Raw genomic sequence first — 55,279 nt, 5'->3', positions numbered from 1 at the left:
TGCAGGACCCCGTCGAGGCCGTCGAGGTGGGCGCCGACCCGGTCGGCGAGGGTGGCGAGCTGCTCCTCGTCGGTCACGTCCAGTTCCACCACGGGCGGTGCGGTGGGCAGCCGGCGCGCGAGCCGGGCCACCAGGGAGGGCCGGCCGTAGGCGGTCAGCACGATCCGGGCGCCCTCCTGCTGGGCGAGCCGGGCCACGGCGTAGGCGATCGAGCTTTCCGTGATCACACCGGTGATCAGCAGCCGCTTTCCGTCGAGCAGACCACTCATCGCTTCTCCGTCCGACTCATCCTGACTCCTCGCCGACCGCGGAGCCGCCGCACGCACCCGGTACGGAGCGCGAATCCCCGTGCGCGGACGCAGGGGTGAGGGACCGTCACGGCGGCCGTTGACAACGTATCCGGCCTCCAGTTGACTACAACAGTCAAGTTGAGTCAAACAGTTGACTTGCCCCGTGACCGCACCGGGAGCCCGCTGTGCCGCCGGCCGCCGGAGCCCGTCCGCGGCGGGGCCTCACACCCGAAAGGCCGGACCGCCATGACCAGAGAAGAGATCACCAACCGCCTCGCCGCCGTGCTGAACGAGGTGGCCGGGGTGCCGATGGACGAGGTGACCGAGGAGAAGTCCCTGGTCGAGGAGCTCGACGTGGACTCGCTGGCGATGGCCGAGGTCATCGTCGTCGCCGAGGAGCGGTTCGGCATCGAGCTGCCCGAGGACGAACTGACCGGCGTCCACACGGTGTCGGACCTGGTGACCCAGGTGGAGAAGCGGCTGGCCTCCTGAGCCGGGCCGCCGTCCGGTGGCGCTCCGGGCGGCGGCCCGGGAACCCGTCTGGTGCGCGCACTCCACGGGACGCGACTGCCGGTAATTCCGGTCAGTAAACCGAAGTTGATTTTGAGTCGCCTCTTGTTGACGAGGTCAGGGGTCAGGGTTACCTTGATGATCGCCGGAGAGTGACCGATAAACGACTCAGTGTACTGCTTTCCCGGGCGTGACCACCCCGGAGAAAGGAGCCCTGGTGCGAGGGGACCTATGCGGGGGGACGAGTTTTTCCGTGGCACGCAGACGGGTGGCGACACCGATACGCCCGGCAACTCCCCCTGGTCACAGAGGGATTGGGATCCGGACAATCCCGCCGCATTAGCCGACGGGCGGGTGCACGTCTTTTCGCCGGCCGCCGCGGATTTCCACCGGCCGGCCGCTTTAACGGATTTCCTGGCCCGCCTGCTGCGCTGCGCGGCCGACGGAATTGCGCTGACCCGCGACGACTTCGGGCGCCCGGTGGCGGCCCGGCCCCCCGCCGGCACCGGCTGGCCCCCCGGCGCCCGCCTCTGCCTGGCCGCCGGCGACGACCCGGACCGCCCCCTGCTGGCCCTGGCCCGCGACCTCCCGGTGGCCCTCAGCGTCCACCCCGTGCCCCGCGGCCCGATCGGTGAACTCCTGCTGCCCTTCACCCCCTCGGAGCGCGCGAGCCTGCGCGGGGCGCCGGCGGAGGGCCGGGCCCGGCGGCTGGCCCGGCTGTGGACCCGCAAGGAGGCCGCGCTGCGGCTGGCCGGCCGGTGCGGTCTGGCCGCCGCCGGCGAGGTCGACGCGCTCGGCGGGGCCCGGGACGGCGCGGCCGCGGTCCGGCTCCCGGCCTCCGTGGCGGCGGCCGGCGGCTGCGGCCCGGTCGCCTACGTACGGGACCTGCCGGCCGGCCCGGACCGGGTGGCCTGCGCCGCGACCCCCGCCCCGCCGGCCGGGATACGGCTGTGGGCGACGGACGGCGCGGCGGGGCGGGCGTCCTGACCGGCGGGCGGCCGGGCGCGCGGCCCGGCTACGGCATGACCACCGCGTGCGGGTCCGGCTCCCCGGTGCCCCGCGCGCCGGCGCTCAGTTCGCGCCAGGTCTCCAGCGCCAGCCGGAACGCGCCGGCCGCCTCGTACCCGGCCGCGGCGGCCTTGAAGGACTCCTCGGCGGCCGCCGCCCGTCCATCGGCGCGGTGCCCGCGGGCCCGGTGGAGCAGCGCGCGGGCGCGGTCCAGGGGGGACATCCCGGGGGCGTCCGGAGCGATCGCGGCGGCATGGGCGGCGGCCGCCGCGGTGTCGCCGCGGGCCAGCGCCCCGGCGGTCTCCAGGACGGCCAGCCAGCTGCGCGCCGAGGGGGTGTCCACCAGCGCCGCCGCCTGCCGGGAGCGCTCCAGGAGGGCGTCCGCGCCGGGCGCCGGTCCGGCGCCGAGCGCCAGCAGCGTCCGGGCCCGGGCCAGCCGGAGCCGCAGCTGCACGCCGTCCGTCGCGGCGCTCAGCTCGTCGGCCTCGGCCAGCAGCTCCAGTGCGCCGCCGGTGTCCCCGGCCAGATAGCGGGCGCCGGCCGCCGCCCACAGGGCGTCGGCCCGCAGGGCGCCCGCGGGCAGCGCCGCGGTCTCCGTGCGCAGCTGCGCGGCGAGTTCGGCGGCCCGGCTCCACTCGCCGCTGTCGACGGACGCGGACACCAGCGCCACCTGGGCCTGGGCCCGCTCCGGGCGGCCGGGCTCCAGCCCGGTGGCGATCCGGACCGCGTCCTCGGCGGTCCGCACCGCGTCGGGCAGCCGGCCGGCCGCGCGCAGCAGCTGGGCCAGTTCTATGGCGACCCGGGCGTGCAGCACGGGCGCGGAGCGGGTCAGCGGGTCGTCGAGCAGCTCGCGCAGCGCCGCCTCGTGGCGGGCCGGTTCGTCCAGCCGGCCGAGGACGGTGGCCAGCTCCCAGCGGGCCTCCCAGCGGACCTCGGCCTGGTCCGGCCCGTCGGCCTGGGCGATCACGGCCTCCAGCTGGTGCCGGGCCCCGGCCCAGTCGCCGGACAGCTGGCCGGCCCGGGCGGCGACCAGCTGGCCGACCAGGCCGAGGCGCTGGGTGAGCCGGTCGGCGGGCCGGTCGGCGGCGCAGAGCGCCTCGACGGTGGTGCCCAGGCGCTCCGCGAGGGACCGGGCGATCTTGGCGCCGGGCACCCGGCGGCCGTTCTCGACCAGCGAGACGTAACTGGGGGAGAGGTCGTCGCCGGCGAGGTCCCCCTGGGACAGGCCCTGGGCGCGCCGGATCTCCCGCACTCGCTTCCCGAAGGCAGGCTGCTCAATCGTCAAGAAAATCGCTCGCAGTGGGGTCGGGGGGACGGACGGTGACGGTGTGCGGGCGGCCGGCGGGAGGGACCGGCGCCGCGGTGCCGGTGAGTCTACTCACCGGGCCGTCCCGCGGGGCGGGGAGTGGACGGCCGGGCGCCGCCCGGGACCGCGCCGCAACCGTCGGCCCGTAGTCATTTTTTGTCACATCGTGGAGCGCTCCGCCGCCCTGCTCCGCGCGGTGCGGCCGAGGGTGGTCGAGGAGGGTGCGACCTGTGGGCGGCCGGTGCTGTCACGGGATGGAGTCGAGCAGAATGACTAGACTTGACAATAAATGACAATTAGCTGACGCTGACCCTCCATGGACTACGCCCCGAGGAGGGACATATGAGCTCCGCTCCCGCATGGCCGACCGTGGCCGCCGAGCCGGAGGAGAGCGGCACCGAGGGCCGCAGCGAGCACCGGCGCGCGGCGGCGTTACGCCGGGTCCGGGACTACCTGGCCGAGGACGGCGGAGCGGTCCACGAGCTGCTGTGCGAGATCTCCACCCACCGCGCCGCGCGCTACGAGATCGACGCCACCGTCGCCACCCTCGACGGGGCCCTGGACGAGGTGGCCGCCCACCGGCCGGGGCAGGTGCCCCGGCTCGCCGCCTTCATGCCGTCCAACGTGATCCTCTACTCCTACGCCCTGTACCTCCTCGTGCCCGCGCTCTACACCGACGAGCTGGTCTTCCGGCCCTCCAGCCGGGTCAAGGACCAGATGGTGCGGCTGCACGCCCTGCTCGCCGAGCGGCACCGGCTGCCGGTCACCCTCAGCGGCGCCAGCCAGCGCGAGTTCCTGCGCACCGAGGTGCTCCCCGCCGACGTGGTGGTCTTCACCGGCGCCTACCGCAACGCCGAGCAGATCCGCGCCCAGCTCTCCCCGGGGCAGCTGCTGCTCTTCTACGGCTCGGGGGTCAACCCGTTCGTCGTCGCCCCCGGGGCCGACGTCGCGCAGGCCGCCCGCGACGCGATCGCCATCCGGACCCTGAACACCGGCCAGGACTGCCTGGGCCCGGACCTGTTCGCGGTCCACCACACCCTGCTCGACCCGTTCCTGGACGCGCTGGTCGGCGAGTTGAAGGGGCTGCGCTACGGCCCGTACACCGACCCCGCCGCCGACTTCGGGCCGATCTTCTACGACGGGGCGCTGGAGGAGGCCGCGCAGTTCCTCGCGCGCCACCGCGACGGCATCGTGCACGGCGGCCACGTGGACTTCCGCGCCCGGCGGCTGGACCCCGCGGTCGTGGTCGGCGAGGAGATCACTCCGCGCACCCACGTCCCGGAGTTCTTCGCCCCGATCTTCAACGTCGCCCCCTGGCGCGACGAGGAGTCCCTGGCCGCCACCCTGACCACCGGCATGTTCACCGAACGCGCCCTGGGCTCCAGCGTCTACGGCCGGGCCCCCGCCCTGGTGGAGGCGCTGCGCCGGCGCACCACCGTCACCGTGGACACCACGCTGCTCTCCATCGACGACGGCAACGCCCCGTTCGGCGGCTACGGCCGGATGGCCAACTACATCTTCGACGGCCACGAGGTGCGCGCCGAACCGGTCCTGGTCTCCCGGGCCGTCGCCACGTACCGCACCCCCGGGGCCGCCCGGTGACCGGTCACACCTACCCCACCGCCTGGGCCGCGGTCGCCGGCTTCGTGCAGCACCTGGGGGCCCGGGCGGTCTTCGGGCTGCCGGGCGACGACATGGCGCTGCTGGGCGAACTGGAGCGCACCGACACCCCCGTCGTCCTCTGCCGCGACCAGCGCAACGCGGTCTTCATGGCGACCGGTTACGCACTGGCCGCCGGCCGTCCCGGGGTGTGCGTCATCGGCAAGGGCCCGGCGCTGACCAATGCGCTCACCGGCGTCCTGGAGGCCCGCTCGGCCGCCGCCCCGCTGCTGCTGATCGCCGACGGCACCCGCCTGGACCGGCTGGGCACCGGCGCGTTCCAGGAGCTGGACCAGCTCACCGCGGTCCGCCCGTACGTGAAGTGGGCGGCCCGCGCCGACACCCCCGAGCGGCTGCCCGCCCTGCTGGAGAAGGCCGCCGCCCTCGCCGTCAACGGCACCCCGGGGCCGGTCTACGTCGAACTGGCCGAGCAGCTGGCCGAGTCCGCCGTCACCCGCACCGGTCCGTGGCGGCCGGTCGCCGCGCAGCGGCCCGGCCCCGACCCGGACGCGCTGGCCGCCACCGCCGCGGTGCTCGCCGCGGCCCGCCGGCCGCTGCTGCTGGTCGGCGGCGGCGCCCGGCACCGCAACACCGGCCGGCGGATCGAGCGGCTGGCCGAACGGCTCGGCGCGGGCATCTTCAGCACCGCCTCGGGCCGCGGCGCGGTCGCCGAGGACCACCCGCTCTACTGCGGCGTCAGCGGCCTGTACGCGGCGCCGCCGGTGGACGCGCTGTGGCGCGAGGCGGACCTGGTCGTCGCGGTGGGCAGCCGGCTGGAGGAGACCGCGACGTTCGGCTGGCCGGACGACGCCGGGAGCCGGCTCCCGGTCGTCCAGGCCGTCCTGGGCGAGGACGGGCTCACCACGGAGCGGCCCGGGCAGTACGTGCTCGGGGACGCCGGGCGGACCGTGGACGGCTGGACGGAGCTGCTGGCCGGGCACCGGCCGGAGAGCGCCTGGCCGGAGCGGATCCGCCGGGTGCGGGCCGCGCTGGACCGGCGGGCCGCCGAACGGGCCCGCCGGGCGGCGAAGGAGGCCCCGGCCGGCACCGTCCCGGTCTCCGCCGTCCTGACCGCCCTGGACCGCGCGGTGCCCGCCGACCGGATCCTCGTCCAGGAGAACGGCCTCCAGGACATGTGGTCGTACTACTTCCCCCACTGGACGCTCGGTGCGGACGGCGGGTCCGTGGTGCCCAGCGAGCAGACCCCGCTGGGCTTCGGCGCGGCCGCCGCGGCCGGGGTCCGGCTGGCCGCGCCGGACGGGCGCCCGGTGGTGGCGCTGGCCGGCGACGGCGCGTTCCACCTCTTCCGCTCCGAGCTGCCCTCCCTGGCCGACGCGGGCGTCGCGGTGCTGTACGTCGTCCTGGACAACGGCGGCTACGGATGGCTCCAGACCAACCTCGACCGGGTCTCCGGGAGCACCTCGCGGTTCGCTTTCACCGCCGAACGCCCCACCGGGACCGCGGGGCCGGCCGCCGCCTACGGGCTGGGCCACCGGCGGGTCACCGAGGCCGGGGAGCTGGCCGCGGCGCTGGCCGCGGCCTGGCGGGAGGTCGCGGCCGGCACCACCTCGGTGGTGGAGGTCGCGGTGGCGCTCACCGACACCCCGCCCGGTATGGCCGGCGCGGCCGGCGACTTCCCCGAGCGGGAGGGCGCGGAGCCGGCCGGCGGCTGAGGCGGGGCCGGGAACCGCACGCGGGCGGGCGCTCACGGGAGCGCCCGCCCGCTGCTGTGCGTGCCCCGGCCCGTCCGGCCACGGGGGATGCCGGGTGGGGGCCGGGGCACGGCTTCTTCGTACGGAGGGGGCCACGCCGAGGCGTGCGGGGGAGGGCGCCACCGCTCCGTACGGACGGGATCAGGTCTTGGCGGCGAACTTCGCCAGCGCGAGCGGGGCGGTCACCGCGGTCAGGGCGGCCGACCACACCAGCGTCCAGAGCACCGGGCCGGCCACCGGGCCCTCGCCCAGGGCGAGTCCGCGGGCGGCGTCGGCCATGTGGGTCAGCGGATTGATCCGGGTGAAGCTCTCCAGCCAGCCCGGCATGGTGTCCGGCGGCACGAACACCGACGAGGCGAACTGGAGCGGCGTCAGGACCAGGACGGACAGCCCCTGGATGGCCTGGGCGCTGCGCAGGGTGAGGCCCAGCAGCATGAAGATCCAGATCAGCGAGGTGCCGAAGACCGTGGTCAGGCCGATCGCGGCGAGCAGCCCGGCCCAGTGCCCGGCGACGTCGAAGCCGAGCAGCGCGGCCACCGTCAGCAGCACCGCGAGGGCCACCAGCATCCGGCCGGTCTCCACCACGACCTTGGCGATCAGCACCGAGGAGCGGGCGACCGGCATCGCGCGGAAACGATCCATCAGCCCGGTGCGGAAGTCGGCGTTGACACCCGTGCCGACGGCCATCGCGATGGTCATCCCGAGGATCACCATCAGACCGGGCACCAGGAAGGCGGTGTACCGGACGCGCGAACCGCCGCCGATCGCCCCGCCGAAGACGAAGACGAACAGCACCGTCAGCACCACCGGCATCAGCAGCGCGTCGGTCATCGACTCCGGGTTCTGCCGGATGTGCAGGAGGCTGCGGCGGGACAGCGCGCCGATGTGCCGCAGGTGGGACCGCAGCGGTATCCGGGGCTCGTCGCCGGGCGGGGCCGGCGGAGCGGGGCGCGGCAGCACCGGGGGCGGCGTCATGGGCTTCTCCTCTTCTCGGCCGGGGGCGCGGCCGCGGACGGGGGCGGCGCACCGGCACGCGGACGGTGCCGCGGGGTCAGGGGCGGCTGCCGCGGCGCTCGTCGAGCCACTTCTGCCAGTAGGTGCGGCGGTCGCTGCTGGGGTGGGCGACGATGATGTCGCCGAAGACCGCGGAGCCGGTGACGCGCACGGCCGGGGCGGTGGCGTCCGGGCCGGAGTGCGCCCGGGTCAGATCGCGCACATCGCCGAAGACCTTGCTGCACGCCATCTCGACCCGTACCCCTTCGGGGAGCAGAAGATGCACATCGCCCACGATCGCGCGGGCGGCGATCGTCACGCCCCCGGAGGCCGGGGCCGGCGAGGCGCACAGGTCCAGGGTGAGGTCGCCGAGGACGGCGGTGGCCTCGATGCCCTTGTCCAGGTCCGGGCTGCTCGCCGTGAGGTCGCCGAAGACGGCCTTGAAGGCCCGCTGCCCGGTCGCGGCGCCGGGCGGCGGCGGGGCCGCCACGGCCGGGAGGTCGGCGGCGACCGAGGCCAACTCCTCGCGGGTGCGCGCCAGATAGGCGGCCTCGTACCGCTCGGCCAGCTCCTCCAGGGTGAGCCGGCCCTCGGCGGCGGCTTCCCGCAGGCGCTCGATCATGTCCTCGCGTTCGGCGTCGGAGGCCAGCACGGAACCGGGCCGGGAGGCCGCCGGGTCGGGCGTCAATTCCTTGTGGAGATCGGGGCGTCGGGGCTGGGTCATGGGAGGTGCCTCCGCTGGTCGGGCGGTAGTGGTGCGGGGCGGGCGGGCCGGCCGCGCACCCCATCCGACCACGTCAGGCGGGGTGCGGGCATCGGCGTGCGGTACTACATCGAAAGGTGCAGCCGGCGCCGGGGGACTGTCGCACTCCCTCCGGCCGACCGTCCGGTTTTCCGTTCCGCGGCGCCCGCCGTCCCGGTCCGTTCCTTAATGCTCCGGGCACCAACGAAATGGTCCCGTTGCCGCCGTGTGAAGGCAGGTGAAGAATGCGGAATCCGTATCGACTTCTTGTTGACTGCTTGGTAAAGTGCGCAGCAATCATTGTGACTCGGCGATTTGTGCATCCGCCCGGAGTCCTCAACCGTTCGAATCCGGAGGGTTTGTCGAATGCCTGAGCCGGCGGACACCGGAAGGCGAATCAAAGAGCTCCGGGTCAGCGCGGGATTGACCCAGCACGAACTCGCCGGGGCCGAGATGTCCGCCAGCTACATCTCCCTTGTCGAACGCGGGAAGCGGATTCCCAGCGGCCGCGCGCTCAAGATCCTGGCGGAACGGCTCGGGGTCGGCGTGACGGAAATATCGGACGGCAGCGAGCCGGTGGAATCCCTCGGCCGGGTCCGCCGGCTGGACCTGGTCGGCCGATTGGTCGCGGCCCGCCGGCAATGGGAGGGCGGCGACGCCGAAGGCGCGCTGCGGGAATTCCGTTCGCTGGCCGGCAGCGAACCGGACGGCCGTCCGGACGACGTGAATACCGAGGCGCAGCTCGCCATTGCCGAAATACTGGGCTCGCTGGGCCGCGCCGAGGAGGGCGCGGACGTGCTGCTGCGGATGCTGGACGGGCTGGCCCCGGCCGCGTACGCCGAGGCCCGGCTGCGCGCCCTGATCGCCCTGGCCGACCTGCTGGAATCCGCCGGCCGGGTCCAGGACGGGCTGCGCTACGCGCTCACCGGCTCGCTGGAGGCGGCCGCCGTCCGGGCCCCGGGCAGCGCCTTCCACTCGGTGCTCGTCCTGGACGTGCTGACCCGCTGCGCCTACTGGAGCGGCTGCGCCCACTGGGCGCCGGAGGCCGAGGAGGCGGTGCGCCCGGCGGACGGCGTGCTGCCCGGGCCGCGGGCCGGGATCGACCTGCACCGGGCGCTGGACCTGTGGGACCGCGGGGAGACCGACCGGGCGGCCGCGCTGCTGGAGCGGACCGCGCGCCGGGTCACGCCCGCGGCCGGCTTCCGGCTCTGGGAGACCGTCAACGGGCGCCACGCGCTGCTGCTGCTGGCCCGCGGTGAGCGGACCGCCGCGCGCAGCATCGTCGAGCGCGGCCTGGTCGTCGCCTCGGTGGCGCAGGAGGCGGACTTCCCGCTCTGGCTGACCACCGCGGACGCGGTCTGCGCGGAGGCGGCCGGCGAGGGCGAGCGGGTGGCGGCGCTCGGCGCGGAACTGGCCGCGCTGCCGGACACCGGGCGGTGCCACGAGAAAGCCGCCGCGCTGTCGGAGATCGCGGCGGCCTGTGCGCGGCTGGGGGACCGGGAAAGGGCGGCCGGGCACTTCCGGTATTCCGCGGACCTGTTCCGGCGGGCCCAGGCGTACCGGCACGCCGACCGGGCCCGGGAACGGCTGGCCGGCCTCCTCGGAAAGTGCCGCTGACGCCTGCCGGGGCGCCGTATCGCCGCGGCGGCGCACCGGTCGGAAAGGCGGCCGGTGCCGCAAATGCCCGTAAATATGCCGCCTAGGGGCGGTAATTGCGGAGTTATTTATTAGCTTTCTTTCCCAAGCCCAGGAGTGCGAACAGCGCCTCCGCGCCGCCGACGATCGCCAGGATCAGCCCGGCCTTGTGGAGCGAGACCACCGGTGTCTCGACTTCCTTCGTGGTGAGCCAGAGGATCACGCCGACGATCGCCAGGAAAATGCCGACGGCAATACCCTTCATGAGTTCCCTCGTCCCTTGTCGCTGGTGCGGAGCTGGTTGACCGCTCCAGGGTCCCGTCCGGCCCGGGGCCGACGGATCATCCGCAGGTAGGCACTTTGCCCGGCGGCGCCTGTCACTTTCTATGTACGCGGCGCCCTCCCCGGAGGAGGCCGCCTTCTCCCCGGCCCCGCCGTACCGGGGCGGCCCCGCCGCACCCGGGCGGCACCGGTGCGCCCGGCCGCGGCCGGGCGCACGTCCCCACGCCCCCTCCGGAGCGTCCCGCCCCACCGCCTCTCCCCCCTGTGCAGTCAATTTTCATGACTCGTCAAGTCACGTCCAGCTGGGTGTTTTCGCTGGTGGCGGCCGCTGTCGGGCCCAGTGACCAGTCGCTGCACCGCAGGTGACTCTGCCGCATCCGTTGACAAGCCAGTGACTCGGCTGTCATCTTTCTAGTCATGCGGACGCCCCGTTCGTGACAAGGGGCTGAAAGTCAGGAGGGATTCATGGAGTTACGAGCAGCGGAGCGGCGGCGGGTCGTCGTCACCGGCTGCGGCGTGGTCTCCCCGCTGGGGAACACCACCGCCGACTTCTGGACCGCCCTCCTGGCCGGCCGCAGCGGCGTCACCGCCGTCACCCGGTTCGACGCGGGCCACCTCCCCGTCCGGATCGCCGGCGACGTCACCGGGTTCGACCCGGTCGCTGCCGGGGTCCTGACCCCCCAGGAGGCCCGCCGCACCGACCGCTTCACCCAGTACGCCGCGGCCGCCGCCGCCCAGGCGCTGGCCGCCGCCGGGCTCGAACCGCCCGCCGGTATCGACCCGCACCGCTTCGCCGCGGTCATCGGCTCCGGCTACGGCGCCGCCCCCGCGATCCAGCAGCAGTACGACATCCTCAAGGAGCAGGGCGCCCGCCGGGTCTCCCCGTACCACTCGGTGCTCACCGCGATCGACCACCCGGCGAGCCTGCTCTCCATCAAGTACGGGATATCCGGACCCAGTTGCGCGGTCTCCGCGGCCTGCGCCACCGGCGCGGTGGCCATCGGGGAGGCGGCCGAGCTGATCCGGCACGGCCGCGCCGACATCGCGCTGGCCGGCGGCACCGACGACTCGCTCACCGCCGTCGACCTGGCCGGTACCGCCAACGCCAAGGCGCTCTCCCGCCGCAACGACGATCCCGAAGGCGCCAGCCGGCCCTTCGACCGGGACCGGGACGGCTTCGTGATGGCCGTCGGCGCCACCGTCCTGACCCTGGAGGAGGCCGGGCACGCCGAACGGCGCGGCGCGACCGTGCTCGCCGAGGTGGCCGGCTACGCCGCGACCACCGACGCGCACCACGCCACCGCCCCCGACCCCACCGGCGCCGGCGCCGTCCGCGCCATGCGGGCCGCGCTCGCCGACGCCGGCCGCGAACCCGACGAGGTCGGCCAGATCAGCGCCCACGGCACCGGCACCGTCCTCAACGACCGCATCGAGGCCGCCGCCCTGCGCGAGGTGCTGGGCCCCGACACCCTGCGCCGCACCCCGGTCACCGCGGTCAAGAGCATGACCGGGCACATGCTGGGCGCCTCCGGGGCCGCCGAGGCCGCCGCGGCGGTGCTCTCGCTGCGGGACCGCGTGATCCCACCGGTGCGCAACTGCGACCACCCCGCCGAGCCCGACCTCGACGTGGTCACCAAGGGCCCCCGCGACTGGGACGGCGAGGTGGTGCTCAGCAACTCGTTCGGCTTCGGCGGCCACAACGCCGTCCTGGTCCTCACCCGCTACCGCCCGTGACCCGCGCCGCGCCCCCGGGCGCCCCGTCCGCCGACCCACGCGACCACCGAAGGAGGGAGAACGCACCATGCAGGGACGACTGGTGACCTTGGAATGGCCCGGCGACGACGACTGGGCCGCGATCGCCTCCTGGCTGCGGCCCGGTTCGCCGGCGGCCGTGCTCAGCGGGGACTGGGAGCTGCTGGGCGCCGCCGAGATCGAGCAGGCCAACCGCTCGGGGCGGGTCCACCACATGGTGATCCGCACCAAGGACGGCGACCGCATCGGCACCGTGAGCTACCAGCGCTCCGGCCGGATCGGCGGCTACACCGTCGGCGGCGCGATCGGCTCCCCCGAGCTGTGGCGGCGCGGATACGGCGCCGAGGCCGTGGTGCTGCTGGTCGACTACCTCTTCCACCAGCTCGACGCCCACCGGGTGCAGGTCACCACCGCCGGCTACAACAAGGGCATCATCCGGCTGATGACCAAGACCCCGTTCGTGGTCGAGGGCATCCTGCGGGACCACTGCTACCTGGACGGCGCGTACCACGACTCGATCATCTGGGGACTGCTGCGCGAGGAGCACTACGCCTCGCTGAAGCCCAGTGACGACAACCGCGTCCTGGCCGTCGGACTCGACGACTTCCTCTCCGACGAGGACAAGGCCCAGGCCCGCGAGGTGCTCTCCGCGCACCTGGCCGACGGCGGCCGCACCGCCCTGGCGGGCTACCTCGGCGGGACCGGGCCGCGCGCCGCCCGCACCGGCGCCGGTGAGCGGGGTGCGGCATGAGAGACGGCGCCGAGAGCTTCGCCCTGGCCGACCGCACCTTCTTCGACTGGCCCGGCAACTGGGACCTGGAGGCCACCCGCTTCCCCGCCCCGCCGCTGCCGGCCGGCTGGACCCGCGAGGACAACGACTCCTGGACCGTGTGCCGCCCGCCCGAGGACCGGCTCCCCGACCAGGGCTGGAAGATCCACGTCAGCGCGGCCCCCGAGGACACCGAGCGCACCCTCGCCGACGTCGCCGGCTACTGCGCCCGGCACGGCATCGCCTTCAAGTACCTCAAGAGCGCCAACGTGCAGCGCGCGCTGAGCCGCAAGTACGCCCAGCGCTCCTCCGCCGGCAAGCTGCTGACCGTCTACCCCGCGGACGAGGCCGAACTGGCCCGCACCCTGGAGGGACTGGACGCGCTGGTCGGCGGCCGCCCCGGCCCGTACGTCCTGACCGACCTGCGCTTCCGGAAGGGCCCGCTGTACGTCCGCTACGGCGGCTTCCGCACCCGCTGGATGGAGGACACCGACGGCGACCTCGTCACCGCCCTCCGGCGGCCCGACGGCAGCCCCGAACCGGACCGCCGCACCCCGGTCTTCCACACCCCCGACTGGGTCGCCGTCCCGGACATCCTCAAGGACTCGCTCGCCGCCCGGCAGGCCCTCGACGACTTCCCCTACAAGATCACCGGTGCGCTGCACTTCTCGCACGGCGGCGGCGTCTACCGCGCCGAACCGGCCGGCCCGCACGCCCTGGGCGGCGGGGAGCGCACCGTGATCCTCAAGGAGGGCCGCCCGTACTCCGGCACCGACGGCGTCGGACGGGACGCGGTCGCCCGGCTCGCCCACGAGCACCAGGTCCTGACCCGGCTGGCCGGACTGCCCGGCATCCCCCGCACGTTCGGCACCTTCCAGGTCCGCGACCACCTCTTCCTGGTCCTGGAGGAGGTGCAGGGGCAGGACTTCCAGTCCTGGCTCGCCGGGGTCTACCCGCTGACCGCGGCGGAACCCGACGAGGCGGCCGTCGCCGCCCACCGGGACCGCGCGCTGGCCCTGTTCGCCCGCATCGAGGAGCTGATCGCCTCGGTCCACGGCCGCGGTATCCGCATCGGCGACCTGCACCCGGGCAACTTCATCATCCAGCCCGGCGACATCCCGGTCCTGCTCGACTTCGAGGTGGCCGACGACCTGGACCGGGCCACCCCCAGCAGCCTCGGCGCCCCGGGTTTCCACCGGGCCGGCGCCACCGGCGCGGACGGCGACCACTACGCCCTCGCCGCGATCGCCCTGTGGATGTTCCTGCCGCTCGCCGCGCTGGGCGGACTGGCCCCCGACAAGGCGTCCACCCTGCTGGACATCGCGGCCCGCCGCTTCGGCCTCCCCGGGCACCTGGTGTCCCGGCTGGCGCCGCAGCTGGCCCCCAACGACGCGTCCACCTCGCCGCTGCGCAGCCCGCAAGGGCCCTTCCCACCCGCCGACGTGCTCGCCTCGATCGGCCGGGGACTGCGCGAGAGCGCCACCCCGCACCGCACCGACCGGCTCTACCCCGGCGACTTCCAGCAGTTCGCCGAGGGCGGCGCGGGCTTCGCCCACGGCGCCGCCGGCGTCCTGTGGGCCCGCCGCACCGCGCTCGGGGAGCACGACGAGGAGGGCATGGCCTGGCTGCGCGCCGCCGCCGACCGCGTCCCCGCCGAACGGACCGGCTTCTACGACGGCCTGCACGGCATCGCCTACGTCCTGCGGGAGCTGGGCGACGCGGAAGCGGCCCTGAAGGTCCTGGACCGGGCCGCGGCCGGCCTGGCCGTACGCCACTGCCCCAGCCTCTACCGCGGCCTGTCCGGCGCCGGTCTGGCCCTGCTGCACTTCGCCGCGGACCTGGACAGCACCACTTTGCGGGAGCAGGCCCTCGGCCTCGCCGACCGCGTCACCGCGCGGCTCGCCGCGGCCCGCACCGAACCCGTCGAACGCAAGCGCCGGCGCGGCTCCACGCACGCCGGGGGCCTGATGTTCGGCTGGTCGGGACCGGCGCTGTTCCTGCTGCGCGCCCACCAGGCCACCGGGGACCCGGGCCTGCTGGACGAGGCGGTCCGGGCCGTCCACCGCGACCTCGACCGCTGCGCCCCGGGCCCGCAGGACACCCTCCAGGTGGACGAGGGCTTCCGGCTCCTGCCCTACCTGGACAACGGCAGCGCGGGCATCGCCCTGGTGGCGGCCGAACTCCTCCGCCACCGCGACGACGCGCGGATCCGCGAGGCGCTGCCGGCGCTGCTGCGGGCCTGCTCCGCCGACTTCGTCATCGAGGCGGGCCTGTGGGGCGGCCGGGCCGGGCTGATCGGCACCCTCGCCGCGCTGCGCGACCACGTACCGCTGCCCCCGCAGGACGCCGAGCGGCAGCTGCGCCGCCATCTGGCCAACCTGCGGCAGCACGCCATGACGCTGAACGGCGCGACGGTCTTCCCCTGCGACGGCCGGGCCCGGATCTCCATGGACGTGGCCACCGGAGGCGCCGGCGTCCTGCTGGCCCTCGCCACCGCCGAACGGGGCACCCCGCTGCTGCCGTTCCTCACCGACTCGCGGTCCGCCGCGGCCGTCGACCCGGCCGTCCCGGAGCGCGCCCGCGGTGCCCTGCGCACCGTGACCCCCGCCGTCCCGTCCGGGACCGCGGGCCCTGCGGAGAGCGGAAGGGAGGTGTCGTAAATGACCATCATGGACCTTCAGGGCCTGGAGGTGCCGGGCGAGCGTGACGCCCAGGCGCTCGGCTCCACCGTCAGCACCGGCTGCTGAATGTGAGGCGGCGGGCCGTGCACCGTCATTGCCCGGCCCGCCCGCCCAGGTGCCCCGCAACGGCACCTGACACAACGGCGCTGCTGTCCACCGTTCCTGCTCACCCCGCGAGGGAGGTGTCTTACATGACCATCATGGACCTTCAGGGCCTGGAGGTGCCGGGCGAGCGTGACGCCCAGGCGCTCGGCTCCACCGTCAGCACCGGCTGCTGACACCCCATCCGGTGTCCGGGAACACCGGATCTGTCAACCGTACACAGTACCAACGGACTTCGGAAGGGAGGTGCCGCAGATGACCATCATGGATCTCCAGGGTCTGGAGGTGCCGGGCGAGCGTGACGCCCAGGCCCTCGGCTCCACGGTCAGCACGGGCTGCTGACGCCGTGCCCGGTGGCTCCGCACTGCGGTGCGGGCCACCGGGCCTTCGCATGCCTGGACCCGCCACGGGGGAGGACGACGACGATGGACAACGCCCCGCAGCACACCGGGGACGGCGGTGCGCCGCTCGCCCTCTGCGTCATCGGCTGCGGCCCGCGCGGCACCTCGGTCACCGAGCGGATCCTCGCCAACGTCCCGGCCCTGTACGGCGACCGGCCGCTGGACCTGCACCTGGTCGACCCCTACCCGCACGGCGCCGGCCGCACCTGGCGCACCACCCAGCCCGGCCTGCTGTGGATGAACTCCGCCGCCGGGCAGGTCACCCTCTACCCCGACGCGACCGTGGACTGCGCCGGACCGCCGCGCCCCGGCCCCACCACCGCGCAGTGGCTCGGCGGCCCGCTGCACGACGGGGCCTACGCCGCCCGCCGCGACCAGGGCCGCTACCTGCTGCGCTTCTTCGCCGAGGTGACCGCGGCCCGGCCCCCGTCGGTGCGGCTGCACCTGCACCGGGCCCGCGCGGTGGACCTGCTGCGCACCGCCGACGGCCGGCAGCGCGTGGTCCTGGACTCCGGACTGCCGCCGGTCACCGCCGACCGGGTGCTGCTCGCCCAGGGCCACCCGGACCTGCTGCCCGCGCCCGCCCCGCCCGGCCTGACCCGGATCGGCCCCGGCCCCGCCGACCCCGCGGCGCTGGCGCGCATACCGGACGGCGCGCCGGTCCTCGTCCGCGGCCTCGGCCTGGTCTTCACCGACTGCCTGGCGCTGCTGACCGAGGGCCGCGGCGGCCGCTTCGCGCCCGCCGAGGGCGGTGCGCTGCGCTACCTGCCCTCGGGCCGCGAACCGCGGCTGTACGCCGGCTCCCGGCGCGGTGTCCCGCTGCCCCCGAAGCCGGCCGCCGACCCGGCCGCGGACACCGCGGCGCCGGACGCGCCCGAGGAGCCGCTGCGGTTCGCCACCGCGGCCGCCTGCCGGGCCGCGCTGGACCGCCCCGGCGCCGACTTCGGCCGCGACGTCTGGCCGCTGGTCCTGGCCGAACTGGGCTGGTGGCACTACCGCGCCCTGTTCACCGCCCTGCCCGGCCGCACCCGGATGGGCTGGTATGACTTCGCCGAGCAGTACGCGCTGCTGGTCACCGACCCCGGCCGGCTGGCGAAACTGGCCGCCGCCGCGGTCCCCGACCCCGCCGACCGGCTCGACCTGGACCGGCTCGCCGACCCGCTGGCCGGGGCCGCGTTCACCGGCCCCGGCGACCTCCAGCGGCGGCTGCGCACCCACCTGGCCGCCACCCTGCGCCGCCGCACCGGCCCGGCCGCCGCCCCCGAACGCGCCCTGGTGGACGCGCTGCGCCGCACCGGCGAGGTCATCGAGGACCTGTGGCGGGGCGGCGACCTGGAGCCCGCCGCGGCCGGCGACGCGCTGCGCCGCTTCGCCCTGGGCACCTACCTCAGCTCCGGACCGCCGCCGCTGCGCGCCGCCCAGCTCCTGGCGCTGGCCGAGGCCGGCGTGGTGACGTTCGTCGGCCCGGACATGCGGGTGACGGCCGGCCCCACCGCCTTCCGCGCGACCAGCCCCGCGGTGCCCGGCACCGTCCACGAGGCGGCCGTGCTGCTCGACGCCCGGCTGGCGGCCGGCCCGCCGGCCCGGCTGGCCGACCCGCTGCTGCGCGCCCTGTGGGAGCGCGGCGAGCTGTCGCCCGAACCGGGCGACGACGGCACCGGCGGCCCCCGGCTCAACGGCCCTGAGCTGCACCCGGTCGGCGCGGACGGCACCGTGCACCGGGACCGCATGGTGGCCGGCCCGGCGCAGTTCCCCCGCCCGTACGCCAACGCCGCCGCGCTGCGGCAGAACGACGCCCTCGCCCGGCGGCTGCTCACCGGCGGCTGACCGCCCGGCGGCACGCACGGCACGGCACCGGGGGCCGGGGCGGACCGCCGCCCCGGCCCCCGGCGTTCAGCCCCGCAGCGCGATCCCGTGCTGCTGCGCCAGGATCGCCGCCTGCACCCGGCTGCGCAGGTTCAGCTTCGACAGGATCCTGCTGGTGTGCGTCTTGACCGTGCCCTCCGCGAGGTTGAGGGTCTCCGCGATGGCGCTGTTGGCCAGCCCGCGGGCGATGCAGGCCAGCACCTCCAGCTCCCGCTTGGTGAGGGTGTCCAGGGCCTGCGCCGCGCCGTCGGCGGGCGCCGGGCCGGCCGGCGCCGCCTGGTGCGCGAACTCGCTGATCAGCCGCCGGGCGGTCGCCGGGGTGAGGAACCCGTCCCCGTGGGCGACGTCCCGCACCGCCCGTACCAGGACGGCCGGTTCGGCGTTCTTCAGGATGAAGCCGCCGGCCCCGGCCCGCAGCGCCCCGAAGATGTACTCGTCGATGTCGAAGGTGGTCAGCACCAGCACCTCCGCCAGGCCCGCCTCGACGATCCGGCGGGTCGCCGCGACCCCGTTGAGCAGCGGCATCTGCACGTCCATCAGGACCACGTCGGGCCGCAGTTCACCGGCCATCCGCACGGCCGCCGCGCCGTCCCCGGCCTCGCCGACGACCGTGATGCCCGGATCGGTCTGGAGCACCAGCACCAGCCCGGACCGCACCGCCGCCTGGTCGTCGGCGACCAGCACCCGGATGCGCCCCGCCCGGCCCTCCGCCGGGGCCTCGCCGGCCCGTTCCGCGGCCCCTGCCGCCATCCGTTCCACCGCACGCTCCACTCGCTGCTCCCTCTCTCGCTCACCGCCCGGGCCGCTCACCGCCCGGGATGGGTCCGCCCCGCCCCGCGGGGCCCGCCGTCAGGAGTTCCGGTCCAGCGGCAGCACCGCCCGCACCCGCCAGCGCCCGGGCGCCGTCCGGTCGGGCCCGGCGTCGAACACCCCGCCCACCAGCGCCGCCCGTTCGGCCATCCCGGCCAGCCCGGCCCCGGCACCGGCCGTCGGCGGGGCCCCGGGGCGCTGCTGGCGCTCCCGGCCGTCCGGGCGGCCCAGCGGGCTGTCCACGCACAGCAGCAGCTCCTCGGCGCCGGTCTCGCAGCGGATCCGCACCCGCCCCGCCGCGGCGTGCTTGAGGCAGTTGGTGAGCGCCTCCTGCACGATGCGGTACGCCGTCACCTCGATCACCGACGAGACCTCGGGGAAGGACTCGGGGAACTCGGTGACCAGCGTCAGCGCCGCCGCGTCGGCGGCCGGGCGGGCCTGCTCCACCAGGGACGGCAGCGCGTTGAGCTGTGGCCGGTCCCAGTCGTCGTCGACCGCCCGGTCGGACCGCAGCAGCACCACCATGCGGCGCATTTCGGCCAGGCCCTGCACGCTGTTCTCCCGGATCACCGCCAGCGCCCGCAGGACCGGGTCGTCCCCGTCCGGTTCGTCCGGTTTCTCCTCGCCGGCGCCCCGGGCCCCCTGGAGGGAGAGCACCGCGCTGGAGTGGATGGCGATCGCGCTGAGGTGGTTGGCCACCAGGTCGTGCAGCTCCCGCGCCATCCGGGTGCGCTCGGTCTGGAGCACCGCCTTGCGGTCGAGTTCGGCCAGCCGGTTGATCTGCGCGGCCCGCTGCCGCTCGGCGTCCGCCTGCTCCTTGTGGTTGCGTATCAGCACGCCGGTCCACACCGGGGAGATCAGCAGCAGCGCCACGATCAGGCCGGTCGTCACCCCCTCCGAACGGTCGCCGATGAAGAGGAAGACGACGGTGGCCGCCATGGTCGCGGCGACGGTCCCGAACTGGAGCGCGCGGCACAGCCGCGGCGCCCCGTAGAGCGCCGCCGCGTACAGCAGGTCGGTGTAGATCAGCACCGGTCCCAGTCCGCCGCTGGCGGCCGCCTCGACGCTGACGGTCACGGTCCCCACCAGCACCGCCCGGCCCGGCGCGGTACTGCGGAAGGCCGTCGAACCGCACAGCACCAGCACCGGCAGCACCGCCTGCCACACCGGGATCTCCCCGCCCATGACGCGCGGGCCGCCCACTACGTACAGAATCAGACAGCCGGCGAAGAAGCCGACGGCCAGCCGGAGATCACGCAGCGGTAAGGGCGTACGGCGCAGCCGCGTCCTGGCGAATTCCCGTAACCACACACCAGGACACTACGTCCGCGCGGGGCGTCCTTACCTTGCCCTGACTGCCGAATTGATGGGGTGATCCGTACATCGAAGTATGTAGCCGGACATCGGCAGGAGGGAGGACTCCAAGGCTCCGGAGGACATGCAAACCTTGGCCTGACTGTATCGATCGATGTAGGCGAAAAAGGGGGAGGCCGAAGTCGCCACCGATTGCCGGCCGTCACGCACCGGTACGGCCGCGCCACCGCTCACCTGTGGAGGACGGAAAGTACGTGGAAACGAACGCCGCTCTTCTCGATCTCGACCTGGAACTCCCCGCCCGGGAACTCCCCGACCAGGTACCCGTCTTCGTGGTCCCCGTAGGACCCGCCCCCGAAGGATCCGCCCCTCCGCCCGGCTCCGCGAGCGCCCTGACCGCCGACCGCTGTCCGGGCCTCAACGGCCACACCAGAGCCACCCTCGACGCCGCCTCCCGCGGCTGGCTGCTGGCCCGGCTCCCCGACCGGGTGCGGGCCGCGATGACCGCGGCCGGCCACTGGCAGCTGTACGGCACCCACGGCCTGCTCGTCGTGGCCTGCGGCGACGGCGCCCGGCAGATGGGCTTCTCCGTCGAGTCCGTCCGCCACGTCCGCCAGGAGTCCTCCCCGCTGAGCACCCCGTACGGCATCCTGACCGCCCAGGAGGCCCGTACCGCCGCCGCCCGCCCGGCCGCCGAGCGGGAACGCCTGATCACCCGCTACTGGGTCCGCAAGGACGCCGCCCTCCAGGCCGTCGGCCGCGGCCTCTCCCTCGCCCCCGAACGCATCGAGGCCGGCTTCCCCGGCGAGACCGGTACGGTCACCGTCCCCGGCCCGTGCGGCACCGGAATACCCGTCCGGGTGCGCAACGTCGCCCTCTCCCCCGCCTACGAGTTCGCGGTCGCCACCCCCGAACCCCCCAGCGTCACCCCGTCCTTCGCCTACCCCCTCCGCTGAACCGCCCGCGGCGCCGGCCCTTTCCTTTTCCGCCGCCTCCCCGGCGGAAAAGGGAAACCCGCCGCCGCCCGCCCGGAAGGGGCCCGCGCCCGTCTTCCGGGCCGCCGCCATGGGTCCGCCCGGGTGAAAATCCGTCCCCCCGGCCCACCCGGACCTGCCGCGCCCCCGGTCCGCCGGGTTACCTGGTGCCTGCCGTGGACGTCGTGGCGCGCGGTGCGCCCGCGACGCCGCCGCCCGCACGCAGGAGGAAGACCGCCATGCCGTCGCAGCCCGCCGTACGCCCCGCCGGACCGCTCCCGCCGGCCCTGCTCGTCCTGGCGCTCCTCCCGGTCCTGCTCGCCGCCGCCGTGGCCGCCGCCGGCCGCGCGGCCGCCGCCCCGCCGCCGTCCGGCACCGACTGGGACCAGATCGCCGCCTGCGAGAGCAACGGCGACTGGCACTCCAACACCGGCAACGGCTACCACGGCGGCCTCCAGATCTCCCCGGCCACCTGGCGCGCCTACGGCGGTGCCCGCTACGCCCCGCGCGCCGATCTGGCCACCCGCACCGAGCAGATCGCCGTCGGCGAGCGCATCGCCCAGGAGCGCGGCCTGGCCCCCTGGCCCACCTGCGGCCGCTTCGGCGCCCCCTCGTCGGACCGCGCCGTCCCGCGCCCCGGCCCGTCCCCGCGCACGTACACCGTCCGCCCCGGCGACGCCCTCTCCGCCATCGCGCAGCGCACCGGCACCCCGGGCGGCGCGCGGGCCCTGTACTCCCTCAACCGCGACCGCCTCCCCCACGGCCCGGACCGCATCTACCCGGGCCAGACCCTGCGCGTCCCGCGCTGACCGCGCCGACCGCGCTGCCAGGGCCGTCACGGTGAAATCCGGTGGGCGGTCAGGGTGAACGCGCGGAACCGGCCGCTGCGCACGCTTGGCCGCACGGGGGCGCGGCGGTAGCACATGCTCCTGGGTTCACCGACCGTGAGGGGCAGGACCACACAGTGAAGAATGCGATGCGTACGAAGCTGGCGTCCGCGGGCCTGTGCGGCCTGCTGCTGGCCGGTGCCGGGACGTCGCCGGCCCTGGCCTGGGGCGACGGGCCGTTCGACGCGAACGGGGACACCATCGTCCGGTTCGTCGCCGGCTTCCGGTGCGAGGGCCGGGCCCGATACTGCATCAACGGGCCGGTCAACAGCGGCAACAGCAAGGACTCGCAGAACGTCCGGCTGACCGGAAACCCCAGCAACAGCGGCAGCCCGGTGGCCAGCAACGGGTCCCTCAACAGCGGCACCACCAGCACCGGTGCCGCCTCGGGCAGCGCCAACCACCTCCAGCACATCGGCCAGGGAGGCGGCAGCCTGCACCTGTGACCGGCCCGGCCGGCCCGCCCGGCCGGCGCCGCACCGCCGAAGGCCCCGGATCCCCGGGGCCTTCGGGCGTGTTCCGGACGGGCCGGGTCAGCGGATGAGCTTGAAGACCCGCGAGATGTTGTTGCTGCTGTTCCGCTCGGGTCCGGTGATGTCGTTGAGGCTGTTGTTGGAGCCGTTGGCGGACTCGATGTTCCCGCTGTCCACCGGGTTCCCGTGGTTGAGGAAGTTGTTGCTGTTCTTGCTGTTCCCGCTGTGCACCGGGCCGTTGACGCACGGGTGCGGGGAATGGTTCGCCGGCGAGCGGTAATTGAAATCGGCCAGCCGGTTGTTGCACATCACGCCGGAAATCATGCCGGTGACGGTACCGAGATCGGCACCGGCCACCGCGGAAAGCAGCGACCCTTCCGGAACGGTCTGCGCCTGCGCGGTCGCGGTGCCGCACAGCACCAGACCGCATGCCCCGGCGACCGTTCCCGCCCGCACTAGTCTCTTCACGACGCTCCTTGCCTGTTCGGCTGCTGACACCCGTCGTATCGTCCTGCGGCCCGCCACCCGCACCGCCGATAACCCGCAGGAACGCCAAACGCCAGCCGGGGATATTCCACCGCCTGGCGCAACCCGCCGCCGGCGGCCCGGCCCGGACCCGGGGGAAAACCCCACCGGCGGGCGGCGGCCGGCCGGATGGGCGCGGCGGCGCGGGCCAACGAGGCTGGGGTCATGACGAGTTACAGGGGGCCGCGGGCCCGCAGAGTGGTGCTGCTGGGGCTGTCGGGGATGCTCGCCGCGGCGACGGTGGGCGCAGGGGCGGCCGGCGCGCGGGCGGCGGACGGGGACCGGGGCGGCCGGGCGGCGGGGGTGCCGGGGCTGGCCTGGCGGTCCTGCGAGCGGCCCGGCGGCCCGGCCGGGCAGGAGTGCGCGGACCTCCCGGTGCCGCTGGACCACCGGGACCCGGACGGCCCGCGGACCACCCTGGCGGTGAGCCGGGTGCGCAGCGACCGCCCCGCCGAGCGGCGGGGGACGCTGATGGTCATCCCCGGCGGGCCCGGCGGCTCGGGCGTGGGCCGGCTGACGCAGCAGGCCGACGCCCTGCGCAAGCAGCTGGGCGGCCGCTACGACCTGGTCGCCTTCGACCCGCGGGGCGTGGGCGGCAGCACCCGGGCCGGCTGCGGTCTGGACGCCGCGGACCGGCACCTGGTGACCCTGCGGTCCTGGCCGTCGGCGGACGGCGGCATCGGGGAGAACGTGACCCGGTCGCGGCGGATCGCCGACGCGTGCGCCCGCAACGGCGGCCCCCTGGTGCGCAGTATGAGCACCGCCAACGAGGTGCGGGACATGGACCTGCTCCGCCGGGCGCTGGGCGAACGGAAGCTGTCCGCCTGGGGCGTGTCGTACGGGACGTACGTCGCGGCGGTCTACGCCCAGACCTACCCGCAGCGCACCGACCGCTTCGTCCTGGACAGCTCCGGCGACCCGGATCCGGCCCGGGTGGAGCGGGGCTGGCTGGCCAACATGGCGCAGGGGGCCGACGACCGGTTCCCCGACTTCGCGGCCTGGGCGGCCGATCCGGCCCGGGAGCGGGCGGGGCTGCGGCTGGCGGCGCGGGCGGCGGACGTCCGGCCGCTGGTGCTGCGGGTCGCGGCGGAGCTGGACCGGGCGCCGCGGGCGTCGGACGTCGACGGCACGCCGCTGACCGGGGACCGGCTGCGGCAGGCGCTACAGACCGCGCTCTACGGCGACGAGGTCGGCTTCGCCCGGGTGGCCGGCCTGATCAAGGCGGCCCAGGATCCGGCCGCGACCCCGCAGCTGCCGTCCGACGTGGCCGGCCCACTGCCCGATCCGGACGCCGCGGTGACGGTCGCGACCCTCTGCAACGACGTCAGCTGGCCGCGGGACGTGGACGGCTACCGGCGGGCGGTGGCCGCCGACCGGGCGGCGCACCCGCTCACCGCCGGGATGCCGGCCAACATCACCCCGTGCGCGTTCTGGCACGACCGGCCCGCCGACCCGCCGGTCCGGATCACCGACCGGGGCCCGGCCGGCATCCTGATGATCCAGAACCTCCGGGACCCCGCCACCCCCTACGCCGGGGCGCGGAAGATGCGGGCGGCGCTGGGCGCCCGGGCCCGCCTGGTGACCGTCGGCAGCGGCGGCCACGGCGTGTACCTCGGGCACGGGAACGCCTGCGGCGACCGGGCCGTGACCGGCTACCTCAAGGACGGCCGGTGGCCGGGCGGCGACGTGGACTGCACCGGCTGAGGTGGTGCGGTGGTGGGGTCCGGGCCGGTGCGCCACCGGCCCGGACCGCACCTCAGGCGGCCGGCGGCACGGTCCCCCGGACGCGGGTCACCGCCCGGCGGACGGCCGCGTCCAGCGCGGGCAGCGCGCCCGCGACGTCGGTGTAGGGGACGTGCTCCACGGTGGCGACCGTGTTCAGGCCCTGCACCAGGAAGGTGTAGTCCCGGCCGCGCTCCAGGAGCAGCACGACCGGCTTGCCGAAGGCGCTGGCCCAGCCGATCTCGATATGGGTGCCGGGGGAGGCCGGTGCGCCGGGCAGCGCCACGAAGACGTCCGCCTTGCGGATCTCCTCCTGGTCGATCCGGGTGCACTCGTCGGGCGCCATCAGCTCCGCGCCCCACGCCTCCCGGCGGTGCGCGTTGTGCACGTCGAAGCCGTGGCCCTCGAAGTGCTCGATGAGCAGGGCGAACGGGGACCGGCTCGGCTCCGGCATCCGGCCGGTCGCCGGGTCGAGCAGCTGGAGGAACGGCCCGGCGAGGAAGAGCGTGCTGACGCCGAGTTCGCGGGCCAGCGGCGCGGTGGCCGGGGCGGACGCGGTGGTCGGGGTGGCGGGGGTGGACGGGGTCATGCGGACACCTCTGGTCGGGGCGGTCTCGGGGCGGTCTTCCGGGGCCTGTGGCCCTTGGTCGTTCCGTCGTTCAGTCCTTCTGGAAGCACTGGATGTAGGCGTCGCCGCTGGTGCCGTAGGTGTACTCGGTGGTGTCGTACGCGGTGTAGCGGTGCCGGTGGACGCGGATGGTGCGGAAGTGCGGCAGGTACTGCCAGCGCAGTTCCGGGGTGGTGCTGAAGAACGGGATGAACACCCCGCCCGGCCGCAGGACCCGGACCACCTCGGGCATGGTGCGGGCCCACAGGTCCGCGTCCTTCCAGACCTCCATGTCCAGGGCCGGGTCGAAGAACATCCCGTCGAGGGACTCCGAGGGCAGCTCGAAGATCCGCCGGAAGAAGTCCCCGCGCTCGATGGTGAGGTTGGCGGGCAGCTCGGGGTGGCGCTCCCGGAACAGCTCCTCGACCTCGTCGAAGAGCTCCAGCACGGTGTGGCTGCGGGTGGCGGGGTTCTGCGCGATGCGCAGCGCCGAAAGCCCGAGGCCGAGGCCGACCTCGTAGAAGTCGTGGCCGTGCGTGCACAGCAGGTCGGCGCCGGCCCACATCAGGTCGCGCTCCCAGGCTTGCATGGCCTGTTCGCCGCCGATGCTGAGGGTCACCTCGCCGTCGTTCTCGATCAGTTCGATGGCCGGCTTCGCCGGGTCCGTGGGGGTCGTGGTCTCCATGGCAGCGCTCCTTCGTGCGTCCGGGATACGGCGTGCGGTGCGGCAGGTGGTGCGGTGGTGCAGTGGTGCGGTACGGGCGTGCGGTACGGGGTGCGGAAGCGGCGGGGTGCGGGGTCGGGGACGGGGATCGGCGGCGGGCGGGGGGCCGGTACGGGCCGGGTCAGGCGCGCCGCGGGACCACGCCGAAGTGGCGGCGGGCGGTCGACACGGCGAGGTCCTGGACGGCGTAGACGGTGAAGTAGTACGCCTGCGGGGCGGTCCCGGGGGCGCAGCGGAGGCGGAAGCGGACGTCCCGCGACTGCCCTTCGGGGACCGGGACCTTGGTGACGGCCGGCTCCACCGCGGTGTCCTCGCGCAGGTAGCCGGGGACGAACAGGCCCAGCCGGACCGGCCCGGGCCGCGGGGTGCGCAGGACGGCGCGGACCTCCAGCACCCCGCCCTGCTCGACCTCGTCGGCGGCGTACGCCAGCAGCGCCGGGGCGTCCGGCACCCGGAAGGTGACATCGCCGCAGCGCATGCAGACCGCGCAGACGGTGTCCAGTACGTACGGCAGCAGACCGCGCCGGGTGAACTCCTGAGCCGGGCGCCCGCAGTGGCAGCGCGTCTCGCGGACCTCGGGGTCGAGGCTGCTGCGGTCCCCGAAGTGCGCCGGGTAGTTCATGATCTCGTGCTCGGGGTTCTGGGAGATCTGCTCGGCGATCACATGGTCGAGGGACTGAAGGTCCGCCGCGAGCGAGCGGTGGATCTCCTCGGGCGACTGGTCGGCGAGGTGGGTGGGGCGGGCCGCCCAGAGGTCCGCCTTGCGGGCGAGTTTGGTGAGCCGGGGCCGCAGCGGGTTGTGCGGCCCCAGCAGTCCGGAGGCGAGCAGGGCGGTGAGCCGGCGGCCGGTGGTGAGCACCAGCGGATCCGGGCGGTGGTCGGCGGGGCGGGGCGCGGCCGGGAGGCGGCCGGGGTCGGCGGGCAGGCCGTGCCGCATGAACGCCGGGTACGGGTGGGAGCCGGCCAGGCTGGCGTTGAGGGTGTCCACCGAGTCGGCGCCGGTGACCGCGGCGCGCATCCAGGCGACGTTCTCGGGGCGGTCGGAGTCGTGCACCGAGACGGCCGTGACGACGCTGCGGGCCGGGCCGTCCAGGGCGTTGAGCAGCAGCTGGTACTTGGGGTCGTAGAGCGCGAGGTCGGCGAGCGGTCCGCTGTTGCAGGCGCTCAGCACCACCTCCACGGCTTCCACCCGGTGCAGCGGGACGAGCTTGTCCTCCGGCTTGTAGCACGGCAGCCCGTACGCGCACCGCGGGCCGAGCAGACCGCGCTGGGCCGGGATCACCGGGTTGCGGCCGCAGATGGTGAACTCGCCGAGGTTGACGCTGTCGTCCTTGCCGTGGCCCTGGAAGACCACCCGGCGCCAGCGGGTGCGCAGGATCTCGCCCTGGATGTCGGCGCGGGCGAAGTCCCGGTCGTCGTAGACCCGGACACCGGGCAGGTGCGGGGGCCGGTCGGTGTCGGTGAACAGTCCGACCGCCTCGATCCCGTCGGCCGCCACCGCGTACTGCTTGGCGGTGTTCCAGGCGACGGAGGCGCCGTCCCGGCCGCTGAGCAGGCTCAGCGCCCGCTCCCGGCCCCGGTAGGTGGCCAGCAGCAGCGCGCGGACCGGGTCGAGGGTGAGCCGGTCGTAGACGCCGACGAGCAGCAGCGCCCCGGGGTGGCGGGCCGCGAATCCGGCGGCGTCACCGGTGAGTTCGTCCTCGTGGACCCACCTCCTGGCGAGCGGCCGGGCCAATGCCGCGGTCCCGTCCGGGAGTTCCTTCTCGCCGAGGAGGACGCCGGTGTCCACGGGCGGGGGCATGCGGGTGCCGGCGTAGAGGCGGTCGGCGAGGCGGGCACTGTCCGCCAGGTCGGGGCGCCCCTCGACGGGCACCGGCGGCCGCGTACGGTCCGGTGCGGCGAGGAACTCCGCGACCGCGTCCGGAAGTTCCGCCAGGCTCACCGGGCGGAAGAGGGGGCCTTCCAGCCGTCGGCGGGGCTCGGGCGGCCGCGCGTCGGTGGCGGCAGGCTTCATGGGGGATACCTCGTGTTCGTACGCGGTGGGGGCGGTGGGCTCGGGGCGGACGGCGCCGGCCGGGCGGCGGGGGACGGGCGCGCCGTTTCACGTGAAACATCGGAGGCGCGGCTCGTTTCCCGTGAAACAGCGGGGCGTTCGGCCGTTTCACGGGAAACGACGGGGAGTTGGGCCGTTTCACGTGAAACGGGGCGCCGGGCGGCGGCCTCCCGTGCATCTCAGCGCTTGCGCACAGGCCACGGTCGTCGTCCACGCCAGGGCCGTCCTTCACGCCAGGGCCGCCGCCGTTCATGCCACCGCCTCCGCGCTCACCGTGGCCGGGCGGACGCCGCGGGTCAGCAGGCCCCGGCAGGCGAAGGCCAGTCCGGCGCCGGCCAGCGCCACCGCGAACGCGGCCGCGAACACGCCCCGCGGGCCCAGCGGCGCCATCAGCAGCCCGCCCGCCTGCTGCCCCAGCGCGTCCCCGGCCACCGTCGCCAGCGACGCCCAGGTGAACGCCTCGGTCAGCTGCCGCTCCTCGGAGACCGCGCCGACCAGCGTCATCTCGCTCGCCGAGACCAGTGCGATGGGGGCGCCGCCCACCGCCAGCGCGAGCCCGAGGGCGACCTCGGACGTGGCCAGCAGGGGCAGTGCGGTGCCCAGGGCGTAGCCGAGCACCTGGCGCGGGAACCGCCGGTACACCGCCACCCCGGCCTGTCCGCGCCCCAGCCACAGCGCACCGGCCGCACTGCCCACGCCCCAGCACGCGTAGACCACGCCGGTGCCGCCGCGTGCCCCGTGCGCGTCCACGAACGCGGGGATGGCCAGTGTCATCAGCCCGATGGGCAGGGCGCAGGTCGCCATGATCGCGGTGAGCGCCAGCAGCGCCGGGTTCCGCAGCGGGCCCAGGACGACGGACGCGCGGCCGTCCGCCGCGCGGTCCGCGGCGGGCCGCCTGCCGCCTCCGGCGGCCCGGGTGCAGGCCAGACCCAGCGCCCCCGCCCCGCCGGCCGCCGCGGCGGCGGTCAGCGCGAGCCCCGCCGAGCCCGCCAGCATCAGGCCGGCGAGCAGCAGCGGCGCCGTGATGACCAGGACCTCGGTGAGCAGCGCCTCCCAGAGGTAGGCCAGTTCGCGCTCGCCGTCCGCCAGCGGCAGCCGCGCCCACAGCGACCGCATCACGGAGTTGGCCGGCGGCAGCGCCAGTCCGGCGACGCCGGCCACCGCGGGCTGGGCCCAGCTTCCCGGTGCGGTGGCCCACACCAGCACGGCGAGTGCCGCCGGATGCACCAGGCCGGTGACGAGCAGGACCGCCCGGGGGCCCGACCGGTCGGCCCGACGGGCGATTAGCGGACCGCCCACCGCCATGCAGACCGTGTAGGCGGCGGCGACCGTGCCGGACTGGGCGTAGCTGCCGCCCTGTTCACGGACCAGCAGCACCATGGCCAGGGACATCAGGTAGACGGGCAGCCGGGCCAGCACGCTCCACCACGCCGGGCCCGCCACCCCGCGGCGGGTCAGCAGGGCGCGGAACCGCCGGGGCGACCTCGATCGTGAAGGCGTCGAGGACCTGGCGCATACGCTCTTCCACTTCACGGATCGTTGCTCCTGACACATGGACGTAGCCGGATGCGGTGTGCGAGGCGCGCCGGGCCGCCACCGGATCGCCGGGGCGCACCCTGAGAACGGCGTCGAGCACGCCGGGGATGCGCAGCAGCTCCGCGCGGGGCGTGATCCGGCGGACCGTCCCGGACCCCGGCAGCGGCAGCAGCAGGTCGCCCACGCACCGCCGCTCGCCGTAGCGCAGCCGCGGGCGGCGGCCGAGGTGCACGTCGAGGGTGGCGCCGAAGACGTCGAAGCCGTAGGCGTGCCCGTGGTTGGCGGCGATCTCGCAGCCGGCGATCCGCAGCCCGATCTCGCCCGCGTAGACCTCCCCGCCGATGAGGAAGAACTCCATGTGGACATAGCCGTGGTCGAGGCCCATGCCGGTGGCGACGGTCTGGACGAGGGCACGCAGCGCGGCCCGGGACGCGGCGGGGGTGGCGGCGAGCGCGGGCACCTCGTCGGTGGCGACGCTGATGTTGGCGTTCATCGCGCCCTCGACGATGTCCAGCGGCCGGCACGGCATGGCGCTCGGCCAGGCGTCCAGCACCTCTCCGCCGTGCAGCAGCGCGCAGACCTCCCACTCGGTGCCGCCCAGGTGCTCCTCCACCAGCCAGTCCCGGGCGGTGAGGTCGAGACCGGCCAGCTGGTGCGGCCCGGCCAGCCGGTAGGTGTCGACGCAGGCGAAGGAGTCGGCGGGTTTGAGCACCACCGGCCAGCCGCAGCGGGCGGCGAACGCGGCCACGTCCGCGGCGGAGGTCACCCGGGCGTACGCGGCGGTGCGCAGCCCCAACTCCCGGAAGCGGTCCTTCATGGCGCCCTTGTCGCGCACCCAGCGCACCTGCCGCTCGGTCAGGTGCGGCAGCCCGGCCAGCGCGGCGAACCGCTGGGCGAGGGCCTGCCGCGGCTCGGACGGGTTGCAGAACCGGTCGGGTGCCAGCGGCAGCCGCCGGGCCCACGCCCGGTACCGGCGGGCCTCCTCGGCCAGCGGCACGCCCGCGCGCACCCAGAACGCCGGCAGGTGCGCGGTCTGCCGCAGGTAGTCGTCCGAGAGGTCCCGGCGGGCCTCGGCGAACCGCAGCAGCACCAGGTCGTGCGGGAGCGCCCGGGCCGCGTACCGGGTGAAGGAGGTGGCCCGGTCGTCCGCCATCAGCAGCACCGGCCGCCGGCTGCCGGTGCTCATACCGCCTCCAGGACCTGGCGGACCGCCTTGACCGCGAGCACCTGCTCGTCCTCGGGGAGTTCCGGCGACAGCGGGATGCACAGGGTCCGGTCGAGCAGGTCGCGGGTGCGGGCGAAGCCGTCCCGGCTGAGGGCCGCCGGCTGCCCCTTTGGTGCGAGGTTCCACGGGAAACCGTCGGCGTACAGCGAGCGCCGCCCGGTGAGGACCGGGTGGTCGGGCAGCAGGTACTTGCCCAGCGTCCAGTTGGCGATGCCCTTGGCGGTGAGCGCGGCCACCGCGGCGTCCCGCAGCTCCCGGCTCTCCCACCGGAACCGCAGGCTGATCTTGACGTCGCCCTCGGCGCGCGGCAGCACCTCCAGGTCCCGGCGCTCGGGAAGCTCTTGCAGGGCGAGGGCGTGCTGCCGCTCCAGTCCGGCCAGCAACGCGTCGAGGTGGCGGAACTGCTGGTACTGGATGGCCGCGACGCCCTCGCTGGTGACGAAGTTCTCGCCGTAGTAGGCGTCCTGGTCCCAGGTCGGGTAGCGGCCGGGGACCCGGGCCGAGCCGTGGTCGTGGTAGCAGCGCATGGTCTGCCAGGCGTCCGGGTCGTTGGTGGTCACCAGGCCGCCCTCGCCGGAGGTGAGCACCTTGTTGTGGTGGAAGCTGAAGGTGCCGGCGTACCCGCGGGTGCCGGTGTGCCGGCCGTCGGGGAACCGCGCGCCGAGCGCCTGCGCACTGTCCTCGATGACGTAGGGCACGCCCTCGGGCAGCGGCGCGACCGTGCCCTCCATGTGCGCGACGATCACCCGCTCGGCACCGGCCGGCAGCAGCGACGCGTCCAGGGACAGCGACTCGTCGACGTCGACCAGGACCGGGATCAGTCCGCTGGAGAGCACCGCCCCGGCGACCGCGACGAAGGTGGTGGCCGGGATGTACACCGGGTCGCCGGTGCGCGGGCGGGTGGAGATCAGGGCGAGGCGGAGCGCCTCGGTGCAGTTGTGGACCGCCAGGACGTGCGCCGCGCCGAACCGTTCGGCGACCCGCCGTTCCAGCCGGGAGGCGATGGACTCCTGCTCGGTCTGGTAGCGGAAGAGCACACCGTGGCCGATCGCCTCCCGCAGCTCGGTCAGGTCGGCCCAGTCGAGGTAGTTGGCTCCGTAGGGCAGGAAGCGCTGCCCCAGCCGCTTGTCCAGGCTCATCGCAGATCGGCCTCCGTGATCGGGTGCACGGACGCGTCCACGACCATCTCCTGGCCCCGGTAGTTGCGCAGCCGCAGTCCGTCCTCGGTCGGGGTGAAGTACGGCTGGGCGAGCGGGATCTTGCCCAGCTTGGTGGTCAGCACGTACTGCGGCACCCCGAAGCCGGTGATGTGCCCCTGGAGGCCCTCCATGATCTCCCAGCCCTTCTCGATGGAGGTCATGAAGTGCGAGACGCCGGTGACGTTGTCGCAGTGGTAGAGGTAGTAGGGGCGCACGCGGATCCGCAGCAGCTCCGTCATCAGGGTGCGCATGGTGGCGACGTCGTCGTTGACGCCGCGCAGCAGCACGGTCTGGTTGCCGACCGGGATGCCGTGGCGCAGCAGCCGGTCGACCGCGGCGGCGGCTTCCGGGGTGATCTCCTTGGGGTGGTTGAAGTGGGTGTTCAGCCACACCGGGTGGTGGCGGGCGAGCATCTCGCACAGGCCGTCGGTGATCCGCTGCGGCAGCAGCACCGGGAAGCGGCTGCCGATCCGGATGATCTCCACGCTGGGGATGGCCCGCAGCCCGGCGATGATCTCCTCCAGCTTGCCGTCCTGGTACGAGAGCGGGTCGCCGCCGGTGAGCAGGACGTCGCGGATCTCGGGGTGGTCGGCGATGTAGCGCAGGTCCTCGTCGTACGCGCCGCCCTCGTTGTCGCGGAAGTAGGTGCCGGAGACGTCGGTGGTGTGGAACTTGCGGGTGCAGTGCCGGCAGTAGACCGGGCACGCCTCGGTGATCAGCATGATCACCCGGTCCGGGTACTTGTGGACCACGCGGTTGGTCTTGCGGAAGTACATGTCGCCGACCGGGTCGACCTCGGCGCCGGAGTACTCGGCCAGTTCGCCGAGGGCGGGCACGCCCTGCTGCCGGATGGGGCAGGCGGGGTCGAGCGGGTCCATCAGGGACGCGTAGTACGGGGTGATGCTCCAGCGGTACGTGCCGGCCGTCTCGGCGATGGCCTTCTCCTCGCCGGGGCTGAGGACGAGCCATTCGCGGGCCTTCTCGGCGCTGGTGATGCGCTTGCGCATGTGCCAGCGCCAGTCGTTCCACTGGTCGGGGGGAACGCTGGGACGGGTGGGTGGGGACGAGCTCTGCCGGGTGGGTGGGGGCGAGGTCTGCCGGGTGGGTGGGGGCGAGGTCTGCCGGGTGGGCGGGGCCTGGGTCTGCCGGGTGGACTCGGAGGTGTCGGGGTCGGCGGGCGGGCCGGTGGGGGCCGGCGGGCTGTCGGCGGTGCCGGTTTCGCCGGTGGTGCGGGACATGGCCACTCCTGGTTGGCGGGGCGTCGGTCGCGTACGGGTCGGCGGTGCGGGACGGGTCGGCGGTGCGGCAGGGGAGTCGGCGGGACGGATCGGCGGGAGGGATCGTCCGGCCGGAACGGCGGTACGGAACGGCGGGACGGGTCGGGGGACGGAGCGGGGCCGCGACGGGCGTGGTGCGGTCGGTGCGGGGCGGGTCAGAGGGGTGCGAGGCAGAGCTGGCGCAGGGTGCGGGCGACGCGCTGGGCGCCGCGGAGGTCGTCGGCGGCCGGATCGAGCCGGTGCCACGGCCCGCCCGCCGGGTCGCCGGGCGGGGCCCACGGCGCCGGATCGTCCGGGTCGGCGGCCACCGGCACCGGCACCGCCCGGGCCACCCGTTCCGCCAGGTCCCGCTGGGCGGCCCCGAGGGGCGGCAGGAACGTCAGCGGCGCGCGCCGTGCCTGGGCGAGTGCCAGCGCGCCCAGGGTGGGCGAGGCCAGGAAGCAGGCGGCGCGGGCGTGCAGCGCGTCGGCGTCCACGGCCGGGTCGGCGGCCCGGCCGGTGCGGACCCGCGGCAGGCCGCCGAGCGCGTCCCGGACCGCCGCGGTCCGGGTGTCGCAGACCACCGTGCAGCTCCCGGTCCGGCGGACCGCCGCGCGGACCAGCGGGCGCAGCACCTCCGCGGCGTAGCCCTCGACCCGCTCGCCGGGGACGTCCCACAGGGACAGCAGCAGCAGGGTGCCGGTGCGCATCCGGTCGCGGGCCGGCCGGGCCGGGGCCAGTACGCCGGTCGTTCGGGCGCCGCCGGACGGGGGCCAGGGGCCGGGCAGCCAGCCGGGCCGGTGCACCCGGCACAGCGCACCGCGCGGCGGGGACTCCGCGGCCCCGCCGACGCCGCCGGCCCGGTGCCCGGAGCGCAGGTGGACCACCGGGACGCCGCGGTCCAGCAGGTGTCCGGCGGTCGCGTCGTCGTCGCAGACCAGGGCCGTCTGCGCGGTCCCGCCGCCGTCCGGGACGGGCCGGCCGTCCGGGGCGAACCGGGCGGCCACCGGCCGCAGTTCGCCCAGGTGGGCCGCGATCCGCCGCCGGGCCAGCACCGAGTCCAGTTCCGCGTCGCGCGAGACCAGCAGCACCCGGTGGCGGAGCGGGCCGGTACCGCTGTCGGCGGCCCCGCCGGTCCTCAGTACCGCCACGGTGGCACCGCCCCGAGCCGGGCCACGTCGTCGCTGTAGCCGGCGGCGGTGGTGGAGCAGCCGCCGCACAGCTCGGGCCCCCGCTCCCGGAAGAAGTCCGCATGGCGCCGGAACACCGGGGTGTCGAGGTGGATCACCCCGCCCTCGCGCAGCGGCGCACCGCCCGGTCCGCTGTCGTCCTCGCGGTGCGGCAGGCAGCTGCACGCGTACATCCGCCCGTACTTGCCGTCGAGGTAGATCACGTCGTCGACGACGTGGCACAGCGGCCGGGAGGCCCGCGGGGTCACCGACTCGTCGAAGTACCGCTGCTGCTCCTCCGGGGTGTCGCCGTAGAACCGCTTGCCCAGCGGGACCAGCACGGTGTCCGGGTCGGCGGTGTACAGCGGGTCGCAGACCGCCCGGACGTGGTCCGGGTCGGGGTAGGTGATCGAGCGGTCCAGCTTCAGCGCGGACAGCTCCCACTGCCGCACCCCGGCCTCGGTCAGCACCCGCTGGAGGGCGGGCATCTCGGTGTAGTTGTGCGGACCGACGACGGTGTTGACCCGGGGCAGGACGCCGAGGGCGGCGGCGTCCCGCAGCCCGCGCAGCCCGTTGTCGAACATCCCGGGGGAGCGCCGGTAGACGTCGTGGGTGGCCGCGGAGGCGCCGTCCAGGCTGACGATCACCTGCGCCAGCCCGGCGTCGGCGAGCCGCGCGGCCATCCGCGGCAGCAGCATCCCGTTGGTGATCAGCGATATCTTCATCCCGGCGGCGGTGCCGGCCCGGACCAGGTCCACGACGTCCCGGTGCATCAGCGGCTCCCCGCCGGTGAACCGCACGTACCCCACCCCGGCCGCCCGGGCCTTGGGCAGCAGTTCGGCGAAGTCCCCGGCGGAGAACCGGAAGGTGTCGCGGGAGAGCGCGAACTCGCACATGAAGCAGTCGGCGTTGCAGGCTTCCAGGATCCGGATGAACAGGTACCGGGGGCGCGGTGCGGGCGGTGTGCCGGGCAGCGCCTCGGCGGGTGCAGCGGACATGGCAGCGGAATCTTCCTGGTGGAGGGGGCTTTCCGGGAGCGGTCCGGACCACGGGCGGGGCCGTCGGGGCCGGTGCGGCCGGGCGGTGTCAGGGCCGGGCCGGGGCGGCGGGCAGCGGCTCCCGGGTGAGTATCGCCAGCAGGGCGTCGGCCACCTGGGCCGCGCCGCCGGTGCCGACGCAGCGGGCCAGTCCGCCCCAGTCGGCGCCGCGCCCGGCGGTCCGCAGCGCGGTCAGGATCCCGTCCCGGACGGCGGCGACCACCTCGGGCCGCGGTCCGTCCGGACCGCCGCCCGCGGCCGCGCCCCGGTCGCCGTACGCCGCCGCGATGCCGTCGTAGACGACCCGCAGCGCCGCGTCCTCGCCGCCGGTGCGCCGCTCCAGCGCGGTCTCCTCGCTGACCACCGAGGCCGGCCAGGTGGTCCGGACCGCGGCGCCCACCGCCCGGCTGTGGAAGCGTCCGTTGAAGATCTGGCTCAGGTTCTGCGGCGGCAGGCAGACGGTCGGGACGCCGAGGCTGCCGGCCTCCAGCAGCGTGGTCAGCCCGGGCGAGGTGAGCAGCACCTCGCAGCCGGCCAGCCGGGCGAGGAACTCCCGGTGCGGGAGCGGCCCGGCGGTCACCGCCATCGGCGGTCCCCCGGCCCCGGCCGCGCGTTTCACGTGAAACATCGCCGCCTGCCGCTCGACCAGTTCCGGCGGGAGGTTCCCGGCCACGTGCACCTCGCGGGTGCCGTACGCGGCCAGTGCCGCCAGCGCGGCGGGCACCACGATGCCGGGGTAGCGCGTCCAGTCGGCCAGTCCCGGGGCGCGCAGCCCGCCGAGGTTGACCAGCGCCGTCCCGCCGGGCCGCGGACCGTGCCGGCGCTGCGGCCAGGGGCCGGGACCGGCGCTCCCGATGACCGCCTCGACCCACAGCAGGGCGCGGACCGCATCGAGCACCCCCCGGCAGGCGTCGGGGAGTTCGGGGCACCGCTGGGCGCAGTACGCCGAGACCTCCAGCGGCAGCGCGTCGCGGTCCCCGTCGGTCCACAGGAACGGCAGGCTGTCCACGAACACGGTCGGAACCCCGGCGCCTTCCAGCGCCTTGGCGGCGGCGCCGTCCAGCACCACCAGCGCGGCCCGGACCTCTTCGTCCCGGGCCACCGCGCCGACCGCGGCGCGGGCCCCGCCGGGGTCATCCGGCAGGTCGTACCACCGCTCGACGGGCTGCCCGGCCAGCAGCGGCCGGCCGAGCCCGGAGGCCAGGCCGACGAACCGGAGGGGGCGCGCCGACCGCTCCCGGAGCGCCGTGAGGACGGCGCTCAGCTTGCCGGAGCTGCCCCAGCCGAACTCGATGCCGGCGATGGCGACCGTGACGGCCGCGGGGCCGGGCCCTGGACGCATGATGACGTCTCAACTCCCTTGCGCAGACGGAGATCTGCTCCCCCGGCAAGGCGTCATGAGCGGCGCCGGGCGGAGGAGCGCCGCACCTCACGATCCGGCCCGGACGCCCGCCCCCGCAAGCCCCATATCAATGGATTCCAGCCATGGGCGGCCCATTGCCTGATGTTTCCGACATGGCCGCATGCGCGTAGCTCTGGCCGGACCTCGTACCCGCAGTGACCGCTGCTCCGCCCGGCCCCCGCCCGGGACCGGCCCGGATACCCGGAGGCCACCACCGGTCCCGTACCGCCGCGTCGGTACCGTGCACCGCCCGCGTGCGCTTCGCCCCGCGCCGGGCGTACGCACGCGGTCCCGCCCCGGACGCGCACGACCGCCCGGCCGGAACGGCCCGGGGCCGCCTCGGCCGGGTCCGGCGGCCTCGCGGAGAGATCAGCTCAGGGCGTGCCCCGTGGTCGCGTCCACGTGGTCCGGGACCTCCTCGTGCCGGTCGCCGACCGTGAGGGTCCCCGTCGGTTCGAAGAGCAGCAGCGAGGCGCCCGACGGGGCGGACGGCTTGTGCTCGACCCCCCGCGGCACGGTGAAGGCCGCGCCCTTGGGGAGCCGGACGGTCCGCTCCCCGTCCTCCTCCCGCAGCGCGATGAACAGCTCCCCCTCCAGCACCAGGAAGAACTCGTCGGTGTCGTCGTGGGCGTGCCACACGTGCTCGCCGGCGACCTTGGCGATCCGTACGTCGTAGTCGTTGACCCGGGAGACGATCCGGGGGCTCCACAGGGCGTCGAAGGAGGCCAGCGCCGCGTCGAGCGCCAGCGGGTGGTGGGGTTGGTTGCTCATGATCCCATCCTGTGCGGACCCGGCCCGGCGGGGTGAGTGCTAGGAATCGCATATGCCGCAACGATCCTCGCAACCGGACCCGGTGGCGGACCGCGCACCGGACCGCCTGCACCGCGTCGTCGCCCTCGTCGACGACAACACCAACCCCTTCGAACTCGGCTGTGCCATCGAGGTGTTCGGCCTCCGCCGCCCCGAGACCGGCCGCGACCGCCTCTACGACTTCGCGCTCTGCGCCCCCGAACCGCGGACCGTGATGCGCGACGGCTTCTTCACCCTCGGCGGCGTCGCCGGGCTGTCCGCCGCGGACACCGCGGACACCCTGATCGTCCCGCACCGCCCCGACGTCGAGGTGCCCCGCCGCCCGGCGGTGCTCGACGCCGTCCGCCGCGCCCGCGCCCGCGGCGCCCGGCTGCTCAGCTTCTGCACCGGCGCCTTCACCCTCGCCGAGGCCGGTGTCCTGGACGGCCGCCGGGCCACCACCCACTGGCAGTGGGCGGACGCCTTCCGGGCCCGCTTCCCCGCCGTCCGCCTGGAACCCGACGTGCTGTTCGTGGACGACGGCGACATCCTCACCGCGGCGGGCAGCGCGGCCGCCCTCGACCTCGGCCTGCACCTGGTCCGGCGGGACCACGGCGCGGAGGTCGCCAACGCGGTCAGCCGCCGGCTGGTCTTCGCCGCCCACCGGGACGGCGGCCAGCGGCAGTTCGTGGAACGCCCGCTGCCCCGCATACCGGACGAGTCCCTCGCCCCGCTGCTGGCCTGGGCCCAGGAGCGCCTGGACGCCCCGCTCGGCGTCACCGACCTGGCCGCCCGCGCCGCGGTCAGCCCGGCCACCCTCCACCGCCGCTTCCGCGCGCAGCTGGGCACCACCCCGCTGGCCTGGCTCACCGGTGAGCGGATCGCCCTGGCCTGCCGGCTCATCGAACGCGGCGAGGCCCGCTTCGACGTGGTCGCCCGGCGCAGCGGCCTGGGTACCGCGGCCCATCTGCGCGCCCTGATGCGCCGCGAGACCGGCCTGACGCCGTCCGCCTACCGCCGCCGCTTCGGCCCGGAGAGCGCCGAGGGGCCGCGCCGGATCGCCTGAGCGCGGCGAGACCGCACGCCGCCCCGGCCCCGGCGAGGCGGCGATGTTTCCCGTGAAACACGCCGTTTCCCGTGAAACATCGCCCGGCGGGGCGGCCGTACGGCCGCCCCGCCGCCCGGCCCCTAATCTGGGAAAAGGAAGCCGGTGAGCGCCGATGACCGCCGAACCCGTCACCCTGGCCCTCTGCGGCGATGTGATGCTCGGCCGCGGAGTCGACCAGATCCTGCCCTGCCCCGGCGACCCCGAGCTGCGCGAGCTGTACGTCGAGGACGCCCGGATCTACGTCGGACTGGCCGAGGCGGCCCACGGCCCGATCCCCCGCCCCGTCGGCTACCCCTATCCCTGGGGCGACGCCCTGGCCGCCCTGGACGCCGCCGCGCCCGCCGCCCGGGTCCTCAACCTGGAGACCGGCGTCACCCGGCGGAGCACCTTCGCCCCCGGCCGGCAGATCCACTACCGGATGCACCCGGCGAACCTGCCCTGCCTGACCGCCGCCCGCCCCGACGTGGTCGTCCTCGCCAACAACCACGTCCTGGACTTCGGCCGCGAAGGGCTCGCGGAGACCCTCGGCAGCCTGGCGGCGGCCGGGCTGCGGACGGCGGGCGCGGGCTCCGACGCCGCCGCGGCCCGCCGCCCCGCGGCCGTCCCGCTGCCCGGCGGCCACCGGCTCCTCGTCCTCGCCCTGGGCATGCCGTCCAGCGGCGTCCCGCGCACCTGGGCCGCGACCGCCCGGCACAGCGGCGTCCACTGGGCCCCCGGCCCCTCGCCCGACACCGCCGCCGCGGCCGCCGCCGTGCTGGACGCCGTCCGGCGCCCCGGCGACCTGACCGTGGTCTCCGTGCACTGGGGCGCCAACTGGGGCTACACGGTCCCCCGCGCCCAGACCGCCTGCGCGCACGCCCTCATCGACGCCGGAGTCGACCTCGTCCACGGCCACTCCTCGCACCACCCGCGCCCCCTGGAGCTCTACGCGGGCAAGCTGATCCTGCACGGCTGCGGCGACTTCATCGACGACTACGAGGGCATCACCGGCTACGAGCGCTACCGCGACGACCTGCGCCCGCTCTACCTCGCCGCCCTCGACCCCGGCACCGGCCGCCTCCGCGACCTGCGGATCGTCCCCTTCCAGGCGCACCGGATGCGGCTGCGGCACGCCTCCGGCGAGGACGCCCGCTGGCTCGGCACCCTCCTGGACCGCCTCACCGGCGGCTTCGCCCCCTGCGCCCTGTCCGCGGACCCGGCACCGGCCCTGACCCTCCGCCCGGCCTGACCCGCCGCGGCACCGGCGCACCACCGCCCCGCCGGGCCGCTACTGCCCGGCGGCCAGCGCCAGCACCCGCCGCGCCTCCTCGACGTGCAGGTTCTCCACCATCCGCCCGTCCACGGTGACCACCCCGCGCCCCTCCCGGCCGGCCGCCTCGAACGCGTCGATGATCTTCCGGGCCCGGGCCACCTCGGCCTCCGCCGGGGCGAACACCCGGTTGCACGGCTCGATCTGCGAGGGGTGGATCAGCGTCTTCCCGTCGAACCCGAAATCCCGGCCCTGCACGCACTCGGCCTCGAACCCGGCCGCGTCCCGCACGTCGTTGAACACCCCGTCCAGGATCGCCTTGCCCGCCTCGCGGGCCGCCAGCAGCGCCAGCGACAGGCCGGTCAGCAGCGGCGCCCGGCCCGGGACGTGCGCCGCGTGCAGCTCCTTCGCCAGGTCGTTGGTGCCCATCACCAGCACCGTCAGCCGCTCGCTCGCCCCGGCCACCGCACGCGCGTCCAGCATCGCCCGCGGCGTCTCGACCATCGCCCAGATCGCGGTGCGGTCCGGGGCGCCGGCCGCCTCCAGGTGCCGCTCGACCTCCCGCACGGTCCGCGCGGACTCCACCTTGGGCACCACCACCGCGTCCGGCCCGGCCTGCGCCGCCGCCCGCAGATCGTCCGCGAACCACCGGGTGCCGGGCCCGTTGACCCGGACCGCCACCTCCCGCCGGCCGTACGCGCCGGCGGCCACCGCCGCCGCGACCCGCTCCCGCGCCGCCTCCTTGGCGTCCGGCGCGACCGCGTCCTCCAGATCCAGGATCAGCCCGTCCGCCGGCAGCGTGCGGGCCTTCTCCAGCGCCCGCTCGTTCGCCCCCGGCATGTACAGCACCGAACGCCGCGCCCGCACCGCCCCGGCCGCCTCACCCATGACCGTCACTCCGCTCCCTCACCGCTCGCCGCGTACGCCGCGCGCAGCGCGGGGTCCCGCGCCGCCAGCGCGTCGGCCAGCTCCACCACCACCCGGCACTGCTTGACCGTGGCGTCGTCCTGCATCTTGCCGTCGAGCATCACCGCACCGGTCCCGTCGCCCATCGCCGCGATCGCCCGCCGCGCCCAGGCCACCTCGTCCGGCGACGGTGAGAAGACCTTCCTGGCGATGCCGATCTGCACCGGGTGCAGGCTCCACGCGCCCACGCACCCCAGCAGGAAGGCGTTCCGGAACTGGTCCTCGCACGCCACGGTGTCCTGGATGTCCCCGAACGGCCCGTAGTACGGCAGGATCCCGTGCGCCGCGCAGGCGTCCACCATCCGCGCGATCGTGTAGTGCCACAGGTCCTGCTGGAACACCGCCCGCGGCCCGCCCACGCCGTCCGCCCCGGGGTCCTCCCGCACGAGGTAGCCGGGGTGCCCGCCGCCGACCCGGGTCGTCTTCATCCGGCGGCTCGCCGCCAGGTCCGCCGGGCCCAGCGAGATCCCCTGCATCCGCGGGCTGGCCCCCGCGATCTCCTCGACACCGGCGACCCCGCGCGGGGTCTCCAGGATCGCGTGCACCAGGATCGGTCGGGCCAGCCCGGCCTTCGCCTCCAACTGGGCCAGCAGCCGGTCGAGGTAGTGGATGTCCTCGGCGCCCTCCACCTTCGGCACCATGATCACGTCGAGCCGGTCGCCGATCTCGGTGACCAGCGTCCACAGATCGTCCAGCGCCCACGGGGAGTCGAGGCTGTTGATCCGCGTCCACAGCTGCGTGCCGCCGAACTCCGTACCGCGCGCGATCCGGACCAGCCCGTCCCGCGCCGCTTCCTTGCGGTCCGCGGGGACCCCGTCCTCCAGATTGCCCAGCAGCACGTCGACGTCCGGCACCAGGTCCGGCACCTTGGCCGCCATCCGCGGATTCCCCGGATCGAAGAAGTGGATCATCCGCGACGGCCGGAACGGCACCTCCCGCACCGGCTCCGGAGCCCCCACGGCCAACGGACGGAAGAAGTCCTTCGGAGAACGCACCCAGCCTCCCAGCTCGCACGGCCACCGGGCCCGGCCCCACCGGGCGCCGGGCCACCCGCCGCCACTCTAGGCCCGCGCCCCACGCCGTGTTACCGACCAGTACCTGTGCCCTTCCTCACGCCCCACCCCCCTGCCCCACCCCGTCCGCGGCGGCCCCACCCGCCGCGGACCGGCCCCGATCACCCCCGGCCGTACGCCGCCCCGCACGTCATGTGCCTCCCCGCCGGGTGGTGTGGTGCACGTCCCTTGCCGTGCAGGTCCGATGACCTGACCGGACGAGCCGCCGACCGCCGCACATCGCCGTCCACCGCACCGCATCGGCCCGCGCCTCCCGGCGGCCCGCTGCCCCAGGAGCGGCCGTGGGCGGCCCGCCGTCCGTCAGACCCGTCAGCCCCCTCGGCCCCCGTCCGCCCCGGAGAGGGCTTCGCTGATCAGGCGGGTGGCGAAGGCGGGGTCGTCGGTCATGCGGTTGATGTGCTCCGCCAGCAGGAAGGCGGTGGCCTCCAGAGGGGTCATCTCCTCCTCGGTCCAGTACCCGTACTGCTTGCGCCAGAGGTTGGGGCTCAGGCCGGTGGCCGCGGCGACGAGCAGGCCGGCCATCGTGGGGATGGCCTCGGGGCGGACGCTCTTGGGCATCATGCGCATCGTGGCCACGAGGTGGGGCACCACGCCGGCGATGACGTCCTCGTCATGGTCCTCGTAGGCCCTCCGCAGCCACTGCATGTACATGAAGATGAGCGTGCACACGCCGTCCAGCACGTCCTGGGCCCCCTTGGGACCCAGCGAGGCGGTGAACTGGTCGATCAGCGCCTGCTGTTCGGGGCCGGCCCGGGGCGTGCCCTCGTGGACGGCCTTGAGCCGGGAGTCGATCACCATGAGCGCTGCACCGACATCACCGGCCGGGGCGTGCCGGGGATCGCAGGGCGATGACACAGGGGTTCCTCCTCGGGCGGCTGCGCCGTGTGATGCCGCGTATCCGTACGGTAGGCCGCCGAGGGGGCGCCGGTCCGGGGAATCCGCCGATCCCCCCCCCCGCCGCCGGTCACGCGTACGCAGTGTCCGGCGCCATGCTGTGGTCCACGTTGGTGCGGCGGTGCAGCTCCGCCACCCGCTGCACGAGGCGCGCGTCGCCGCTCCGCCGGGCGATCTCCGTCATGGTGCGCCAGACGAAGTCGGGGCCGCCGTCCCTGCGGTAGTGCTTCCTGATGAGGAGGCCGAGTACCTCCCGCACGTTCTCCTCGTCGATCACGTGCGACAGGCCGAGCAGACCGTCGCGTTCGGCTGCGGTCAGCTCGGGGCGGTGGTGGAGGCTGGCCGCCGGGATGCCGCCCGACGGCTCGGGGGTGAACCGAAAGAGCTCCCCGGCGTCCGCCACACCGGCCATGTCGAGCAGGAGGTGGACGCGGCGGGTGTCGCCGAGGACACCGGCGCTGTGCGCCCGGCCGGCGTCGATGAACCAGATCTCGCCCTCCGCCATCCGGTAGACGGTGTCGCACTCGGCGAACAGCGCGTCCGGACCGGTGGCGAGCACGACGTGGACGCGGTGCGCGGCGCCGTCGACGGTGTCGCGGTGCGGGATCAGCACGCCGTTGGAGAGCGTCACGAGGCGGGCGAAGGTGATGTGCTCGGTGGCGAAGTGCTCGCCGATCAGCTCCCGGAGATAGGGCAGGTGCGCGGCGGTGGCGGTGAACGCGGCGGGGACCGACCGGTCGAACGGCTCCAGGACGCTGCCGTCCCCGCCGCCCGGCGTCATCAGCATCGCGGCCTTCCACGGACGCCCGCACACGAACGCGTCGTACGGCTCCGCGAGGGGCAGGTCCGCGAGGCGTTCCAGGTCCTCCGCCAGCCTCGCCCGGTCGAGGCCGAGGGTGGTGATCAACTGCGTGCGCATGGCTCACTCCTGACGTCATCGCCGTGGCCCGGCGGGAGGCGGAAGGCGGAAGGCGGAAGGCGGAAGGCGGTCGGCACGCCGGCGGCGGCGCGCGCGGCGGACCCGCCGCGGGGCACCGTCAGTCCTGCGGCGGGTGGGCGCGGCCGGTGCGGGGTCCGGTGCCGGTGCGGTCGGCGATCCAGTAGCGCGTGAGGCGCCGCCGCGTGTCGGAGAAGCCGGTGCGGGCGTGGAACATCCGGTGGTTGTCCCAGATGAGCAGGGCGTCCTCGGGGAGGAGGACGGACGTGCCGTGCGTGCCCATGAAGTCCACGGTCCGCCGGGCCAGTGCCAGGCCGCCGGGCCCCAACGGCGGTGCGGCGCCGCCCGGTTCGTCGAGGGCTTCCGAGTACGCCCCGGTGGCCAGCAGGGTGGAGCTCATGCGGATCACGGTGCCCGCCGCGGTGCGGTCCACGACGGGCTTGCGGACCCCGGTGGCCCCGGGGTGCTCCTGGTAGGAGGGCCAGTGCACCGGGTGGCTGTGCGCGAGGCGGTGCAGGTCCTCGTCCAGGGTGGCCAGGAAGCGGGGCGCGTCGGCGAGCAGGGTCTGGCCCCCGCCGCAGGTGGCCTGCACCCGGCAGTGCAGCGCCAGGTAGCGCGGGGGAACGTCCTGGCCGGGCGCCTCGGTGTGCGGACGGAGCGCGTGCGGGCTGCGGGTGTCCCGCACGTGCGCGAAACCCGCATGGGCCCGGATGTCGTAGGCCAGTTCGCCGGTGGTCTGCGGGACGAGGTCCCCCAGCTCCGCCAGAACGGCGGTGACCTCCCCGGAGGTCAGCGGACCTGCGACGACCGCGTACCCCTCTGCCCCCAACTTGTCCGCAATCGCCTCAAAAGAGTGTTTCATGCGTATTTACCCTAATGTGAGTAAGTGGGGGCGGCGAGTAGAGGACGGAGTGGGCCGGGCATGGAGAAGCTGGGCGTGGTCGCCAACACCGGGAAGAAGCACGAGAGGCGCGTACCGACCCATCCCGCCCACCTGCCGCGGCTGGACAGCGGTCTCCGCTCCCGCCTGTTCCTGGAGTCCGGATACGGCGCGTGGTTCGGCATGACGGACGACGATCTCCGGCCCCACGTGGCCGGCATCCGGCCCCGCGCCGACCTCATCCCCGACTGCGACGCCCTCGTGCTGTTCAAGGTCACCCCGCAGGACGTCGCCGCGCTGCGGGAGCGCCACATCCTGATAGGCGCCCCGCACTTCGCGCAGAACCCCGAGACCACTCAACTGGCCATCGACAAGCGGCTGACCGTGATCTCCATGGAGGCCATGCGCCACTGGCCGAACGGCGGCACGGGCGCCGGCTTCGCCCGCTGGGTCTTCTCCCGCGTCAGCGAAATGGCCGGCTACTGCTCGGTCCAGCACGCCCTGCAGTGCGTGGGCCTCACCGGACGGTGGGGCAGGCCCCTGCGCGCCGCCGTCATCGGTTTCGGCTCGACCGGCCACGGCGCCGTCGCCGCGCTGCGCGCCCAGGGGGTGGAGGATCTGACCCTGGTGACCCGGCGCCCCAGCGCCGCCGTCCGGCCCCCGACCGGCGCCACCCGGATGGCCCAGCTGCGCCACCGGCCGGCCCCGGGCAGCAGCACGGTGCGGCTCGCGGACGGCGAGGTCCCGCTGCCGCCCTTCCTGGCCGAACACGACATCGTCGTCAACTGCGTCCTACAGGACGTCACCGCCCCCGAGGTCTACCTCACCGAAGAGGACCTCGCACGCTTCGCCCCCGGCTCCCTCATCGTCGACGTCTCCTGCGACACCGGCATGGCCTTCGGCTGGGCGCGCCCCACGTCATTCGACCGGCCGACCCGCACCGTGGGCGGCCACGTGCGCTACTACGCGGTGGACCACAGTCCGTCCCTGCTGTGGAACTCCGCCACCTGGGAGCTGAGCCAGGCCCTGCTCGCCTACTTGCCGACCCTCGCCGACCCGCGCTCGTGGGACGCCGACGAAACGATCCGCCGGGCCGTCGAGATGCGCGACGGCGTCATCCAGAACCCCAGCATTCTCGCCTACCAGGGCCGCTCCCCGGCCTACCCGCACCACCCCACCACCCCCGCCTCCCCGGTGGAGGTCTGACCCCCCTCCCCACCCCGGCGAGCGCCCCGCCGTGCCGCCCCCGCAACGGCACGCCTCTCCCAACCACCGCCCCCCGCCGGGCCCTTGCCCCCGACCAACGACATGTAACAACGCTCACGAAAACCACCCCCCGCGCCACACGTCCCGCCCGAGCCCCCACCGGCAACGGCTCGCACCCCCTCCAGGCGCACCCCCGCAGCAAGTTGCCGCCCCGCGCCCCCGAAGACCCCGGCCGAACGAACAAGGCCCCGGTCTGCGACCAGGGCCTCAACTATGGAGCGGGTGACGGGAATCGAACCCGCGCTCTGAGCTTGGGAATCAATGGGGCTTGGCGCACTGAAATGGCACCTGACCTGCGGGGAACGCCATGAAATTCGCTTCTCTGATGGTGTGCTGGGACACCGCTGGGGACCGTTGTTGACCGGGCTGAAGGGCACGGTTAGGGCACGGCGGTTTGCGGTAGCCGTCGTGCGGCGCCTGTAGGGGTCAATCGATGAAGAGAACGCCGTCCGTGGGCGGCCCCGTATCGTCGGATTGCGGCTGCAAGGCCACAAGGGCCGGGGGGGGGGGGGCAGCGAGCTAGTCCTTCGGTGCCGGTGCGCCCGCGCCTGATGGGCACCTGCCGGGCGCGGCCCGGTGCACACCTGCCTGTGGTTCACCTGCTGGCGGGCGCGGGCGAGCAGGTGCGGTGTCGCACCCAGGCGGCGCCGGCTGAGATGGCGCCGATCATTCCGGCCAGCACGACGGGACGGTGAACAAGATCCGGAAGTGCCCCATCACGTATAGCCAGAAGAAGCCGATCGCGACGCCCAGCGCAGCCGGTGCGCACGAGGATGACGGGAAGCGCCTTGGTCGGGGTCGGCATGGTCGCTTCGGGCGCGGGGGGCGTGGTGGTACTGGAAAACGCCGCGCTCCGGGGCCCGCCGTACCGCCTGCGCCAGGAAGGCCAGCACCAATTCCGTCCTGCCGCGGAGGAAGACCCAGTGGCGGGCTGGCCAGCGACAGGGCGAGCGTCGGGACGAAGGCCGCCTGGTAGAGGACCTCATCCCTGAACTCGATCGGGTTCCAGAACCACCCATGACCAGATTCGCCTTCCGAGCGAGCTGCTCCCGGCCGCATTTGCGTACGTGGGGCTGTCGGCCCGCCACAGGCTGGTCATGGCCCGTGCTCTCAGGCATGCTTGGCCTTGTGGCGCAGGTGAGTTGGGCGAGGCTACCCAGGTGATCGATGCACTGAACTCAATTCTTGGTTGGTTGGTTTTCTTATCGATCTACGCGGTTTTCTTCGGGGCGGTTGCGCTCGGACCCGAGATAACGGGGTCGGACCGTTGGATACGCCGCCGCGTGCTCGACCCGCTAGGCACGCGGTATTACACATGGGCGCGTCGGCGGGCTGCACGTCGCCTTGACAGTGCTTACCGTCATTTGCCTCCGCATGTGGTGGGGGAGGGCGAGGGTCGCGGCGTCGTCACAGAGGCGGTCAACAGGTGGTACGAGTGTGCTCCTTTCGCTGCAGGCGCCCAGGCCGTCAGGCTGATGCTTTGGACATGGGGCCTGCTCAACGTTGGCTGGCTTGTCAGTCGTGCACGAGGCCTATGGAAGGAAGTTCTGGAGGCTTCGGCATCCGGAAATGCGAACTTTCTGGCATGGATGCGGGATGCGGGTGGCTGGCTGGGGGACAAGTCGACAGCGCTGCTGTCGCCCGCTTCTCCTCCCTGGGATAGGCCCCGTGAGAGCCTTACAGCTCTATTTGTGATTCTTCTGCTTATCATGATCTTGCGTGCGCTCCGTGCCGCAGCACCGGCCTTCGATCGGGTCCACGATTTTGGCACTCCAGGCCGATATCAGAGAATCAGCCCCAGGTTTGAGCTGATCGGTAGCTTTATCAATGTCCGTTTCGGGGATACGGCCCGGTACCGAGCCGTCGTGAGACTTCTTGCCTGCGCAGGGGCTGTCGGGCACGCTCGCGCCAGATATGACGCGTGGACCGGCGAAGCGCCTATGTTCGCGCCTCGGGTGAACCTTTCCGATGCTGAGCGGGTGATCTGGTCAGCCTGGCGAATGCGTCACTTTGAGGTGCGGCGGGTACGTCGACGTCAGCTCAAGGAGCATGCGGCGGATGTTGTCGGTGCCCTGCGGGCCGCCGAGGCGAGGCAAGATACGGATCCCGATATCCGTGTGGTCTTCGACGACCTTGCCAAGATGCTGCTAAAGGTGGCCGAACGGTATGCAGTGGGCCGCACTGCCGCTCTCCTCGACTCCGAGGATCTGACTGGCGTCACCAAAGCAGTGAACCGCGAATGGGTGCGGCTAGTGGCATTGGGTGTGGCGGTTGTCGGTGCAGCAGTGGGTGCTTCGCTACTTGGCCTACCGGACTCGGCGGCCAGCCCAATTATTGGCATCGTCGCTTTGGCTGCGGTCGGTCTGATCTACGGATCCAGGTTCTTGCCCTCAGACCTGGTCGACATCGTGCGTGGACAGAGCCGGAAATGAGGCGCCAGAACCGTAGCCGCACGCTAGATCATTCGTTGACCTTGTCCGCCGTCCGGCTGCGGAGCAGGGTCACCCATCGCGTCGGCTCCCGCACCACCGCCCTGGCCATGGTCTTCAGACTCGTCGAGTCAGCCCAGCAGCGGTGGCCGGCCGTGAACGCACCCCACCTCGTCGCCCTCGCCCACGCCGAAGCCCCCTTCGAACGCGGCCAGCTTGTCGAACACTCCGAGGCGGTTGCGACGTGAGCGCCCTCACGGCTCATAGGCAGCCGTGGTCATCTGAGCGGGTGCCTTTCGAGTGGCATTCCGGACGGGGTTGGTTCACTGTTATTCACCGAGACCCCCGGGCTGGATGGATACTTCCGCCCAGACCACTTTTCCGCCGTGCCGAGGCGGGTGGTAGTAGCCCCAGCGGCTGGACATGGCTTCTGTCAGGAGCAATCCGCGTCCACATATGGCATTGCTGTCCGCCACGCGCCGTGATGGTGGGCGAGGGGTGCAGTCGCTGACCAGGATGAGCACGCACGAACCAGTCAGGCGAAGCACGAGAGAGATCGTTCCGGCCATGCAGGAGCCTGCGGGAGCGACTTCTGGTGCTGGGCAACCGTGCCGGACGGCGTTGGTCGTGAGTTCGGAGACGAGGAGTCGGGCTGTCTCGACAACTTCGCTTCTGAGCTGCCATCGGTGCAGGACGTCGACGGTATGGCGCCGGGCCCAGGAGACGGCGTTTGGCGTGGCTGCAAGGGTCAGATCGCTGGTCGGTTGATGGGCCTGATTCACGGCGATGCCTCCCTCGGCGGGGGTGGCTCCGCACGAGTGGGTACCGGTGCTGACTGCCCCTGTGTGGCAGTCCCAGGACAGAGAGGGCAGCCAGTGTCTGCCCAAGCCGGTCGGCTCGGCGGAGATCGCTACTTAGTGGCGATGACGTAGACGCTTCCCCAGCGGCGCTTCGGGTTGGCGATCGTGGGGTCGAAGGTCCACGGCTCTACGGTGGCGAAGCCTGCTTCGGTGAAGAGCTGGACGAGCTTCTCGTAGTCGTAGGCCCAGAGATGCGGGGTGTACTTGGGGTCGTCGTCCTGGTCGCGGAAGACGAGGTTGACGAGGTCGAGCCGGGTGTTGATGTGGTTGCGGCAGTCGCGCTTGGCATACCAGCGCTCGACCATCTCGTCGGCGGGGTCCAGCGGTCCGGGGTACTGGCTGAGAGCGAAGGCGGCGTCGGGGACGCCGGTGATGATCTTGCCGCCCGGTGTGAGTGCGCGGTGAGCCTCGCGGACGTAGTTCTTGGCGGAGCGGGGGTAATCGATGTGCTCCAGGAAGTGCTCGGAGAAGATCAGCTCGACGGTGTCGTCGTGCAGGGGGATGCCTTCGCGGACGTCCCAGAGGAGGCCGGCCGGCGGGACGGCGTCGATGTTGAAGAAGTCCTCGATGCGGTGGGTTCCGCCGCCGATCTGGACTTTGGAGGGCTTTTGGTCGATGCGGCCGTCGGGCCAGGCCCGCTGGCTGGCGTGGTGGTAGCGGTGGAGTTCGATCTCCCACGCCGCAGTGCGGAGTGCTCGGGCCAGGCCGTGGGTGGTGGAAGGGGCGCCCAGTAGGGCGTCGATCTGCTCGCCGAGGAGATCGACGGAGGGCATGCCGAAGTAACTCATGGCGGGGCTCCTGGGAAAGAAGAGGCAGCAGAGCAGCTGCTGGTGAGAGGCAGTGGTGGTTACGCGGCGCTGTGCGCCGGGGCGGTCCACTGGTTGTTGCGCATGAGCGTGTACTTGATGTCCACCAGCCGCGGGGCGATGGTCAGGGAGAGCTGCTCGGCCGGGTGGAGGTGGCCGGCGTCGTCCTGTTCGGCGCGCCAGACGCGGTAGTCGAGGTTGGGGTAGGCGGGGTTGATGCCGATCTCGCCCTTGGGCATCGTGCCGTTGAACGGGGCGACGATGTCCATGTGGTTCCAGTAGTTCCAGGCTTGCAGGGCCTTGTACTGGTCGAAGTAGAAGTAGAAGTCGGGGTAGCGGCCGAAGGTGCGCAGCTCCCGGTGGATGAGGTGCCCCAGCAGCGGGCCGAGCTGGATGGAGAGGGCGTCGAATTCCCAGCGGGTGTGGTGCCAGGCTTCCGGGGCCTCTCCGGGTGCGAAGAGCCGGGCTGCGACGAGGTGGCTGATGCGTTCGACCAGGTAGTGGGTCGCGTGGTTGATCTCGATGGTCGGGTCGACCTGGTGGATGAGGTCGGCCAGCTGGCTGGGCCTGGGGCGGAACCTCGCGAGGTCGAACTTGCCGGCCATGTTCGGGTAGGAGGCGAAGAGCATCTCCTTGTACAGCCAGTTGTTCAGCTCTCCGATGTCGGCCAGGCGTCGTGTGGGCTGCGAGGTCGAGTGGAGCATCAGGTACTCCGCCAGCGCCTCGAAGTACAGGTAGCCGAGGACCGGTAAGCGGGGGATGGTCTCGTCGAGCAGGTCGAGGAAGGGCCTGGCGGCGATGCGCGTGCCTCGGTAGGCCACGGCCGCTGCGGTGGCGAGGAAGGCGGCGGAGTTTTTCACCCTGGCCACGACGGTCTCGCGTAAGCGGTGGCGCTCGCTCTTGCTCAGCAGGTATTCGAGGTGGCAGTAGATCCGCAGGTGGATGAGGCCCAGCCGGAGATAGTCCACTCCCGCCAGGCTCTGGTATGCCTGCGGTGGGGTGTTGATCTCGAAGATCAGCGGGGTGGGTACCCGGTCGGTGACGCCGAGCTTGGCCAGGAAGGCCGGCGCCTCTTTGGTCAGTACATACGCGGCCAGGTTATGCATCCGCAGGCCCCGGTCCGTAGCCGTGAGCGGGGCGCAGTAGATGCTGCCGACGAGGCAGCCGCCGGACGGGTAGAGGACGCCTTGCTCGTTGATCTGCTCCAGGGCGTGGGTGACGTGGAGGAGGTGCAGTGTGCCGCTGCCGTTGAGGGCGTCGAAGAGGGAGTTCTGGCGCAGCAGGTGCCCGTTCGGCGTGGCGGCGAGCCGCTCGTCCCAGGTTGCCGACTGCTGGGCCAGCGGGTGTGTGTCGGCAGGGCTGGGGATGAGGGTGGTGTCGTAGAAGGCGTGGGCGTCGGCCCAGAGGTGGTAGGCGTCGAGGAAGTCCATGGTCAGGCCAGCTCCTTCTCCGCGAGCGCGTACAGGACGGCCGCCGGGCTGTGGGCGCCGGCGAGGTGGGCCTTCTCGGAGATGCTCACGAGGTCGAAAGCGAGGCTGCGGAACGTGTCGAAGGCGGGCTCTTTGACGTGCTGGGCGTTCGGCCACCACCTGGTCTTCGGCAGGCGGTAGCGGTCCAGGGCGTCGGCGGCCTTCACCACGTCGCAGATGTTCTGGGTCCGCAGGTAGTCGGCCTGGTCGTCGGGCCTGAACGCGCCGTAGGGCACGTCGTGCAGTCGGATGGCGGTGGCGGCTCGTGTGACGCGGAGCGGTGTGGCCGTGAGGTCGAAGCGGCCCCAGACGGTGTCCGCATTGGCGGCGAGCCATATCGCCGCGCGTTCCCCGTGTCCGCGATCGTCCTTGTCGTGATGGCGCTGGCAGTCGTGGACGGCGGCGGCAACGATGGCGGTGGTGGTGTCGGCGTCGTCCAAGCCGTTCGCCTCGGCGAGGACGGCGGCCAGTACTGCGGTGCGCATGGCGTGCCGGACACCGTGGATCGAGTCGTACAGACGGGGCTCGGCCATCCAGTCGCGTGGTAGTCCGGTCCGCCGCAGGAGGTACTGCGAGAGCTGTCGGAGGGCCGGTTGCGGTGAGGGCTGGAGGTCAGGCCGATTGGTGGTGATCCAGTCGACGGTGGACCGGTCCATGTACTGGTGGAGTGGTAGCTGCCCGCGGGCAGCAAGGTCGATCAGGCTTGCGGTCGTTGGGGTCGTGCTCATCAGTGCCCACCCCCTCGGTGGTCTCCGCGGTGACGTGCTCCTACCGGATCGGCGCGGCCTGCCGCTCGCGCTCCTTGCGTTCCTTCTCAGCGGCTTCGAAGGCGGCGGTGAACTCGGCCAGCTCCTGCTCGGTCATCAGGGTGACGCCCACCTCATGGGCGACATCCGTGATCCTGGCGGCTGCCTCGGCACGAGCGGCGTCGGGAGCGTCGTCGTCCAGCAAGACCTCGAATTCGGCGTGGTAACCCCATGCCTCGCTCCACTTGACCGCGATCTCGACACCGTCGAAGCGGAAGTTGTGCCGAAGATTGGACGCCTCGTGCATCGCTTCCTCGAACCCGAGAGCGTTGAACAGCTTCACCGCGGCGCCCACGTCGGCCGGGGCGATGGCGAACTCGGTCTCCGCGAAGGCGGCGCCCTGGCCGATCTTGCTTCCCTTGAGGGTGATCTTGGCGGTGCCGGCGGCCGTGTTGTCGGTGACCTTCAGCAACTGGTCCGGCAGTACGTAGAAGTAGATGTGCTTGTCGTCGGGGCCCAGGTCCTCGCCGTCCCTCTTCAGACGGTCGACGAGCTGGTCACGGGTCTCCTTGCCGAAGCGGGCACGCATCTCGATCTCGATGGGCATGGGTGTATCGCCTCCTGAATCAGGCATGACGGAGCCAGCCGGACCGGCGCCAAGGGGGTGGGTAGCCGGTTCGGGCGGCTGCTGCTTGTGCGGTTGTGGGTCAGGGGCGGGGCGGTGCGGCCGCTACTCGGTCCGGCTCACCACCCCGCCGGATGGATCACTGGTCAGTCCAGGTCGCCGAAGCGTTCCCGGACGACGCCCTCGTGCAGGTAGGTCGGGAGCTGGACGCCCCCCACCGAGGTGCGGCCGGTGGCCACCTGGTCCTCGGTGTCGCTGGGGAAGCCCTCCAGGAGTCGCAGGCACTGCTGCACCCACTCACGGGACTTGGGCCGGTCCCCCAGATCGCGGTGGCGTACGGCCAGGGCGTACGCGGTCTCGGTGGCGGCCCACCGGTCCGTCGTCAGTTCGCGCTGGAAGACGGACTCCAGCTCCTCGGCGGAGGCCAGGCGGGTCTGGATGGTCATGGTTTCCCCTCTGAAGTTCGGTCGTGCACTGGTGGTGCTCAACGCATCGGCGTCCCCGCGGTGACGCTGTAACCCGCCGCTAGTAGGTGTAGATCTCCGCGAGGGTCTTGTAGTCGTGCAGCTCGTCCTTGTCGAACCACAGTTCGACCTCCTGCTGCGCTTCCTCCTTGTTGCCGGAGGCGTGCACGAGGTTGGCCACGGCCTTGCCCGAGGCGATGCTGCCCGCGGCGCTGTAGTGCGAGAAGTCGCCTCGCACCGTCCCCGCCGGCGCCTGGTTCGGGTACGTGCTGCCGACGATCTTCCGCACCGTGGCGATGGCGTCGTACCCTTCCAGCACCAGAGCGATGACCGGCCCCTGCTGCATGAACGTCGACGTGACGCGGTAGACCTCCGATCCCAGCCGCTCCTCCAGATCGAAGTAGTGCCGCCGGGTGAACTCCTCGTCCATCCACTTCATCTTGGTGCCGACGATCTTCAGCGCAGCTTCCTCGAACCGGGTGAGGATCCTTCCCGCCAGGCCACGCACGAGCGCATCGGGCTTGAGCAGGACGAGCGTGCGCTCAACGGGGTGTGCCTGTTCCTCAGCCATGGAGTCCCTTTCGGCTTGTATGCATGGAGATTGACGGCACATCAGCCGCCAGGTAGCTGAGGTTACCGGCGCCCACTTGCTCGACCGGGCGCTCGGACCATCCCTCGGATGGCGGACACCGGAAGGCGGCACGATAGGGCTGAAAACAGAGACATGTTTCGGCCAAGTACGTTGTCCCCGCTACTCGTTGGGGTTGCTCACCTAGACTCTCCCTTCGGTCAACCGGCGCTCTGGAGCGCAGTCGGATTGGCCGCTCAGGGCGATTCCTGCGGCTCACTCGGCCCTGGCAACCATCATTCTTCCGAGTCACCTACGGGACAGCCATGAAGCGCCAGTGCAGCGGGAGTGCACCTTCAGTGCGCAAGTTCCTGCACTGAGGACGGCGGCTAAGGAGGGGGTAGACGTGGATGTGATCGAACTCTGGAATGGCCGCCACGCCTGCCTGCTGCAGTCCGCTTTGCGCCTCACCAATGAACAGTTCGCGGCCCGGCTCGGCATCGCGGTACGGACCGTGGCGGCCTGGCACTCCGACCCGGCCGTAGTTCCGCGCAAGGAGATGCAACAGCTCCTCGACACCGTCCACGAGCAGGCCCCGCCAACAGCACGACAGCGGTTCGCGCTCTTGGTCTCCGGTGAACGGGGCCCGTCCGCACCGGGCCCAGCAGGAGCGCAGGCCCTGCGCGTCGCGATCGCCGTGGTTATCCGTGACAGCGAGGTGCTACTGGTCTGCCGACGAGACGATGACGCAACGGGCCTCAGCTGGCAGTTCCCGGCAGGCGTGATCAAACCAGGTGCCAAGGCCGAGACGGCGACCTTGCGAGAAACGCTGGACGAGACCGGCGTGCACTGCGCGATCCGGCAGCATCTCGGAAACCGGCTTCACCCGATGACCGGCGTCCTGTGCGAATACTTCCTGTGCGAGTACCTCGCAGGCCAGGCCACCAACTCCGATGCCGTCGAGAACATCGACGTGATGTGGGTTCCCAGAAACGCGGTGACCCGTTTCATCCCCGTCGATACGATCTTTCCGCCCGTGCTTGCCGTCCTGGAGGAGCAGACGTGACGCAGCAGACAGCCGATGAGCGACCCGGCATTGCGGCGGCCATCATCGTGCAGGAAGGGCGCGTTCTGATGGTCCGGCGCCGGATCAGTGAGGGGAAGCTCTCCTGGCAGTTCCCGGCCGGCGAAGTCGAGCCCGGCGAAACCCGCGAGGACGCAGCCGTGCGGGAGACCAAGGAGGAGACCGGGCTGAACGTCTCCGCCGTCAAGCTGCTGGGCGAGCGTGTCCATCCGGCAACGGGCAGGCTGATGTCCTATACCGCCTGCGAAGTGGTCAGCGGCACCGCGCACGTCGCGGACATTGAGGAACTGGCCGAGCTTGCCTGGGTGGCTCACGGCCAGATCCCCGAGTACGTCCCGTACGGACTGTTCGGGCCGGTGCAGGAATACCTGGACGCCGCTCTCGCCAGTTAGACGTCGTTTCAGTTGGTGAGTCGGCGGTAGCTGATGAGGGCTGCGGCAATGCC

53 protein-coding genes and 1 pseudogene (1 of these 54 cut by a window edge) are annotated in these 55,279 nt (G+C 73.6%); 23 read left to right on the top strand and 31 right to left on the bottom strand.

Going from position 1 to position 55,279, the window contains the following annotated elements; genetic code table 11:
- A protein-coding gene (gene fabI / locus MUU72_RS11905) for an enoyl-ACP reductase FabI (RefSeq protein ID WP_248013152.1) crosses the window boundary here: on the bottom strand, positions 1 to 269 show its 5' end (the start). Its footprint begins 502 nt before the window's first position; 269 of the gene's 771 nt are visible here — the first part of the coding sequence; the start codon lies at positions 267 to 269; its stop codon lies beyond the left edge, outside the window.
- A gap of 267 nt (positions 270 to 536) precedes the next feature.
- Between fabI and MUU72_RS11900 the strand changes: the two genes are divergently transcribed.
- A complete protein-coding gene (locus tag MUU72_RS11900) occupies positions 537 to 782 on the top strand; it encodes an acyl carrier protein (RefSeq protein WP_248013151.1) in 246 nt (81 codons plus the stop codon).
- 372 nt (positions 783 to 1,154) lie between these two features.
- A complete protein-coding gene (locus tag MUU72_RS11895) occupies positions 1,155 to 1,787 on the top strand; it encodes a 4'-phosphopantetheinyl transferase superfamily protein (RefSeq protein WP_248013150.1) in 633 nt (210 codons plus the stop codon).
- A 28-nt stretch (positions 1,788 to 1,815) separates the two neighbouring features.
- Here the strand turns inward: MUU72_RS11895 and MUU72_RS11890 are convergent, their stop codons facing one another.
- Positions 1,816 to 3,093 carry a helix-turn-helix domain-containing protein gene (locus MUU72_RS11890; RefSeq protein WP_248013149.1) on the bottom strand — a complete coding sequence of 426 codons (1,278 nt, stop codon included), beginning with the start codon at positions 3,091 to 3,093 and terminating at the stop codon, positions 1,816 to 1,818.
- 363 nt (positions 3,094 to 3,456) lie between these two features.
- Between MUU72_RS11890 and MUU72_RS11885 the strand changes: the two genes are divergently transcribed.
- Both MUU72_RS11885 and MUU72_RS35605 read left to right on the top strand, forming a co-directional pair.
- On the top strand, positions 3,457 to 4,716 hold the full coding sequence (locus MUU72_RS11885; protein ID WP_248013148.1) for an aldehyde dehydrogenase family protein: 1,260 nt from the start codon (positions 3,457 to 3,459) through the stop codon (positions 4,714 to 4,716).
- A complete protein-coding gene (locus MUU72_RS35605) occupies positions 4,713 to 6,446 on the top strand; it encodes a thiamine pyrophosphate-binding protein (protein ID WP_248013147.1) in 1,734 nt (577 codons plus the stop codon). The genes MUU72_RS11885 and MUU72_RS35605 overlap by 4 nt, the downstream gene beginning before the upstream one ends.
- A 180-nt stretch (positions 6,447 to 6,626) precedes the next feature.
- Here the strand turns inward: MUU72_RS35605 and MUU72_RS11875 are convergent, their stop codons facing one another.
- Both MUU72_RS11875 and MUU72_RS11870 read right to left on the bottom strand, forming a co-directional pair.
- Positions 6,627 to 7,460, bottom strand: coding sequence for an ABC transporter permease (locus tag MUU72_RS11875; protein ID WP_248013146.1), 834 nt, complete (start codon positions 7,458 to 7,460; stop codon positions 6,627 to 6,629).
- Positions 7,461 to 7,536: 76 nt separating this feature from the next.
- Entirely contained in the window at positions 7,537 to 8,202 is a 666-nt protein-coding gene (locus MUU72_RS11870; RefSeq protein WP_248013145.1) for a DUF1707 SHOCT-like domain-containing protein, read from the bottom strand.
- Between the two features lie 384 nt (positions 8,203 to 8,586).
- Here MUU72_RS11870 and MUU72_RS11865 point away from each other — a divergent pair, with 384 nt between their 5' ends.
- On the top strand, positions 8,587 to 9,837 hold the full coding sequence (locus tag MUU72_RS11865; RefSeq protein WP_282503972.1) for a helix-turn-helix domain-containing protein: 1,251 nt from the start codon (positions 8,587 to 8,589) through the stop codon (positions 9,835 to 9,837).
- Between the two features lie 103 nt (positions 9,838 to 9,940).
- Here the strand turns inward: MUU72_RS11865 and MUU72_RS11860 are convergent, their stop codons facing one another.
- Complete coding sequence (locus tag MUU72_RS11860; protein WP_066984706.1) at positions 9,941 to 10,120, bottom strand: DUF5708 family protein; 180 nt, start codon at positions 10,118 to 10,120, stop codon at positions 9,941 to 9,943.
- A gap of 482 nt (positions 10,121 to 10,602) precedes the next feature.
- Between MUU72_RS11860 and MUU72_RS11855 the strand changes: the two genes are divergently transcribed.
- The 7 genes from MUU72_RS11855 (at position 10,603) to MUU72_RS11830 (ending at position 17,669) form a co-directional block, all read left to right on the top strand.
- Positions 10,603 to 11,871 (top strand): beta-ketoacyl-[acyl-carrier-protein] synthase family protein, encoded by a 1,269-nt coding sequence (locus MUU72_RS11855; RefSeq protein ID WP_248013143.1) that lies wholly within the window; start codon positions 10,603 to 10,605, stop codon positions 11,869 to 11,871.
- A 67-nt stretch (positions 11,872 to 11,938) separates the two neighbouring features.
- Positions 11,939 to 12,640: a GNAT family N-acetyltransferase gene (locus tag MUU72_RS11850; protein WP_248013142.1), complete on the top strand. Its 702-nt coding sequence runs from the start codon at positions 11,939 to 11,941 to the stop codon at positions 12,638 to 12,640.
- Positions 12,637 to 15,318 carry a class III lanthionine synthetase LanKC gene (gene lanKC, locus MUU72_RS11845; protein WP_248013141.1) on the top strand — a complete coding sequence of 894 codons (2,682 nt, stop codon included), beginning with the start codon at positions 12,637 to 12,639 and terminating at the stop codon, positions 15,316 to 15,318. The genes MUU72_RS11850 and lanKC overlap by 4 nt, the downstream gene beginning before the upstream one ends.
- Entirely contained in the window at positions 15,319 to 15,405 is an 87-nt protein-coding gene (locus MUU72_RS35870; RefSeq protein WP_234430859.1) for a class III lanthipeptide, read from the top strand.
- Positions 15,406 to 15,530: 125 nt separating this feature from the next.
- Entirely contained in the window at positions 15,531 to 15,617 is an 87-nt protein-coding gene (locus tag MUU72_RS11840; RefSeq protein WP_234430859.1) for a class III lanthipeptide, read from the top strand.
- Positions 15,618 to 15,696: 79 nt separating this feature from the next.
- A complete protein-coding gene (locus MUU72_RS11835) occupies positions 15,697 to 15,783 on the top strand; it encodes a class III lanthipeptide (RefSeq protein ID WP_234430859.1) in 87 nt (28 codons plus the stop codon).
- An 83-nt stretch (positions 15,784 to 15,866) separates the two neighbouring features.
- Positions 15,867 to 17,669 (top strand): FAD/NAD(P)-binding protein, encoded by a 1,803-nt coding sequence (locus tag MUU72_RS11830; RefSeq protein ID WP_248013140.1) that lies wholly within the window; start codon positions 15,867 to 15,869, stop codon positions 17,667 to 17,669.
- A 66-nt stretch (positions 17,670 to 17,735) separates the two neighbouring features.
- Here the strand turns inward: MUU72_RS11830 and MUU72_RS11825 are convergent, their stop codons facing one another.
- Together MUU72_RS11825 and MUU72_RS35600 are read right to left on the bottom strand one after the other, a co-directional pair.
- On the bottom strand, positions 17,736 to 18,458 hold the full coding sequence (locus MUU72_RS11825; protein WP_248013232.1) for a response regulator: 723 nt from the start codon (positions 18,456 to 18,458) through the stop codon (positions 17,736 to 17,738).
- Between the two features lie 99 nt (positions 18,459 to 18,557).
- Complete coding sequence (locus MUU72_RS35600) at positions 18,558 to 19,829, bottom strand: sensor histidine kinase (protein ID WP_248013139.1); 1,272 nt, start codon at positions 19,827 to 19,829, stop codon at positions 18,558 to 18,560.
- A gap of 257 nt (positions 19,830 to 20,086) precedes the next feature.
- Between MUU72_RS35600 and MUU72_RS11815 the strand changes: the two genes are divergently transcribed.
- The 3 genes from MUU72_RS11815 to MUU72_RS11800 all read left to right on the top strand — a co-directional run bounded on the left by MUU72_RS11815 (position 20,087) and on the right by MUU72_RS11800 (position 22,139).
- Positions 20,087 to 20,788: a hypothetical protein gene (locus MUU72_RS11815; protein ID WP_248013138.1), complete on the top strand. Its 702-nt coding sequence runs from the start codon at positions 20,087 to 20,089 to the stop codon at positions 20,786 to 20,788.
- A 257-nt stretch (positions 20,789 to 21,045) separates the two neighbouring features.
- Entirely contained in the window at positions 21,046 to 21,615 is a 570-nt protein-coding gene (locus MUU72_RS35260) for a transglycosylase family protein (protein WP_282503971.1), read from the top strand.
- A 167-nt stretch (positions 21,616 to 21,782) separates the two neighbouring features.
- On the top strand, positions 21,783 to 22,139 hold the full coding sequence (locus MUU72_RS11800; RefSeq protein ID WP_248013137.1) for a hypothetical protein: 357 nt from the start codon (positions 21,783 to 21,785) through the stop codon (positions 22,137 to 22,139).
- A gap of 87 nt (positions 22,140 to 22,226) precedes the next feature.
- On the opposite strand, the gene MUU72_RS11795 is transcribed toward MUU72_RS11800, so the two are convergent.
- Positions 22,227 to 22,622, bottom strand: a complete 396-nt coding sequence (locus MUU72_RS11795; protein ID WP_248013230.1) for a hypothetical protein — start codon at positions 22,620 to 22,622, stop codon at positions 22,227 to 22,229.
- 234 nt (positions 22,623 to 22,856) lie between these two features.
- On the opposite strand from MUU72_RS11795, the gene MUU72_RS11790 reads away from it, so the two are divergent.
- Positions 22,857 to 24,395: an alpha/beta hydrolase gene (locus tag MUU72_RS11790; protein WP_248013136.1), complete on the top strand. Its 1,539-nt coding sequence runs from the start codon at positions 22,857 to 22,859 to the stop codon at positions 24,393 to 24,395.
- A 52-nt stretch (positions 24,396 to 24,447) separates the two neighbouring features.
- On the opposite strand, the gene MUU72_RS11785 is transcribed toward MUU72_RS11790, so the two are convergent.
- The 11 genes from MUU72_RS11785 to MUU72_RS11735 form a co-directional block, all read right to left on the bottom strand.
- Entirely contained in the window at positions 24,448 to 25,002 is a 555-nt protein-coding gene (locus MUU72_RS11785; protein ID WP_248013135.1) for a nucleoside 2-deoxyribosyltransferase, read from the bottom strand.
- A 70-nt stretch (positions 25,003 to 25,072) separates the two neighbouring features.
- A complete protein-coding gene (locus MUU72_RS11780; protein WP_248013134.1) occupies positions 25,073 to 25,705 on the bottom strand; it encodes a class I SAM-dependent methyltransferase in 633 nt (210 codons plus the stop codon).
- A 160-nt stretch (positions 25,706 to 25,865) separates the two neighbouring features.
- Positions 25,866 to 27,758: a hypothetical protein gene (locus MUU72_RS11775; protein ID WP_248013133.1), complete on the bottom strand. Its 1,893-nt coding sequence runs from the start codon at positions 27,756 to 27,758 to the stop codon at positions 25,866 to 25,868.
- Between the two features lie 288 nt (positions 27,759 to 28,046).
- The gene (locus MUU72_RS11770) at positions 28,047 to 29,216 is read right to left on the bottom strand and encodes an MFS transporter (protein WP_248013132.1); all 1,170 of its coding nucleotides are present in this window, start codon (positions 29,214 to 29,216) and stop codon (positions 28,047 to 28,049) included.
- Positions 29,158 to 30,519, bottom strand: a complete 1,362-nt coding sequence (locus MUU72_RS11765; protein ID WP_248013131.1) for an ATP-grasp domain-containing protein — start codon at positions 30,517 to 30,519, stop codon at positions 29,158 to 29,160. Before MUU72_RS11765 ends, MUU72_RS11770 begins: the two co-directional genes overlap by 59 nt.
- Positions 30,516 to 31,697 carry a DegT/DnrJ/EryC1/StrS family aminotransferase gene (locus MUU72_RS11760; protein WP_248013130.1) on the bottom strand — a complete coding sequence of 394 codons (1,182 nt, stop codon included), beginning with the start codon at positions 31,695 to 31,697 and terminating at the stop codon, positions 30,516 to 30,518. The genes MUU72_RS11765 and MUU72_RS11760 overlap by 4 nt, the downstream gene beginning before the upstream one ends.
- Positions 31,694 to 32,995 carry an arginine 2,3-aminomutase gene (gene blsG, locus MUU72_RS11755; RefSeq protein ID WP_282503970.1) on the bottom strand — a complete coding sequence of 434 codons (1,302 nt, stop codon included), beginning with the start codon at positions 32,993 to 32,995 and terminating at the stop codon, positions 31,694 to 31,696. The genes MUU72_RS11760 and blsG overlap by 4 nt, the downstream gene beginning before the upstream one ends.
- A gap of 194 nt (positions 32,996 to 33,189) precedes the next feature.
- On the bottom strand, positions 33,190 to 34,164 hold the full coding sequence (gene blsF / locus MUU72_RS11750; protein ID WP_248013129.1) for a CGA synthase-related protein: 975 nt from the start codon (positions 34,162 to 34,164) through the stop codon (positions 33,190 to 33,192).
- The gene (gene blsE, locus MUU72_RS11745) at positions 34,152 to 35,180 is read right to left on the bottom strand and encodes a cytosylglucuronate decarboxylase (protein ID WP_248013128.1); all 1,029 of its coding nucleotides are present in this window, start codon (positions 35,178 to 35,180) and stop codon (positions 34,152 to 34,154) included. Before blsE ends, blsF begins: the two co-directional genes overlap by 13 nt.
- A gap of 88 nt (positions 35,181 to 35,268) precedes the next feature.
- Entirely contained in the window at positions 35,269 to 36,561 is a 1,293-nt protein-coding gene (locus MUU72_RS11740) for a hydroxymethylcytosylglucuronate/cytosylglucuronate synthase (RefSeq protein WP_248013127.1), read from the bottom strand.
- Positions 36,562 to 36,990: 429 nt separating this feature from the next.
- Complete coding sequence (locus MUU72_RS11735) at positions 36,991 to 37,392, bottom strand: cupin domain-containing protein (RefSeq protein ID WP_248013126.1); 402 nt, start codon at positions 37,390 to 37,392, stop codon at positions 36,991 to 36,993.
- A 52-nt stretch (positions 37,393 to 37,444) separates the two neighbouring features.
- On the opposite strand from MUU72_RS11735, the gene MUU72_RS11730 reads away from it, so the two are divergent.
- Together MUU72_RS11730 and MUU72_RS11725 are read left to right on the top strand one after the other, a co-directional pair.
- Positions 37,445 to 38,476 (top strand): GlxA family transcriptional regulator, encoded by a 1,032-nt coding sequence (locus MUU72_RS11730; protein ID WP_248013125.1) that lies wholly within the window; start codon positions 37,445 to 37,447, stop codon positions 38,474 to 38,476.
- 154 nt (positions 38,477 to 38,630) lie between these two features.
- Complete coding sequence (locus MUU72_RS11725; protein ID WP_248013124.1) at positions 38,631 to 39,746, top strand: CapA family protein; 1,116 nt, start codon at positions 38,631 to 38,633, stop codon at positions 39,744 to 39,746.
- 39 nt (positions 39,747 to 39,785) lie between these two features.
- On the opposite strand, the gene MUU72_RS11720 is transcribed toward MUU72_RS11725, so the two are convergent.
- The 5 genes from MUU72_RS11720 to MUU72_RS11700 all read right to left on the bottom strand — a co-directional run bounded on the left by MUU72_RS11720 (position 39,786) and on the right by MUU72_RS11700 (position 44,499).
- The gene (locus MUU72_RS11720) at positions 39,786 to 40,655 is read right to left on the bottom strand and encodes an HpcH/HpaI aldolase/citrate lyase family protein (RefSeq protein WP_248013228.1); all 870 of its coding nucleotides are present in this window, start codon (positions 40,653 to 40,655) and stop codon (positions 39,786 to 39,788) included.
- Between the two features lie 5 nt (positions 40,656 to 40,660).
- Positions 40,661 to 41,728 carry an HpcH/HpaI aldolase/citrate lyase family protein gene (locus MUU72_RS11715; protein ID WP_248013123.1) on the bottom strand — a complete coding sequence of 356 codons (1,068 nt, stop codon included), beginning with the start codon at positions 41,726 to 41,728 and terminating at the stop codon, positions 40,661 to 40,663.
- 387 nt (positions 41,729 to 42,115) lie between these two features.
- Complete coding sequence (locus MUU72_RS11710) at positions 42,116 to 42,661, bottom strand: hypothetical protein (RefSeq protein ID WP_248013122.1); 546 nt, start codon at positions 42,659 to 42,661, stop codon at positions 42,116 to 42,118.
- A 109-nt stretch (positions 42,662 to 42,770) separates the two neighbouring features.
- Positions 42,771 to 43,619, bottom strand: a complete 849-nt coding sequence (locus tag MUU72_RS11705) for an aspartyl/asparaginyl beta-hydroxylase domain-containing protein (protein WP_248013121.1) — start codon at positions 43,617 to 43,619, stop codon at positions 42,771 to 42,773.
- Positions 43,620 to 43,737: 118 nt separating this feature from the next.
- Positions 43,738 to 44,499 carry a TauD/TfdA family dioxygenase gene (locus MUU72_RS11700; RefSeq protein ID WP_248013120.1) on the bottom strand — a complete coding sequence of 254 codons (762 nt, stop codon included), beginning with the start codon at positions 44,497 to 44,499 and terminating at the stop codon, positions 43,738 to 43,740.
- A gap of 60 nt (positions 44,500 to 44,559) precedes the next feature.
- On the opposite strand from MUU72_RS11700, the gene MUU72_RS11695 reads away from it, so the two are divergent.
- The 3 genes and pseudogenes from MUU72_RS11695 to MUU72_RS11685 all read left to right on the top strand — a co-directional run.
- Complete coding sequence (locus MUU72_RS11695) at positions 44,560 to 45,723, top strand: Rossmann-fold NAD(P)-binding domain-containing protein (RefSeq protein ID WP_248013119.1); 1,164 nt, start codon at positions 44,560 to 44,562, stop codon at positions 45,721 to 45,723.
- A gap of 1,220 nt (positions 45,724 to 46,943) precedes the next feature.
- Positions 46,944 to 48,215: a hypothetical protein gene (locus tag MUU72_RS11690; protein ID WP_248013118.1), complete on the top strand. Its 1,272-nt coding sequence runs from the start codon at positions 46,944 to 46,946 to the stop codon at positions 48,213 to 48,215.
- A 38-nt stretch (positions 48,216 to 48,253) separates the two neighbouring features.
- Positions 48,254 to 48,460, top strand: a pseudogene (locus tag MUU72_RS11685) (IS256 family transposase); the annotation flags it as partial.
- An 81-nt stretch (positions 48,461 to 48,541) separates the two neighbouring features.
- On the opposite strand, the gene MUU72_RS11680 reads toward MUU72_RS11685, so the two are convergent.
- From MUU72_RS11680 to MUU72_RS11650, 7 genes are all read right to left on the bottom strand, one after another.
- A complete protein-coding gene (locus MUU72_RS11680) occupies positions 48,542 to 48,994 on the bottom strand; it encodes an ATP-binding protein (RefSeq protein WP_248013116.1) in 453 nt (150 codons plus the stop codon).
- A gap of 128 nt (positions 48,995 to 49,122) precedes the next feature.
- Positions 49,123 to 49,860 carry a class I SAM-dependent methyltransferase gene (locus MUU72_RS11675; RefSeq protein WP_248013115.1) on the bottom strand — a complete coding sequence of 246 codons (738 nt, stop codon included), beginning with the start codon at positions 49,858 to 49,860 and terminating at the stop codon, positions 49,123 to 49,125.
- A gap of 59 nt (positions 49,861 to 49,919) precedes the next feature.
- Positions 49,920 to 51,308, bottom strand: a complete 1,389-nt coding sequence (locus MUU72_RS11670) for a hypothetical protein (protein WP_248013114.1) — start codon at positions 51,306 to 51,308, stop codon at positions 49,920 to 49,922.
- Positions 51,309 to 51,310: 2 nt separating this feature from the next.
- On the bottom strand, positions 51,311 to 52,075 hold the full coding sequence (locus MUU72_RS11665) for a hypothetical protein (RefSeq protein ID WP_248013113.1): 765 nt from the start codon (positions 52,073 to 52,075) through the stop codon (positions 51,311 to 51,313).
- A 40-nt stretch (positions 52,076 to 52,115) separates the two neighbouring features.
- Positions 52,116 to 52,700, bottom strand: a complete 585-nt coding sequence (locus tag MUU72_RS11660) for a CYTH domain-containing protein (protein ID WP_248013112.1) — start codon at positions 52,698 to 52,700, stop codon at positions 52,116 to 52,118.
- Positions 52,701 to 52,864: 164 nt separating this feature from the next.
- Positions 52,865 to 53,164 (bottom strand): hypothetical protein, encoded by a 300-nt coding sequence (locus MUU72_RS11655; RefSeq protein ID WP_248013111.1) that lies wholly within the window; start codon positions 53,162 to 53,164, stop codon positions 52,865 to 52,867.
- A 79-nt stretch (positions 53,165 to 53,243) separates the two neighbouring features.
- Positions 53,244 to 53,753: a nucleoside-diphosphate kinase gene (locus MUU72_RS11650; protein WP_248013110.1), complete on the bottom strand. Its 510-nt coding sequence runs from the start codon at positions 53,751 to 53,753 to the stop codon at positions 53,244 to 53,246.
- A 403-nt stretch (positions 53,754 to 54,156) separates the two neighbouring features.
- Here MUU72_RS11650 and MUU72_RS11645 point away from each other — a divergent pair, with 403 nt between their 5' ends.
- Both MUU72_RS11645 and MUU72_RS11640 read left to right on the top strand, forming a co-directional pair.
- Positions 54,157 to 54,816, top strand: a complete 660-nt coding sequence (locus tag MUU72_RS11645) for an NUDIX hydrolase (RefSeq protein WP_248013109.1) — start codon at positions 54,157 to 54,159, stop codon at positions 54,814 to 54,816.
- Positions 54,813 to 55,226 (top strand): NUDIX hydrolase, encoded by a 414-nt coding sequence (locus tag MUU72_RS11640; RefSeq protein WP_248013108.1) that lies wholly within the window; start codon positions 54,813 to 54,815, stop codon positions 55,224 to 55,226. The genes MUU72_RS11645 and MUU72_RS11640 overlap by 4 nt, the downstream gene beginning before the upstream one ends.
- The last annotated feature ends 53 nt before the right edge of the window (positions 55,227 to 55,279 follow it).

The organism is Streptomyces rhizoryzae (genome assembly GCF_023155275.1).
GTDB classification, from domain to species: domain Bacteria; phylum Actinomycetota; class Actinomycetes; order Streptomycetales; family Streptomycetaceae; genus Streptomyces; species Streptomyces rhizoryzae.
This window is presented reverse-complemented; position numbering and strand designations above follow the sequence as displayed.

Bases quoted from the DNA above. Each gene is read 5' to 3' on its own strand.
- MUU72_RS11670 (WP_248013114.1), bottom strand. From the start codon at position 51,308: ATGGACTTCCTCGACGCCTACCACCTCTGGGCCGACGCCCACGCCTTC.
- blsE (WP_248013128.1), bottom strand. From the start codon at position 35,180: ATGTCCGCTGCACCCGCCGAGGCGCTGCCCGGCACACCGCCCGCACCG.
- MUU72_RS11885 (WP_248013148.1), top strand. From the start codon at position 3,457: ATGAGCTCCGCTCCCGCATGGCCGACCGTGGCCGCCGAGCCGGAGGAG.
- blsG (WP_282503970.1), bottom strand. From the start codon at position 32,995: ATGTCCCGCACCACCGGCGAAACCGGCACCGCCGACAGCCCGCCGGCC.
- MUU72_RS11660 (WP_248013112.1), bottom strand. From the start codon at position 52,700: ATGCCCATCGAGATCGAGATGCGTGCCCGCTTCGGCAAGGAGACCCGT.
- MUU72_RS11650 (WP_248013110.1), bottom strand. From the start codon at position 53,753: ATGGCTGAGGAACAGGCACACCCCGTTGAGCGCACGCTCGTCCTGCTC.
- MUU72_RS11735 (WP_248013126.1), bottom strand. From the start codon at position 37,392: ATGAGCAACCAACCCCACCACCCGCTGGCGCTCGACGCGGCGCTGGCC.
- MUU72_RS11800 (WP_248013137.1), top strand. From the start codon at position 21,783: ATGCGTACGAAGCTGGCGTCCGCGGGCCTGTGCGGCCTGCTGCTGGCC.
- MUU72_RS11725 (WP_248013124.1), top strand. From the start codon at position 38,631: ATGACCGCCGAACCCGTCACCCTGGCCCTCTGCGGCGATGTGATGCTC.
- MUU72_RS11765 (WP_248013131.1), bottom strand. From the start codon at position 30,519: ATGAGCACCGGCAGCCGGCGGCCGGTGCTGCTGATGGCGGACGACCGG.
- MUU72_RS11780 (WP_248013134.1), bottom strand. From the start codon at position 25,705: ATGGAGACCACGACCCCCACGGACCCGGCGAAGCCGGCCATCGAACTG.
- MUU72_RS11835 (WP_234430859.1), top strand. From the start codon at position 15,697: ATGACCATCATGGATCTCCAGGGTCTGGAGGTGCCGGGCGAGCGTGAC.
- MUU72_RS35870 (WP_234430859.1), top strand. From the start codon at position 15,319: ATGACCATCATGGACCTTCAGGGCCTGGAGGTGCCGGGCGAGCGTGAC.
- MUU72_RS11875 (WP_248013146.1), bottom strand. From the start codon at position 7,460: ATGACGCCGCCCCCGGTGCTGCCGCGCCCCGCTCCGCCGGCCCCGCCC.
- lanKC (WP_248013141.1), top strand. From the start codon at position 12,637: ATGAGAGACGGCGCCGAGAGCTTCGCCCTGGCCGACCGCACCTTCTTC.
- MUU72_RS11860 (WP_066984706.1), bottom strand. From the start codon at position 10,120: ATGAAGGGTATTGCCGTCGGCATTTTCCTGGCGATCGTCGGCGTGATC.
- MUU72_RS11850 (WP_248013142.1), top strand. From the start codon at position 11,939: ATGCAGGGACGACTGGTGACCTTGGAATGGCCCGGCGACGACGACTGG.
- MUU72_RS11870 (WP_248013145.1), bottom strand. From the start codon at position 8,202: ATGACCCAGCCCCGACGCCCCGATCTCCACAAGGAATTGACGCCCGAC.
- MUU72_RS11760 (WP_248013130.1), bottom strand. From the start codon at position 31,697: ATGAGCCTGGACAAGCGGCTGGGGCAGCGCTTCCTGCCCTACGGAGCC.
- MUU72_RS11900 (WP_248013151.1), top strand. From the start codon at position 537: ATGACCAGAGAAGAGATCACCAACCGCCTCGCCGCCGTGCTGAACGAG.
- MUU72_RS11730 (WP_248013125.1), top strand. From the start codon at position 37,445: ATGCCGCAACGATCCTCGCAACCGGACCCGGTGGCGGACCGCGCACCG.
- MUU72_RS11665 (WP_248013113.1), bottom strand. From the start codon at position 52,075: ATGAGCACGACCCCAACGACCGCAAGCCTGATCGACCTTGCTGCCCGC.
- MUU72_RS11785 (WP_248013135.1), bottom strand. From the start codon at position 25,002: ATGACCCCGTCCACCCCCGCCACCCCGACCACCGCGTCCGCCCCGGCC.
- MUU72_RS11695 (WP_248013119.1), top strand. From the start codon at position 44,560: ATGGAGAAGCTGGGCGTGGTCGCCAACACCGGGAAGAAGCACGAGAGG.
- MUU72_RS11705 (WP_248013121.1), bottom strand. From the start codon at position 43,619: ATGCGCACGCAGTTGATCACCACCCTCGGCCTCGACCGGGCGAGGCTG.
- MUU72_RS11775 (WP_248013133.1), bottom strand. From the start codon at position 27,758: ATGAAGCCTGCCGCCACCGACGCGCGGCCGCCCGAGCCCCGCCGACGG.
- MUU72_RS35260 (WP_282503971.1), top strand. From the start codon at position 21,046: ATGCCGTCGCAGCCCGCCGTACGCCCCGCCGGACCGCTCCCGCCGGCC.
- MUU72_RS11840 (WP_234430859.1), top strand. From the start codon at position 15,531: ATGACCATCATGGACCTTCAGGGCCTGGAGGTGCCGGGCGAGCGTGAC.
- MUU72_RS11825 (WP_248013232.1), bottom strand. From the start codon at position 18,458: ATGGCGGCAGGGGCCGCGGAACGGGCCGGCGAGGCCCCGGCGGAGGGC.
- MUU72_RS11790 (WP_248013136.1), top strand. From the start codon at position 22,857: ATGACGAGTTACAGGGGGCCGCGGGCCCGCAGAGTGGTGCTGCTGGGG.
- MUU72_RS11740 (WP_248013127.1), bottom strand. From the start codon at position 36,561: ATGCGTCCAGGGCCCGGCCCCGCGGCCGTCACGGTCGCCATCGCCGGC.
- MUU72_RS11720 (WP_248013228.1), bottom strand. From the start codon at position 40,655: ATGGGTGAGGCGGCCGGGGCGGTGCGGGCGCGGCGTTCGGTGCTGTAC.
- MUU72_RS11700 (WP_248013120.1), bottom strand. From the start codon at position 44,499: ATGAAACACTCTTTTGAGGCGATTGCGGACAAGTTGGGGGCAGAGGGG.
- MUU72_RS11855 (WP_248013143.1), top strand. From the start codon at position 10,603: ATGGAGTTACGAGCAGCGGAGCGGCGGCGGGTCGTCGTCACCGGCTGC.
- MUU72_RS11655 (WP_248013111.1), bottom strand. From the start codon at position 53,164: ATGACCATCCAGACCCGCCTGGCCTCCGCCGAGGAGCTGGAGTCCGTC.
- MUU72_RS11865 (WP_282503972.1), top strand. From the start codon at position 8,587: ATGCCTGAGCCGGCGGACACCGGAAGGCGAATCAAAGAGCTCCGGGTC.
- MUU72_RS11830 (WP_248013140.1), top strand. From the start codon at position 15,867: ATGGACAACGCCCCGCAGCACACCGGGGACGGCGGTGCGCCGCTCGCC.
- MUU72_RS11675 (WP_248013115.1), bottom strand. From the start codon at position 49,860: ATGAGTTACTTCGGCATGCCCTCCGTCGATCTCCTCGGCGAGCAGATC.